At 69.0% G+C, this 57,671-nt stretch carries 46 protein-coding genes, 1 pseudogene and 1 riboswitch (2 of these 48 running past the window's edge); of the genes and pseudogenes, 30 read left to right on the top strand and 17 right to left on the bottom strand.

From position 1 onward, the window contains the following. From EPN51_RS16145 to EPN51_RS16120, 6 genes are all read left to right on the top strand, one after another. Positions 1 to 5,344 carry part of the coding region annotated (locus tag EPN51_RS16145; RefSeq protein WP_293044333.1) for a non-ribosomal peptide synthetase on the top strand (this coding region is incomplete at its 5' end). 13,438 nt of the annotated region lie to the left of the window's left edge, so 5,344 of the 18,782 annotated nt are shown. A gap of 121 nt (positions 5,345 to 5,465) precedes the next feature. Continuing rightward, positions 5,466 to 6,035, top strand: coding sequence for a carboxymuconolactone decarboxylase family protein (locus EPN51_RS16140; protein WP_293044332.1), 570 nt, complete (start codon positions 5,466 to 5,468; stop codon positions 6,033 to 6,035). A 75-nt stretch (positions 6,036 to 6,110) separates the two neighbouring features. After that, a complete protein-coding gene (locus EPN51_RS16135; RefSeq protein ID WP_293044330.1) occupies positions 6,111 to 7,235 on the top strand; it encodes a nitronate monooxygenase family protein in 1,125 nt (374 codons plus the stop codon). Between the two features lie 82 nt (positions 7,236 to 7,317). Further along, positions 7,318 to 7,503: riboswitch (M-box (ykoK) riboswitch) on the top strand. 269 nt (positions 7,504 to 7,772) lie between these two features. Continuing rightward, positions 7,773 to 8,033 carry an Rv1535 family protein gene (locus EPN51_RS16130; RefSeq protein WP_293044329.1) on the top strand — a complete coding sequence of 87 codons (261 nt, stop codon included), beginning with the start codon at positions 7,773 to 7,775 and terminating at the stop codon, positions 8,031 to 8,033. A 291-nt stretch (positions 8,034 to 8,324) separates the two neighbouring features. After that, complete coding sequence (gene ileS / locus EPN51_RS16125; protein WP_293044327.1) at positions 8,325 to 11,483, top strand: isoleucine--tRNA ligase; 3,159 nt, start codon at positions 8,325 to 8,327, stop codon at positions 11,481 to 11,483. 136 nt (positions 11,484 to 11,619) lie between these two features. Further along, complete coding sequence (locus tag EPN51_RS16120; RefSeq protein ID WP_293044325.1) at positions 11,620 to 12,483, top strand: hypothetical protein; 864 nt, start codon at positions 11,620 to 11,622, stop codon at positions 12,481 to 12,483. A 63-nt stretch (positions 12,484 to 12,546) separates the two neighbouring features. Here the strand turns inward: EPN51_RS16120 and EPN51_RS16115 are convergent, their stop codons facing one another. Beyond that, complete coding sequence (locus tag EPN51_RS16115; RefSeq protein ID WP_293044323.1) at positions 12,547 to 13,113, bottom strand: class I SAM-dependent methyltransferase; 567 nt, start codon at positions 13,111 to 13,113, stop codon at positions 12,547 to 12,549. A gap of 55 nt (positions 13,114 to 13,168) precedes the next feature. Between EPN51_RS16115 and EPN51_RS16110 the strand changes: the two genes are divergently transcribed. Then, on the top strand, positions 13,169 to 14,554 hold the full coding sequence (locus tag EPN51_RS16110; protein ID WP_293044349.1) for a DNA polymerase IV: 1,386 nt from the start codon (positions 13,169 to 13,171) through the stop codon (positions 14,552 to 14,554). On the opposite strand, the gene EPN51_RS16105 is transcribed toward EPN51_RS16110, so the two are convergent. Next, a complete protein-coding gene (locus EPN51_RS16105; protein WP_293044320.1) occupies positions 14,519 to 15,475 on the bottom strand; it encodes an asparaginase in 957 nt (318 codons plus the stop codon). The genes EPN51_RS16110 and EPN51_RS16105 overlap by 36 nt on opposite strands. 54 nt (positions 15,476 to 15,529) lie before the next feature. Between EPN51_RS16105 and lspA the strand changes: the two genes are divergently transcribed. Next, a complete protein-coding gene (gene lspA / locus EPN51_RS16100) occupies positions 15,530 to 16,162 on the top strand; it encodes a signal peptidase II (RefSeq protein ID WP_293044318.1) in 633 nt (210 codons plus the stop codon). Beyond that, entirely contained in the window at positions 16,155 to 17,081 is a 927-nt protein-coding gene (locus tag EPN51_RS16095; RefSeq protein ID WP_293044316.1) for an RluA family pseudouridine synthase, read from the top strand. Before lspA ends, EPN51_RS16095 begins: the two co-directional genes overlap by 8 nt. A 4-nt stretch (positions 17,082 to 17,085) precedes the next feature. Here EPN51_RS16095 and EPN51_RS16090 read toward each other — a convergent pair whose 3' ends face one another. After that, the gene (locus tag EPN51_RS16090; RefSeq protein WP_293044314.1) at positions 17,086 to 17,844 is read right to left on the bottom strand and encodes a class I SAM-dependent methyltransferase; all 759 of its coding nucleotides are present in this window, start codon (positions 17,842 to 17,844) and stop codon (positions 17,086 to 17,088) included. A gap of 152 nt (positions 17,845 to 17,996) precedes the next feature. Here EPN51_RS16090 and EPN51_RS16085 point away from each other — a divergent pair, with 152 nt between their 5' ends. From EPN51_RS16085 to dnaE, 4 genes are all read left to right on the top strand, one after another. Beyond that, positions 17,997 to 19,040: an SDR family NAD(P)-dependent oxidoreductase gene (locus EPN51_RS16085; protein WP_293044312.1), complete on the top strand. Its 1,044-nt coding sequence runs from the start codon at positions 17,997 to 17,999 to the stop codon at positions 19,038 to 19,040. A gap of 3 nt (positions 19,041 to 19,043) precedes the next feature. Next, a complete protein-coding gene (locus EPN51_RS16080; protein ID WP_293044310.1) occupies positions 19,044 to 19,847 on the top strand; it encodes an SDR family oxidoreductase in 804 nt (267 codons plus the stop codon). A 220-nt stretch (positions 19,848 to 20,067) separates the two neighbouring features. Further along, positions 20,068 to 20,499, top strand: coding sequence for an SRPBCC family protein (locus EPN51_RS16075; RefSeq protein WP_293044308.1), 432 nt, complete (start codon positions 20,068 to 20,070; stop codon positions 20,497 to 20,499). Between the two features lie 106 nt (positions 20,500 to 20,605). Then, entirely contained in the window at positions 20,606 to 24,142 is a 3,537-nt protein-coding gene (gene dnaE, locus EPN51_RS16070) for a DNA polymerase III subunit alpha (protein WP_293044306.1), read from the top strand. Between the two features lie 124 nt (positions 24,143 to 24,266). On the opposite strand, the gene EPN51_RS16065 is transcribed toward dnaE, so the two are convergent. Then, the gene (locus tag EPN51_RS16065) at positions 24,267 to 24,713 is read right to left on the bottom strand and encodes a PPOX class F420-dependent oxidoreductase (RefSeq protein ID WP_293044305.1); all 447 of its coding nucleotides are present in this window, start codon (positions 24,711 to 24,713) and stop codon (positions 24,267 to 24,269) included. Between the two features lie 60 nt (positions 24,714 to 24,773). Between EPN51_RS16065 and EPN51_RS16060 the strand changes: the two genes are divergently transcribed. The 8 genes from EPN51_RS16060 to EPN51_RS16025 all read left to right on the top strand — a co-directional run bounded on the left by EPN51_RS16060 (position 24,774) and on the right by EPN51_RS16025 (position 33,191). After that, on the top strand, positions 24,774 to 25,175 hold the full coding sequence (locus EPN51_RS16060) for a helix-turn-helix domain-containing protein (protein WP_293044303.1): 402 nt from the start codon (positions 24,774 to 24,776) through the stop codon (positions 25,173 to 25,175). After that, positions 25,172 to 25,648, top strand: a complete 477-nt coding sequence (locus tag EPN51_RS16055) for a VOC family protein (RefSeq protein ID WP_293044302.1) — start codon at positions 25,172 to 25,174, stop codon at positions 25,646 to 25,648. The genes EPN51_RS16060 and EPN51_RS16055 overlap by 4 nt, the downstream gene beginning before the upstream one ends. 93 nt (positions 25,649 to 25,741) lie before the next feature. Further along, positions 25,742 to 27,568, top strand: a complete 1,827-nt coding sequence (gene fadD11, locus EPN51_RS16050) for a fatty acid--CoA ligase FadD11 (RefSeq protein ID WP_293044300.1) — start codon at positions 25,742 to 25,744, stop codon at positions 27,566 to 27,568. Then, positions 27,565 to 29,457 (top strand): lysophospholipid acyltransferase, encoded by a 1,893-nt coding sequence (locus tag EPN51_RS16045; RefSeq protein WP_293044299.1) that lies wholly within the window; start codon positions 27,565 to 27,567, stop codon positions 29,455 to 29,457. The genes fadD11 and EPN51_RS16045 overlap by 4 nt, the downstream gene beginning before the upstream one ends. 87 nt (positions 29,458 to 29,544) lie before the next feature. Continuing rightward, on the top strand, positions 29,545 to 30,330 hold the full coding sequence (locus tag EPN51_RS16040) for a DUF6065 family protein (protein ID WP_293044297.1): 786 nt from the start codon (positions 29,545 to 29,547) through the stop codon (positions 30,328 to 30,330). 172 nt (positions 30,331 to 30,502) lie between these two features. Beyond that, positions 30,503 to 30,940, top strand: coding sequence for a nitroreductase family deazaflavin-dependent oxidoreductase (locus tag EPN51_RS16035; RefSeq protein ID WP_293044296.1), 438 nt, complete (start codon positions 30,503 to 30,505; stop codon positions 30,938 to 30,940). A 38-nt stretch (positions 30,941 to 30,978) separates the two neighbouring features. Beyond that, positions 30,979 to 32,274: a threonine ammonia-lyase gene (ilvA, locus tag EPN51_RS16030; RefSeq protein ID WP_293044294.1), complete on the top strand. Its 1,296-nt coding sequence runs from the start codon at positions 30,979 to 30,981 to the stop codon at positions 32,272 to 32,274. Between the two features lie 11 nt (positions 32,275 to 32,285). Further along, complete coding sequence (locus tag EPN51_RS16025; protein ID WP_293044293.1) at positions 32,286 to 33,191, top strand: phosphatase PAP2 family protein; 906 nt, start codon at positions 32,286 to 32,288, stop codon at positions 33,189 to 33,191. 12 nt (positions 33,192 to 33,203) lie between these two features. On the opposite strand, the gene EPN51_RS16020 is transcribed toward EPN51_RS16025, so the two are convergent. Further along, the gene (locus tag EPN51_RS16020) at positions 33,204 to 33,875 is read right to left on the bottom strand and encodes a pyridoxamine 5'-phosphate oxidase family protein (RefSeq protein WP_293044292.1); all 672 of its coding nucleotides are present in this window, start codon (positions 33,873 to 33,875) and stop codon (positions 33,204 to 33,206) included. Positions 33,876 to 33,915: 40 nt separating this feature from the next. Here EPN51_RS16020 and EPN51_RS16015 point away from each other — a divergent pair, with 40 nt between their 5' ends. Further along, complete coding sequence (locus EPN51_RS16015; RefSeq protein WP_293044291.1) at positions 33,916 to 35,244, top strand: aminotransferase class I/II-fold pyridoxal phosphate-dependent enzyme; 1,329 nt, start codon at positions 33,916 to 33,918, stop codon at positions 35,242 to 35,244. A 7-nt stretch (positions 35,245 to 35,251) separates the two neighbouring features. Here the strand turns inward: EPN51_RS16015 and EPN51_RS16010 are convergent, their stop codons facing one another. The 7 genes and pseudogenes from EPN51_RS16010 to EPN51_RS15980 form a co-directional block, all read right to left on the bottom strand. Next, on the bottom strand, positions 35,252 to 35,431 hold the full coding sequence (locus tag EPN51_RS16010) for a hypothetical protein (protein ID WP_293044289.1): 180 nt from the start codon (positions 35,429 to 35,431) through the stop codon (positions 35,252 to 35,254). Positions 35,432 to 35,468: 37 nt separating this feature from the next. Beyond that, positions 35,469 to 37,229 carry a malto-oligosyltrehalose trehalohydrolase gene (treZ, locus tag EPN51_RS16005; RefSeq protein WP_293044288.1) on the bottom strand — a complete coding sequence of 587 codons (1,761 nt, stop codon included), beginning with the start codon at positions 37,227 to 37,229 and terminating at the stop codon, positions 35,469 to 35,471. Continuing rightward, positions 37,222 to 39,522, bottom strand: a complete 2,301-nt coding sequence (treY, locus tag EPN51_RS16000; RefSeq protein ID WP_293044286.1) for a malto-oligosyltrehalose synthase — start codon at positions 39,520 to 39,522, stop codon at positions 37,222 to 37,224. The genes treZ and treY overlap by 8 nt, the downstream gene beginning before the upstream one ends. A gap of 3 nt (positions 39,523 to 39,525) precedes the next feature. After that, a complete protein-coding gene (glgX, locus tag EPN51_RS15995; RefSeq protein ID WP_293044285.1) occupies positions 39,526 to 41,727 on the bottom strand; it encodes a glycogen debranching protein GlgX in 2,202 nt (733 codons plus the stop codon). A gap of 60 nt (positions 41,728 to 41,787) precedes the next feature. Continuing rightward, positions 41,788 to 43,965, bottom strand: coding sequence for an acyltransferase family protein (locus EPN51_RS15990; protein WP_293044283.1), 2,178 nt, complete (start codon positions 43,963 to 43,965; stop codon positions 41,788 to 41,790). Positions 43,966 to 44,302: 337 nt separating this feature from the next. After that, positions 44,303 to 44,962, bottom strand: a pseudogene (ripD, locus tag EPN51_RS15985) (NlpC/P60 family peptidoglycan-binding protein RipD); the annotation flags it as partial. 333 nt (positions 44,963 to 45,295) lie between these two features. Then, positions 45,296 to 45,769 (bottom strand): hypothetical protein, encoded by a 474-nt coding sequence (locus EPN51_RS15980; protein WP_293044282.1) that lies wholly within the window; start codon positions 45,767 to 45,769, stop codon positions 45,296 to 45,298. Positions 45,770 to 45,831: 62 nt separating this feature from the next. Between EPN51_RS15980 and EPN51_RS15975 the strand changes: the two genes are divergently transcribed. The 5 genes from EPN51_RS15975 to EPN51_RS15955 all read left to right on the top strand — a co-directional run bounded on the left by EPN51_RS15975 (position 45,832) and on the right by EPN51_RS15955 (position 50,475). Further along, positions 45,832 to 47,136: an adenosylmethionine--8-amino-7-oxononanoate transaminase gene (locus tag EPN51_RS15975; protein ID WP_293044280.1), complete on the top strand. Its 1,305-nt coding sequence runs from the start codon at positions 45,832 to 45,834 to the stop codon at positions 47,134 to 47,136. Positions 47,137 to 47,253: 117 nt separating this feature from the next. Further along, entirely contained in the window at positions 47,254 to 48,411 is a 1,158-nt protein-coding gene (locus EPN51_RS15970) for an 8-amino-7-oxononanoate synthase (protein WP_293044279.1), read from the top strand. 9 nt (positions 48,412 to 48,420) lie between these two features. Then, positions 48,421 to 49,101 (top strand): dethiobiotin synthase, encoded by a 681-nt coding sequence (gene bioD, locus EPN51_RS15965; RefSeq protein ID WP_293044277.1) that lies wholly within the window; start codon positions 48,421 to 48,423, stop codon positions 49,099 to 49,101. Then, positions 49,101 to 49,610 carry a 2'-5' RNA ligase family protein gene (locus EPN51_RS15960; protein WP_293044276.1) on the top strand — a complete coding sequence of 170 codons (510 nt, stop codon included), beginning with the start codon at positions 49,101 to 49,103 and terminating at the stop codon, positions 49,608 to 49,610. Before bioD ends, EPN51_RS15960 begins: the two co-directional genes overlap by 1 nt. 355 nt (positions 49,611 to 49,965) lie before the next feature. Next, on the top strand, positions 49,966 to 50,475 hold the full coding sequence (locus EPN51_RS15955) for an isoprenylcysteine carboxylmethyltransferase family protein (protein ID WP_366509448.1): 510 nt from the start codon (positions 49,966 to 49,968) through the stop codon (positions 50,473 to 50,475). Between the two features lie 133 nt (positions 50,476 to 50,608). Here the strand turns inward: EPN51_RS15955 and EPN51_RS15950 are convergent, their stop codons facing one another. The 4 genes from EPN51_RS15950 to EPN51_RS15935 all read right to left on the bottom strand — a co-directional run bounded on the left by EPN51_RS15950 (position 50,609) and on the right by EPN51_RS15935 (position 54,474). Then, positions 50,609 to 51,973: a hypothetical protein gene (locus EPN51_RS15950; protein WP_293044273.1), complete on the bottom strand. Its 1,365-nt coding sequence runs from the start codon at positions 51,971 to 51,973 to the stop codon at positions 50,609 to 50,611. After that, complete coding sequence (locus EPN51_RS15945) at positions 51,970 to 52,332, bottom strand: hypothetical protein (RefSeq protein ID WP_293044272.1); 363 nt, start codon at positions 52,330 to 52,332, stop codon at positions 51,970 to 51,972. Before EPN51_RS15945 ends, EPN51_RS15950 begins: the two co-directional genes overlap by 4 nt. Before the next feature lie 4 nt (positions 52,333 to 52,336). Beyond that, the gene (locus tag EPN51_RS15940; RefSeq protein WP_293044270.1) at positions 52,337 to 54,169 is read right to left on the bottom strand and encodes a hypothetical protein; all 1,833 of its coding nucleotides are present in this window, start codon (positions 54,167 to 54,169) and stop codon (positions 52,337 to 52,339) included. Positions 54,170 to 54,282: 113 nt separating this feature from the next. Next, positions 54,283 to 54,474 (bottom strand): hypothetical protein, encoded by a 192-nt coding sequence (locus EPN51_RS15935; RefSeq protein ID WP_293044269.1) that lies wholly within the window; start codon positions 54,472 to 54,474, stop codon positions 54,283 to 54,285. 133 nt (positions 54,475 to 54,607) lie between these two features. Here EPN51_RS15935 and bioB point away from each other — a divergent pair, with 133 nt between their 5' ends. The 3 genes from bioB to EPN51_RS15920 all read left to right on the top strand — a co-directional run bounded on the left by bioB (position 54,608) and on the right by EPN51_RS15920 (position 56,583). Continuing rightward, entirely contained in the window at positions 54,608 to 55,645 is a 1,038-nt protein-coding gene (gene bioB, locus EPN51_RS15930) for a biotin synthase BioB (protein ID WP_293044267.1), read from the top strand. A gap of 21 nt (positions 55,646 to 55,666) precedes the next feature. Continuing rightward, positions 55,667 to 55,906, top strand: a complete 240-nt coding sequence (locus EPN51_RS15925; RefSeq protein WP_293044266.1) for a hypothetical protein — start codon at positions 55,667 to 55,669, stop codon at positions 55,904 to 55,906. Between the two features lie 98 nt (positions 55,907 to 56,004). After that, a complete protein-coding gene (locus EPN51_RS15920) occupies positions 56,005 to 56,583 on the top strand; it encodes a DUF2567 domain-containing protein (RefSeq protein WP_293044347.1) in 579 nt (192 codons plus the stop codon). Here the strand turns inward: EPN51_RS15920 and EPN51_RS15915 are convergent. Further along, positions 56,578 to 57,671 carry the 3' portion of a lipase family protein gene (locus EPN51_RS15915; protein WP_293044265.1) on the bottom strand. The gene runs 247 nt beyond the window's last position, so only the last 1,094 of its 1,341 coding nucleotides appear in the window; its start codon lies beyond the right edge, outside the window; its stop codon occupies positions 56,578 to 56,580. The genes EPN51_RS15920 and EPN51_RS15915 overlap by 6 nt on opposite strands.

Below are 57,671 nucleotides of genomic sequence, written 5' to 3'. Positions count from 1 at the left end.
GAGCCCGATCGGGATGCCGTTGGCGCATTTGGGTTTTTTCGTGCTGGACTCGTGGCTGCGCCCGGTGCCCGCCGGTGTGACGGGCGAACTGTACATCGCCGGCGGCGGGGTCGCCGCGGGGTACCTGGGCCGCGCCGGATTGACGGCGTCGCGGTTTGTGGCGTGCCCGTTCGGCGCGCCCGGGGCGCGCATGTATCGCACCGGGGATTTGGTGCGTTGGAGCCCGGGCGGGCAGTTGCACTATCTCGGTCGCGCCGACGAACAGGTCAAGATTCGCGGCTACCGCATCGAGCTCGGCGAAATCCACGCGGCGCTCACCGAATTGGATGGCGTCGAGCAGGCCGCGGTGGTCGTCCGCGAGGACCGCCCCGCCGACAGGCGGCTCGTCGGCTACGTCACCGGTGCCGCCGATCCGGGCGAGATCCGCGCCCGGCTGGCCGAGCGGCTACCGGCCTACCTGGTCCCGGCCACGGTGATGGCCGTTGACGCATTGCCGTTGACGCCCAACGGAAAACTCGACACCCGCGCGCTGCCCGCGCCGGACTACTCGCGCTGGTCTCACGGTACCGACCATTATCGCGCCCCGGCCACCGCCGTCGAGCAGGCCCTGGCCGACATCTACGCGCACGTTCTGGGCGTGGAGGGTGTCGGGATCGACGACTCCTTCTTCGACCTCGGGGGGGATTCGCTGTCGGCCATGCGGCTGGTCGCGGAGGTCAACGCCGGCCTCGATGTCCACCTCGGCGTGCGGGCCTTGTTCGAGGCGCCCACCATTCGCCGGTTGGCGGCGCGACTGGGTGCCGACGGCGGCGGTCGCATGCCGCTGGTGGCCGCCGAGCGGCCGGCGGTGGTGCCGCTGTCGTTCGCCCAGTCGCGGCTGTGGTTCATCGGCCAATTGCACGGGCCGTCACCGGTGCACAACATGGCGATCGCTTTGCAGCTGCACGGGCGGCTCGATGGTGAGGCGTTCGGCGCCGCGCTGGCCGACGTGATGGCGCGCCACGAAAGTCTTCGGACGATGTTCCCGGCGCGCGAGGGAATACCGCGGCAACTGGTCATCGAGGTGGACGAGGCCGATTGCGGCTGGCAGATCAGTGACGCGCGCGGGTGGTCAGCCACCCGGTTGGGTAAGGCCATCGAGACCGTGGTGGGTCACCGGTTTGACTTGGCCATTGAAATTCCCTTGCGGGCATTGCTTTTCCGACTGAACGACACCGAACACCTGTTGGTGGCCGTGGTGCACCATATCGCCGCCGACGGGTGGTCGCTGACTCCGCTGGTGCGCGATTTGGGGGAGGCCTATGCCAACCGCTCGGCCGGTTGCCCCCCGGACTGGGCGCCGTTGCCGGTGCAGTACGTCGACTACACGCTCTGGCAGCGCGCCCAGTTCGGTGAACTGCAGGATCCGCACAGCCTGATCGCCGGGCAGGTGCGGTATTGGGAACACACCCTGGCCGGAATGCCCGAGCGACTCGAGTTGCCCGCCGACCGGCCGTATCCGTTGGTGGCCGACTTCCGCGGGGCCAGTGTGGCCGTGGACTGGCCGGCGGAGTTGCAGCAGCGGGTGCGCGCGGTGGCTAATGCGCACAACGCGACCAGCTTCATGGTGGTGCAGGCCGCCCTGGCGGTGCTGCTGGCCAAGATCAGCGCGAGTTCCGATGTGGCGGTGGGCTTCCCGATCGCAGGGCGGCGCGACCCGGCCCTCGACGACGTCGTGGGGTTCTTCGTCAACACCCTGGTGCTGCGCGTCGACCTGGCCGGTGACCCCACCATCGCCGAGGTATTGGCGCACGTGCGCGCGCGCAGCCTGGCCGCCTACGAGCATCAGGACGTGCCGTTCGAGGTACTGGTGGAACGCCTCAACCCGACGCGTAGCCTGGCGCATCATCCGCTGGTGCAGGTCATGTTGGCCTGGCAGAACACCGACACCGCCGACCTGAGTCTCGGCGACGTGCGCGTCACCCCGCTGCCAGTCGACACGCGCACCGCCCGCATGGATCTCGCGTGGTCGCTGGCCGAACGCTGGAGCGCCGACGGCCGGCCCGAGGGGATCGGCGGAGCCGTGGAGTTCCGCACCGACGTGTTCGACACCGCGACCATCGAAGCGCTGATCACCCGGCTGCACCGCGTGCTGATGGCCATGACCGCCGAGCCCGCGCGGCGGCTGTCGTCGATCGACGTGCTCGGCGTCGACGAGCACGCCCGCCTCGACACGATCGGCAACCGGGCGGTGTTGGATGGCCCGTCACGCCCACCTGTGTCGATCCCCGAGGTGTTCGCCGGGCACGTCGCGCGTACCCCGGAAGCGGTGGCCATCACCCACGGAGCGGATTCGTGGACATATCGCGAACTAGACGAATCCGCAAATAGGTTGGCACGCTTCTTGATTGGCCATGGAGCGGGGCCGGGGCAATGCGTGGCAGTGCTGATGGAGCGCTCGGCGCCGGCCGTCGTCGCGATCCTGGCGGTGCTCAAAACCGGGGCCGCCTACGTGCCGATCGACCCGGGCCTGCCGGCGGCCCGGATCGACTTCATGCTCGGCGATGCGGCGCCGGCGGCGGCGATCACCACCACCGAGTTACGTTCGCGCCTAGGCGATTCCGGACCGCTGGTCATCGACATCGATGACCCGTCGATCCAGACCCGGCCCGCTACGGCGCTGCCGGCGCCGGCGCCGCATCACATCGCCTACACCATCTACACGTCGGGTACGACGGGAGTTCCCAAGGGCGTGGCGGTCACCCACCACAACGCCACCCAGCTGTTCGCCTCCCTGGGCGCCGCCGGTTTGCCCGCGGCGCCGGGCCGGGTCTGGAGCCACTGCCATTCCCTGGCTTTCGACTTTTCGGTGTGGGAGATCTTCGGTGCGCTGCTGGGCGGCGGCCGGGTGCTGGTCGTGCCGGACGAGGTGGTGCGCTCCCCGAAAGACCTGCACGCCTTGCTCGTTGCGGAACGGGTCGACATGCTGACCCAGACACCGTCCGAGGCGGCGATGCTCTCGCCGGAGGGTCTGGACTCGGCGGTGCTGGCCGTCGCGGGTGAAGCGTGCCCGGTCGAAGTGGTGGAGCGGTGGGCGTCCGGACGGGTGATGGTGAACGTCTACGGCCCCACCGAGATCACGATCGTCGCGGCCGTCAGCGCGCCCCTCACCCCGGGACCCGAAGTGCCGCCGATCGGTTCGCCGGTGTCCGGGGCCGCGTTGTTCGTGCTCGACGGATGCCTGCGGCCGGTGCCCGCGGGCGTGGTCGGCGAGTTGTATGTGGCCGGTGACGGCGTATCGACCGGCTACCTGGGCCGGCCCGGCCTGACCGCGTCGCGGTTTGTCGCGTGCCCGTTCAGTGGCTCCAGTGGGGCCGGTGCGCGCATGTATCGCACCGGGGACCTGGCGTGGTGGGGTTCCGACGGGCAGCTGCGCTATGTCGGGCGCGCCGACGAGCAGGTCAAGATCCGTGGGTATCGCATCGAGCTCGGCGAAATTCAGGCCGCGCTGGCCGCCCTGGACGGCGTCGAGCAGGCCCTGGTGATCGCCCGCGAGGACCGCCCGGGTGACAAGCGGCTGGTGGGGTACATCACCGGAACGGCCAACCCGCCCGAGGTCCGCACCCTGCTGGCCGAACGCCTGCCCGCCTACATGGTGCCGGCCACGGTGATGGTGTTGCCCGCGCTGCCGCTGACGCCCGGCGGCAAGCTCGACACCCGCGCCCTGCCCGCCCCCGACTACCAGGGCGGCGAGGACTACCTCGCCCCGGCCACCGCGGTCGAGGAGATCCTGGCCTGGCTCTACGCCCAGGTCCTGGGCCTGGAGCGGGTCGGGGTGCAGGAGTCGTTCTTCGACTTGGGTGGGGATTCCCTGTCGGCCATGCGCCTGGTCGCCGCGATCTACAACGCCCTCGACATCCACCTGCCCGTCCGCGCCGTCTTCGAGGCGCCGTCGGTGCGCAGCCTGAGCCAGCAGCTCAACCGCGATCCCGGCGCGGCGGAGGGCCGACAGGGCGACTTCGCGTCCGTGCACGGCCGCGACGCCACCGAGGTGTACGCCTGCGACCTGACGCTGGACAAGTTCATCGACGCCCCGACCCTGGCCGCCGCGCCGGCGCTGCCGGGCCCGAGCGCCGAGGTCCGCACGGTCCTGCTCACCGGGGCCACCGGCTTCCTCGGCCGTTACCTGGTGCTGCAATGGCTGGAACGGCTGGAACTGGCCGACGGAAAGCTGATCTGCCTGGTGCGGGCCACCTCGGACGAGGACGCGCGGCGCCGGCTCGAGCGGACCTTCGACAGCGGAGACCCCGCCCTGCTGCGGTATTTCCACGAACTGGCCGCCGACCATCTTGAGGTCATCGCCGGCGACAAGGGCCACGCCAACCTCGGCCTGGACGAACAGACCTGGCAGCGGCTGGCCGACACCGTCGACCTGATCGTCGACTCCGCGGCCGTGGTCAACGGCGTGCTGCCCTACGGCGAACTGTTCGCCCCCAACGTCGCGGGCACCGCCGAGCTGATCCGGCTGGCGCTCACCACCAAACTCACGCCGTACACGTATGTGTCGACGGCCAACGTGGGCGACCAGATCGAGCCGGCGGCCTTCACCGAGGACGCCGACATCCGGGTGGCCGGCCCGATCCGCACGATCGACGGCAGCTACGGCAACGGCTACGGCAACAGCAAGTGGGCCGGCGAGGTGTTGCTGCGGGAGGCCCACGACCTGTGCGCGCTGCCGGTGGGGGTGTTCCGCTGCGACATGATCCTGGCCGACACCACGTACGCGGGCCAGCTCAACCTGTCCGACATGTTCACCCGGTTGCTGCTCAGCGTCGTGGCCAGCGGCGTCGCACCGGGCTCGTTCTACCAGCGCGACGCGGACGGCAACCGGCAACGCGCCCACTTCGACGCCCTGCCGGTCGAGTTCGTCGCCGAATCGATCACCACGCTGGGCGCCCAGGTGGGCCGCGATTCCGCCGCGGGGTTCGAGGGGTTCGAGACCTACCACGTGATGAACCCGCACGACGACGGCATCGGGCTCGACGAGTACGTCGACTGGGTCATCGAGGCCGGTTACCCGATCGAGCGGGTCGACGACTTCGGGGAGTGGCTGCACCGGATGGAGGCCGCGCTGCACGCCCTGCCGGAGCGACAGCGCCACCAGTCGGTGCTGCAGCTGTTGCAGCTGCGCAACGCGCAGCATGTGCCGCCGGCGGACCCGGCTCGCGGCTGCCTGGGGCCGACGGGGCGGTTCCGCGCCGCGGTGCAGGAAGCCAAAATCGGCCCCGACAACGACATCCCGCACATCAGCGCGCCGGTGATCGTCAAATACATCACCGACCTGCAGCTGCTCGGACTGCTCTGAAAGGCATTGGCCGGTAGCGGTTTTCGGTGAGGTCGGCCGAATCCGTCGTCGTCGCGGGTCCCGCTGGCTACCATGACCGATAGAACGCGACGGTCCCGCCGTACAGAGGAGTGCTCATCCGATGACAACAGCGCGCCTGCCCAAACTGCCACTGGACGAAGCCAAAGCCGCCGCCGACGAAGCGGCCGTCCCCAATTACATGGCCGAACTCAGCATCTTCCAGGTGTTGCTCAACCATCCGCCGCTGGCGCGCGCCATCAACGACCTGCTCGCCACCATGCTCTGGCACGGCGCACTCGACGCGCGGTTGCGCGAGTTGGCGATCATGCGGATCGGCTGGCTCACCGCCTGCGACTACGAATGGACGCAGCACTGGCGCGTCGCGTCGCGGCTCGGCGTCCCGGGCGATGATCTGCTCGGCGTGCGGGATTGGCGGAACTACGCGGGGTTCGGGCCCGCCGAGCGGGCTGTGCTCGCGGCCACCGACGACGTGGTGCGCGACGGCGCGGTCAGCGCCGCGAATTGGGCGGTATGCGATCGCGAATTCAACGGCGACACAATGGTTCTCGTCGAGCTGGTCACGGTCATCGGTGCGTGGCGCATGGTCGCGTCCATCCTGCAGAGCCTCGAGGTGCCGCTGGAGGAGGGCGTGTCGAGCTGGCCGCCGGACGGCCGTCCGCCCGGGTCTTGACATCGACGCTCGAGCGTGAATTGCTCAGGGCCGTAACCGATTGACTTATCAATCGATAACTCTTAGCGTCGGGCAATGAGAACCAGGGTCGCCGAGATGCTCGGTGTCGAATTCCCGATCTGCGCTTTCAGCCATTGCCGCGATGTGGTGGCCGCGGTGACCAACGCGGGCGGATTCGGCGTCCTGGGCGCCACCGCGCACAGCCCGGGGCGACTGCACAGCGAGCTGACCTGGATCGAGGAGCAGACCGGGGGCAAGCCCTACGGGGTCGACCTGCTGCTGCCGCCCAAATACGTGGGCGCCGAGCAAGGCGGGATCGACGCCGACCAGGCCCGGACCCTGTTGCCCGACGAGCACCGCGCGTTCGTCGACGACCTGCTCGCGCGCTACGGGGTGACGGCGCCCGCCGCGGACGCTCGCCCGTCCTTCGGCGGGTTGAGCATTTCGCCGAAGAGTTACCAGCCGCTGCTCGACGTGGCCTTCGCGCACAACATCCGGCTGATCGCCAGCGCGCTCGGCCCGCCCCCGGCGGACCTCGTCGAACGCGCCCACGACGACGACGTGCTGGTGGCCGCGCTGGCCGGCACCACCCGCCACGCGCAGCGGCACGCCGCGGCCGGTGTCGATCTGATCGTCGCGCAGGGCACCGAGGCGGGCGGCCACACCGGCGACGTGGCGACCATGGTGCTGGTTCCCGAGGTGGTGGACGCCGTGGCGCCGGTTCCGGTGCTCGCCGCCGGCGGCATCGCCCGCGGTCGCCAGATCGCGGCGGCCCTGGCGTTGGGCGCCGAGGGCGTGTGGTGCGGGTCGGTCTGGCTGACCACCGAGGAAGCCGAGACGGTGCCCGTGGTCAAGGAGAAGTTCCTGGCCGCCACGTCCTCCGACACGGTGCGGTCGCGCTCGATGACGGGCAAGCCGGCGCGGATGCTGCGCACCGCCTGGACCGAGGAATGGGACCGACCGGAAAACCCGGACCCGCTGGGCATGCCGTTGCAGACCGTGCTGATCACCGAGCCGCAGGTGCGCATCAACTCCGCCGCCGCCCACGACGGCGCCAAGGCGCGTGAGCTGGCGACCTACTTCGTCGGACAGGTGGTGGGCTCGCTCGACCGGGTCCGCCCCACGCGCTCGGTGGTGCTGGACATGGTCGACGAGTTCATCGACACGATCGGCCGGCTCGAGGGCCTGGTCGAGAAGTGATCCCGGGCCCGTTGGTAGCGAATCGCGGACACGTCATCGCGGGATTTGACCGCGTCAGACCACTCGTGCATGATCGGTCGGGTAAGCACCTCGTTAGGTGAGGCGTCTACACGAATACAGGCCACTGACCCCGAACGTCGAAAGACGCCCCGGGTCAGGACAGCTCCTCCCGGCTTAAGGGTTGAGCCCAGGTGGCTTCCGGTTTGGATTGTTTTTCCAGGCCAGGACACGTCGTGTGGTGCCGAAGCTCTGACGAGAGGGGTGCGGTCTCCGACAGTCGTCGGGTTCTGCTCCTTGTGCTGCGTCTAGATCGCATGCGACCGCGAGGAGGTGAGGGACACATGAGTTCGAGCGATAGTCCGGATCGAAGTCCGAACCGTGTTTCGTCCCGATCCGTTCTCGGGCGCGACGTTCTCGGCTGAGTCGTCGCACACGCTAAGTGCTTACCGGCCAAGCGTTCTGAGATCGGAACCGACCCGGGACGGGACACGTCAGTCCTTTCAGTCCCCGTTGGAATTCTCCCTCTAGGAGGCGATCATGACCGCAGCCCTCTACGACGAAGTCGTCACCGCAGCGCCCGCCCGCACGCTGAGGGTGGTGCGCGACACGGACACGGTTCACGCTCCGATCCACGTGCTGGCGCCCGAGCCCGCGCAACAGGCGCGCCGCAGCGACTACCCGCTGTTCGGCCCGGGCGGCGACCCGCTGGTCAACGGGGCCTGCCGGTTGCTGAGCATCCCGCTGCGTCACGTGTACGCGGCGCTGTGGCGGGTGGGTGTGCTCGAAGTCCGCGCCTGAGCTTTCGACCGCGAGACTGTAACTGGCGACGGGTGCACTCGGCGTCCGCGTCGGCAGTTACAGTCTCGCGGTAAGCTTTACTGGCGTCGATCCGGCCATCACCGGGGAGCCTTCGGAAGAACCGCCGGCCTGGCTTGCCAGAACCGGCTCAGTAGAACCGAACGGGTAGGCCCGTCACAGCCTTTCGATGAGCGGCCGTGCGCGAGCGCGGCAAGCGGGGTGGTACCGCGGCGCTCGCGCAGCCGGCGCGTCGTCGTCCCCAGGGCCTGAGACTGGCACAGGAGACGACGTTTGACCGAGCGCACTTACCCCAAGCTGGCCGGCGGGCCGCCCGACTTCCCGGCGCTCGAGGTCGAGGTGCTGGACTACTGGGCCCGCGACGACACCTTCCGCGCCAGCATCGCCCGCCGCGACGGCTCGCCGGAATACGTGTTCTACGACGGGCCGCCGTTCGCCAACGGCCTGCCGCACTACGGGCACCTGCTCACCGGCTACGTCAAGGACATCGTCCCGCGCTATCGCACCATGCGCGGCTACAAGGTGGAGCGCCGGTTCGGCTGGGACACGCACGGGCTGCCGGCCGAACTCGAGGTCGAGCGCCAGTTGGGCATCACCGACAAATCGCAGATCGACGACATGGGTATCGCCGCCTTCAATGACGCCTGCCGCGCATCGGTGCTGCGCTACACCGACGAGTGGCAGGCCTACGTCACCCGTCAGGCGCGCTGGGTGGATTTCGACAACGACTACAAGACGCTGGACCTGCCCTACATGGAGTCGGTGATCTGGGCGTTCAAACAGCTCTGGGACAAGGGCCTGGCCTACGAGGGCTACCGGGTCCTGCCCTATTGCTGGCGCGACGAAACCCCGCTGTCCAACCACGAATTGCGGATGGACGACGACGTGTACCAGAGCCGCCAGGACCCCGCGCTTACGGTGGGGTTCAAGGTGGTCGGCGGCGCGCTCGATGGGGCGTATCTGCTGGTGTGGACGACGACGCCGTGGACGCTGCCGTCCAACCTCGCCGTCGCCGTCAACCCCGACGTGACGTACGTCGAGGTGCGGTCCGGTGATCGCCGGTTCGTGCTGGCGCAGCCGCGACTGGCCGCCTACGCCCGCGAGCTGGGAGAAGAACCGGAGGTGCTGGGCAGCTGCACCGGCGCCGACCTGCTGGGCACCCGGTATCTGCCGCCGTTCCCGTATTTCATGGACTCGCCCAACGCCTTTCGGGTGCTGGCGGGGGAGTTCGTCACCACCGAGGACGGCACCGGCATGGTGCACATGGCGCCCGCCTACGGCGAGGACGACATGGCCGTCGCGGACGCCGCCGGCATCGCCCCGGTCACCCCGGTCGACTCCAAGGGACGGTTCGATGCCAGCGTCCCGGATTACCAGGGGCAGCACGTCTTTGACGCCAACCCGCAGATCATCCGCGACCTGAAGAACGGCAGCGGTCCCGCCGCGGCCAACGGGGCGGTGCTGCTGCGCCACGAAACCTACGAGCACCCCTACCCGCACTGCTGGCGGTGCCGCAACCCGCTGATCTATCGGGCGGTGTCGTCGTGGTTCGTCGCGGTCACCGAATTCCGGGACCGCATGGTGGAACTCAACCAGCAGATCACCTGGTACCCCGAGCACGTCAAGGACGGCCAGTTCGGCAAGTGGTTGCAGGGTGCCCGCGATTGGTCGATCTCACGAAACAGGTACTGGGGCACCCCGATTCCGGTGTGGAAGTCCGACGATCCGGCCTACCCGCGCATCGACGCTTACGGCAGCCTCGACGAACTGGAGCGCGACTTCGGGGTGCGGCCCACCAACCTGCACCGCCCCTACATCGACGAGCTGACCCGGCCCAACCCCGACGACCCCACCGGTCGCAGCACGATGCGGCGCATCCCCGACGTGCTCGACGTGTGGTTCGACTCCGGGTCCATGCCGTACGCGCAGGTGCACTACCCGTTCGAGAACGGGGAGTGGTTCGACGGCGTCCACAGCGCCGACCCTGACAAGCAGGTCGGCGGCCACTATCCGGGCGACTTCATCGTCGAGTACATCGGGCAGACCCGCGGCTGGTTCTACACGCTGCATGTGCTGGCCACCGCGCTGTTCGACCGGCCCGCCTTCAAAACCTGTGTGGCCCACGGCATCGTGCTGGGCTCCGACGGCCAGAAGATGAGCAAATCGCTGCGCAACTATCCCGACGTGTCCGAGGTGTTCGACCGCGACGGCTCCGATGCCATGCGCTGGTTCCTGATGGCCTCGCCGATCCTGCGCGGCGGCAACCTCATCGTCACCGAGCAAGGCATCCGCGAGGGTGTGCGCCAGGTGCTGCTGCCGTTCTGGAACGCCTACAGCTTCCTGGCCCTGTATGCGCCGAAAGTCGGTGTCTGGCGCACCGATTCGACCCAGGTGCTGGACCGCTACATCCTGGCCAAGCTCGCCGGACTGCGCGACGAGCTGACCCGTGAGATGGACAGCTGTGATATTTCGCGAGCCTGCGAGCAGCTGCGCCAGTTCACCGAGGCGTTGACGAATTGGTATGTGCGACGGTCACGTTCGCGCTTCTGGACCGAAGACGTCGATGCCATCGACACCTTGCACACCGTGCTGGAGGTGACCGCGCGGCTGGCCGCGCCGCTGCTTCCGTCGGTGACCGAGATCGTCTGGCGCGGCCTGACCGGCGAGCGGTCGGTGCACCTGACCGATTGGCCGCAGGCGGGTGACGTGCCCGCCGACCCCGAGCTGGTCGCCGCGATGGATCAGGTCCGCGACGTGTGCTCGGCCGCCTCGTCGCTGCGTAAGGCCAAGAAGCTGCGGGTGCGGCTGCCGCTACCGAAACTCACTGTGGCGGTGGAGAATCCGCAACTCTTGCAGCCGTTCGTCGACCTGATCGCCGACGAGCTCAACGTCAAAAGCGTCGAGCTGACCGATGCGATCGACACCTACGGCTCCTTCGAGCTCACCGTCAACGCGCGGGTGGCCGGCCCGCGGCTGGGCAAGGACGTGCAAGCCGCGATCAAGGCCGTCAAGGCGGGGGAGGGCGTCGTCAATGAAGACGGCACCCTGACCGCCGGTCCCGCGGTCCTGCAACCGGAGGAATACAGCTCGCGGCTGGTCGCCGCCGACCCGGAATTCACCGCGGCGCTGCCCGACGGGGCGGGCCTGGTGGTGCTGGACGGCACCGTGACCCCGGAGCTGGAGGCCGAGGGCTGGGCCAAGGACCGGATCCGCGAACTGCAGGAACTGCGCAAGTCGACGGGCCTGGACGTGTCCGACCGGATTTCGGTGGTCATGTCGGTGCCGCCCGAGCGGGACGACTGGGCGCAGGCGCACCGCGACCTCATCGCGGGGGAGATACTCGCTACCAGTTTTCAATTCGCCGAGCCGGCACCGGACGCCGTCGCTATCGGCGACGGCGTCCGGGTGAGCATCGCCAGAGCCAAGGCCTGAGCCTGAGCCTGAGCCTGAGCCTTTTGGGCCTGAGCCTTTCGGGCCGCGAAAGTGCAACTGGCGACGCATTTCCCGAGTAACGGCGTCGGTAGTCGCACTCTCGTCAGATGTCGGAGGGTTGTGGCAGCCTCCACTTATGGGCGACGGGGAACCGTTTGTGGGTACAGAGGCGCTCCGGGTCGGCGAATTGACGGAGCGCGATCTGCGGCGCTCCTGCACACGGATCTATCGCAACGTCTACCAACGCCGTGGTGGTGACTTCACCGCAAAGGATCGGGCGGTAGCTTCCTGGCTATGGTCGGGTCGGCAGGCGGTGGTCGCCGGAAACTCGGCGGCCGCGCTGCTGGGCGCTGAATGGGTCGATCCGCACGCGCCGGCCGAGCTGATCACCGGCCGCAAGCGACCGCCACCATTGATCGTCACCCGCAATGAGACGTTGCTGCCCGGCGAGATCACCGAGGTTTGTGGTGTGCCAGTGACGTCGCCCGCGCGCACAGCGTTCGACCTGGGACGAAGGACCGGACTCGTGGCTGCGGTCGTAGCAATCGATTCGTTGGCGAGGGCCACGGGGCTAACGGCTGAGTGCGTCGAACCGCTGTTCGGGGCGCACCGCGGCGCCCGCGGCATGACGCAGCTGCGCCGAGCGCTACCGCTCATCGACGCGGGGGCCGAATCGCCCCAGGAGACCAGGACCAGGCTCGTGCTGATGCGCGGGGGTTTGCCCAGGCCGCAGACCCAGATCAACGTGCACAACGTCTGGGGTGCGGTGCTGGCCAGGATCGACATGGGCTGGGAGGAGTGGCTCGTCGGGGTGGAATACGACGGCGCGCAGCACTGGGTGGATCCGCGCATTCGCGCCAACGACATCGAGCGCACCGCGGAACTGGAGCGGCGGGGATGGCGCCTGGTCCGGGTCGGCGCAGACCTGTTACGGCACCGGCCGAGCGTCGTCGTGGACCGGGCAAGGAGTGCTCTGCGCGCCGCCGGCTGCACACTTTGAATGCGAAAGTGCAACTGGCGACACGTTTCTCGAGAAGACCCGTCGCTGGTGACACTCTCGCGGTCAAGGCTTGACGGCGCGCCAGCGCTGCCTGCCCCCGCGCACTTCGACCTCGACGTCGCCAAACCCCGCCGCGCGCAAGCGATCCGGCAACGTCTCCGGCGACACCGTGTTGCAGGTGTCGCGGAAGTGCAGGATCCGGAACCTGGGCGAGGTCACGCTGTCGCTGCCGGCGAACACCCCGCCCGGGCGCAGCACCCGGAACGCCTCGGCGAACAGCCGGTCCTGCAGTTCCATGGTCGGGATGTGGTGCAGCATGGTGAACGACACCACCGAGCTGAACTCGTCGGCCGGCAAACCGGTATCGGTGCCGTCGCCGTTGATGATGCGGGCCCGGTCGCCGTACAGCCTCTGCAGCCGCTCGGCCATCGGGGTGTCGATCTCGACCGAGGTGAGCTGCGGGGTCATGTCGACGAGGGCGTTCAACACGGCGCCGTAGCCGGGCCCGATCTCCAGCGTGTTGTCGCCGAGGTCGATATCGGCGAGTACCCACGGCAGCAACTCCTCTTTGACCGCCATCCGCCAGCGGTCGGAGTTGCAGATGTACTTGTGCGCGAGGTTCATGCCCATAGGGGAAAACCTAGTCCAACCGACCCCTAGCATCGATCCTGTGGAGTCGCGCTGGGTGCTGCACCTGGACATGGACGCGTTCTTCGCTTCCGTCGAGCAACTTACCCGGCCGACCCTGCGCGGTCGGCCGGTGCTGGTCGGCGGTTTGGGTGGCCGCGGCGTGGTGGCCGGCGCCAGCTATGAGGCGCGCGTGTTCGGCGCCCGATCGGCCATGCCCATGCATCAGGCCCGCCGGCTGGTCGGGGTGAGCGCGGTGGTGCTGCCGCCGCGCGGCGTCGTGTACGGGGTGGCCAGCCGCCGGGTCTTCGACACCGTGCGCGCCGTGGTCCCCGTCGTCGAGCAACTCTCCTTCGACGAGGGATTCGGCGAACCCGCACCGCTGGCCGGGGCGTCCGCCGAGGACGTCGAAGCCTTCTGCGAGGACCTGCGCCGACGGGTTCGTGACCAGACCGGGCTGATCGCCTCGGTGGGCGCGGGCTCGGGCAAGCAGATCGCCAAGATCGCCTCCGGACTGGCCAAACCCGACGGGATCCGGGTGGTCCGCCGCGCCGAAGAACGACCGCTGCTCGGCGGATTGCCGGTGCGCCGGCTGTGGGGAATCGGCCCGGTCGCCGACGAGAAGTTGCATCGCCTCGGCATCGAAACCGTAGGGGAGCTGGCCGCGCTGACCGACGCCGAGGCGGCCAACATCCTGGGCGCCACGATCGGGCCGGCGCTGCACCGGCTGGCCCGCGGCATCGATGATCGCCCCGTCGCCGAGCGCGCCGAAGCCAAACAGATCAGCGCCGAGTCGACCTTCGCCGTTGACCTGACCAGCCTGGAGCAGCTGCGCGAGGCGATCGAACCGATCGCCGAGCACGCCCATCACCGCCTGCTGCGCGACGGCCGCGGCGCGCGCACCGTCACGGTCAAGCTGAAGAAATCCGACATGAGCACGCTGACCCGGTCCGCGACCCTGCCGTACGCGACCACCGAGGTCGCCGCGCTGGTCGGCGTGGCCCGCCGGCTGCTGCTCGATCCGCGCGAGATCGGGCCCATTCGCCTTCTCGGCGTGGGGTTTTCGGGGTTGAGCGACGTGCGCCAGGAGTCGCTGTTCCCGGATCTGGAACTGCCGCAGGAGCAACCGGATTCGCACTCCGTCGAAACCGCGACCGAGGCCATGTTCAGCAAGGGGCCCGGCGAAGCCGGCTGGCGGGTGGGGGACGACGTCGGCCACCGCGACCTCGGGCACGGCTGGGTGCAGGGCGCGGGCCACGGCGTGGTCACCGTCCGGTTCGAGACCCGCACCTCCGGCCCGGGCTCGGCGAAGACGTTTCCCGCCGCCGGCGACGAGCTGGTGCGCGCCAATCCGGTCGATTCGCTGGACTGGCCGGATTACGTCGGCGGGCTGCAAGCCGACGCTGTGTCAGCCCCACCGGCCGACGACGTCGGCGACGGGTAGCCGGGCGGCCAGCGCGGCGATCAGCAAGACGCGCGCCTGCGACGGCCGCAGCCCGGGCACCATCACCGCCCCGGCGGCCGCCATGTCGTGCCCGGGGCCGTAGCTCGCGCCGACCCGCCCGCCGGGAACCCGGGTGGACACCGCGACGACGATCCCGTCGCCGCAGTGCCGGCGCACCGCGTCGACCACCGCGGGCCCGGCGTTCCCCGAACCCAGCGCCTCGAGGACCACGGCCCGCGCCCCGGCGGCCACGCAGGCGTCGAGCGCCACCGCGTCGCTGCCCAGGTAGGCCGCGACGATGTCGACCCGCGGCGCCGGCGCGGCGCGCAGATCGCCGAGGTACGGCCGCGTCTTGGGGCCAGCCAGCGTCACGTCACCGGCGACGGTGCCGAGCAGCCGACCGGTGAAGCCGCCGAGGTCCTCGGTGGCCACCTTGCACATGCCCAACGGCTGCAGCACCCGGCCCGCGAAACACATCACCACGCCCAGGCCGCGGGCGGCGGGACTGGCCGCCACGGCCAGGGCGTCGCGCACATTCGCCGGACCGTCAGCGTCGGGGGCGTCGGCGCTGCGCATGGCGCCGGTCAGCACGATCGGCGCATCGCCGGCATAGGTGAGATCGAGCCACAGGGCGCTTTCCTCCATGGTGTCGGTGCCATGCAGGACGACCACGCCGTCGGCGCCGTCGCCGAGCGCGGCCGTCACCGCGTCGCGAATCCGGTCCCAGTCGGCCAGCGTCAGCTCCGAGCTGTCGACTGCCAGCAGGTCGACGACGTCCACGTCGTGATCCCCGCGGAAGGGCGCCGTCAGATCCGCCCCGCTGTAGGAGGGCCGGTGCACCCCGTCGGCGCCGGTGCCGGTCGATATCGTGCCCCCGGTGGCGATCACGGTGAGGCGGGCCATGTTCGAATCATCGCGCATCGCCGCCGCGCGCACATCGCTGGCCCGCGCGGGGCGGTAGGGGATGATGGGAGAGTGCCTGAAGAACCAACGGGATCGACTGAGCCGGTGACCTCGGCCGACGCGGCGGCCACCGACCCGCGGCGGCCGCAGCGCCGGCTGCGCCTGCTGCTGTCGGTCGCGGCGATAGTCCTGGCGCTGGACGTCGTCACCAAGGTGCTCGCCGTCAAGCTGTTGCCTCCCGGCCAGCCGGTGCCGATCATCGGTGACACGGTGACCTGGACCCTGGTGCGCAATTCGGGTGCCGCGTTCTCGATGGCGACCGGTTACACCTGGATGCTGACCCTGATCGCGACGGGTGTGGTGGTCGGCATCTTCTGGATGGGCCGGCGGCTGGTGTCACCCTGGTGGGCGGTGGGCCTGGGTTTGATCCTCGGCGGCGCCATGGGCAACCTGGTCGACCGTTTCTTCCGGGCCCCCGGACCGCTGCGCGGCCACGTCGTCGACTTCCTCTCGGTCGGTTGGTGGCCGGTGTTCAATGTCGCCGATCCCTCGGTGGTCGGCGGCGCCATCCTGCTGGTGGTGCTGTCGATCTTCGGTTTCGACTTCGACTCGGTCGGGCGGCGCCACGCCGACGACGACTCCCCGGGCCGGCGGCGCAAGGCCGACGATGACATCGGGGGCGCCGAGGACAGCGCGGGTGAGTGACCGCTCGATGCCGGTCCCGGAGGGGCTGGCGGGCATGCGTGTCGACGCCGGGCTGGCCCGCATGCTGGGACTGTCGCGCAGCGCGGCGGCGGCCCTGGCCGAAGACGGCGGCGTCGAACTGGACGGGGTGCAGGCCGGCAAGTCCGATCGGCTGACCGGCGGCGCGTGGCTGCAGGTGCGCCTGCCCGAGGCGCCGGATCCGCCGCAGAACACACCGGTCGACATCGAGGGCATGACCATCCTGTATTCCGACGACGACATCGTCGCGGTCGACAAGCCGGCGGCGGTGGCCGCCCACGCGTCGGTGGGCTGGACCGGACCGACGGTGCTCGGCGGCCTGGCCGCCGCCGGCTATCGGATCACCACGTCGGGTGTGCCCGAGCGGCAGGGCATTGTGCATCGCCTCGACGTGGGAACGTCCGGGGTGATGGTGGTGGCGCTGTCCGAGCGCGCCTACACCGTGCTCAAGCGGGCGTTCAAGCAGCGCACCGTCGACAAGCGCTACCACGCGCTGGTGCAGGGACATCCGGATCCGTCCAGCGGGACCATCGACGCGCCGATCGGACGTCACCGCGGCGGTGAGTGGAAGTTCGCGGTCACCAAGGACGGCCGGCACAGCCTGACCCACTATGACACCGTGGAGGCCTTCGTCGCCGCCAGCCTGCTCGACGTCCATCTGGAAACCGGGCGCACCCACCAGATCCGGGTGCACTTCTCCGCGCTGCACCACCCGTGCTGCGGCGACCTGGTCTACGGCGCCGACCCCAAGCTCGCGAAAAGGCTTGGGCTGGAACGTCAATGGCTGCACGCCCGCTCGCTGTCGTTCGCCCACCCGGGCGACGGGCGGCGGATCGAGATCGTCAGCCCCTACCCGCCCGACCTGCAGCACGCGCTGGACGTGCTGCGCGACGAGGGCTGACCGGTCACTGCGGTTTGCGGGCCTCGACGAGCACCCGAGTCGAGTACGTGACGAACGGCCCGTCGGCCTCGATGCGCTCGTGCAGTTCGGCCAGCCGGTCGCGGTAGCGCCGCACGGTGAAGTCCGGCACCGTCCAGACCACCTTGCGCAGGAAGTAGACGACGGCGCCGATGTCGAAGAACTCGGCGCGCATCCGCTCCATCCGCAGATCCACGATCCGCAGCCCGGCGGCCTCGGCCTGGGCGCGCACGGTGTCGGGGTGAAACTCTGCCCATTTCTCCGGCTGCGGCCCGATGAAGTACTCGACCAGCTCGGCCATCGTGGCGGGGCCGATGTGTTGTGCGAAGTAGGTGCCGCCGGGCCGGAGCACCCGAAGGATCTCGGACCACCAGACGGAGATCGGGTGGCGCGTGGTCACCAGGTCGAACGCCGCATCGGCAAACGGCAGCGGCGGCTCATCCCGGGTCGCGACGACCACGGCGCCCAGCGGATGCAGGCGTCGGGTGGCCAGGGCCGCGTTGGGAGGCCACGTCTCGATGGCCGCCATGGTGGGCGGGAACGGTGCCGCGCCGGAGAGCACCTCCCCGCCTCCGGTGTGGATGTCCAGCGCGGCCGCCACCGTCGCCAATCGGCCGCTCAGCAGGCGCTGGTAGCCCCAGGACGGGCGTTCCTCGGTCGCCCGGCCGTCCAGCCAGGAGAAGTCCCAGCCGTCGACGGGCGCGGTGTCGGCCTCGCTGATCAGCTCGTCAAATGTGCGCCCCATGCAGGCATGGTAGGCACTGTTCCGGGCGGCGGAGCGATCAGACCGTTGCCGTGGTGTCGCCCGTCGCGGTCTCGGTAACCAACGGCGCGGGCGCTGATGTCCTAGGTTGGCGTTATGACGTACGTCACATCACTCATCAGGAGCGAACGCCGATGAACCTTGGTGACTTAACGAACCTGGTGGAGAACTCGCTGGGGAACCTGGTGGAAAAACCGCTGGCGGCGGTCTCTCACATCGTCAACACCCCGAACTCGGCCGGGCGGTATCGGCCGTTCTATCTGAGGAATCTGCTCGACGCGGTGCAGGGCCGCACGCTCGAGGAGGCCGTCGAGGGCAAGACCGCCCTGATCACCGGGGGATCATCGGGCATCGGCGAGGCCGCCGCGAAGAAGATCGCCGAAGCCGGCGGCGCGGTGGTGCTGGTGGCCCGCACGCGGGAAAACCTCGAGAGGGTCGCCGCTGAAATCCGAGCGATCCGCGGTGGGACCGCCCACGTCTATCCGTGCGACCTGTCCGACATGGACGCCATCGCCGCGATGGCCGATCAAGTGCTCGACGATCTCGGCGGCGTCGACATCCTGATCAACAACGCGGGGCGGTCGATTCGACGTTCGCTGGAGCTGTCCTACGACCGGATCCACGATTATCAGCGGACCATGCAGCTGAACTACCTCGGCGCGGTCCAGCTGATCCTCAAGTTCATCCCCGGGATGCGCGAGCGAGGATTCGGGCAGGTGCTCAACGTCTCCTCGGTCGGCGTGCAGACTCGGGCGCCCCGCTTCGGGGCCTACATCGCCAGCAAGGCCGCGCTGGACAGCCTGTGCGACGCGCTGCAGGCCGAGACCGTGAACGACGGCGTTCGGTTCACCACCGTGCACATGGCGCTGGTGCGCACGCCGATGATCAGCCCGACCGCGCTCTACGACAAATTCCCGGCGCTGACGCCCGAGCAGGCGGCCGGGGTGATCACGGACGCGATCGTGCACCGGCCCCGCCGGGCCAGCTCACCGTTCGGCCAGTTCGCCGCCGTCGCCGATGCGGTCAACCCGGCGGTGATGGACCGGGTGCGCAACCGCGCGTTCGCCATGTTCGGCGACTCGCACGCCGCAAAGGGTGGTGAATCGACAACCGACACAACCGAACTCGACAGACGAAGCGAAACGTTCGTGCGGGCGACCCGAGGGATACATTGGTGAGATATGAGCCTTCCAAAACCTGACATTCAGACCACCGTCGTCATCACCGGCGCCTCATCGGGCATCGGCGCCGAACTGGCTCGCGGACTGGCCAACCGCGGCTTCCCGCTGCTGCTGGTGGCGCGGCGCCGCGACCGCCTCGACGAGCTGGCCAACGAGGTGGGCAAGGAATACTCGGTCGGCGTCGAGGTGCTGCCGCTGGATCTCGGCGACGGCCAGGCCCGCGCCAAACTGGCGAACCGGCTGCGCGCCGAGCCGATCGCCGGGCTGTGCAACAGCGCCGGCTTCGGCACCAGCGGGGTCTTCCACGAGCTGCCGGTGGAACGCGAGAGTGAGGAGGTCATCCTCAACGCGCTGGCGTTGATGGAACTCACCCACGCGGCCTTGCCCGGCATGGTCGAGCGTGGTGCCGGCGCGGTGCTGAACATCGCGTCGATCGCGGGTTTTCAGCCGGTTCCGTACATGGCCGTGTATTCGGCAAGCAAGGCGTTCGTGCAGACGTTCTCCGAAGCCGTTCACGAGGAGCTGCACGGAACCGGGGTGTCGGTCACCTGTCTGTGCCCGGGGCCGGTGCCGACCGAGTGGGCCGAGATCGCCAACGCCGAGCGGTTCAGCATTCCGCTCGCGCAGGTCTCGCCGCGCGACGTGGCCGAGGCGGCGATCGGCGGCATGCTCTCCGGCAGGCGGACGGTGGTGCCCGGCGTGGTGCCCAAGGTGGTCAGCACGGGCGGCCGATTCGCGCCGCGCAGCCTGCTGTTGCCCGGCATCCGGATCGGCAACCGATTCCGCGGCGGGCCCAAGCGCTGAGTTACGGCCTTATCGCGGCCGCCCAGTCTCACGGGTCACCTCCGTCTCTCCGCCGGACGAATGGTGAAATGCCCACCTCTGAGCGACAAATCGGTTGTCGCGCGCGTGGTCTCGGTCAGTGCGCGCCCGTCTCCTGTTGTCGCTGATAGGCGGGCAAACGACGATGTCCCCCCGCATTGCGGCCGGAGTGACGGATGTGACGAGGGGCTAGGCTCGATCGATGGCTGCCGTGGAGATGACCGCCGACCTACCGATGAGCCCCCAGCAGATGTGGGATCAGGTGTCCGATCTGTCGGACCTGGGCGACTGGCTGGTTTTACACGAAGGCTGGCGCAGCGAATTGCCCGACGAGCTGAGCGAGGGAACCGAAGTCGTCGGCGTCGCGCGGGCGAAGGGCTTCCGCAACCGGGTGACGTGGACGGTGACCAGATGGGACCCGCCGCACGAGGTCGCGATGTCGGGATCGGGCAAAGGCGGGGCCAAATACGCCGTCTCCCTCACCGTGCGACCCGCCGGTGAGGGATCGATGCTGGGTCTGCGCCTGGAGCTGGGCGGGCGGGCGTTGTTCGGTCCGGTGGGCGCCGCCGCGGCCCGCGCGGTCAAAGGCGACGTGCAGAAGTCGTTGAGGAACTTCGTCGAGTTGTACGGATAGCACCGGTGGCGATCGCAAGCGCGGCGGGTCGCCACCAATCAAAACCCAGACACACTCGCCCGACACGCCCGGATGCGTCGGTGCTCAGTCATAGACTGGCCTCCCTATGAACCACTCGTCCTTCGTGCACCTGCATAACCACACCGAGTACTCGATGTTGGACGGTGCCGCGAAGATCACGCCGATGCTCGCCGAGGTGGACCGGCTCGGAATGCCCGCGGTCGGGATGACCGACCACGGAAACATGTTCGGCGCCAGCGAGTTCTACAACGTCGCGACCAAGGCGGGGATCAAGCCGATCATCGGCGTCGAGGCGTATATCGCTCCCGCTTCTCGCTTCGATACCCGGCGGATCCTGTGGGGCGACCCGGGCCAGAAGTCCGACGACGTTTCGGGCAGCGGCTCCTACACGCACCTGACCATGGTGGCCGAGAACGCCACCGGCCTGCGCAACCTGTTCAAGCTGTCCTCGCTGGCGTCCTTCGAGGGCCAGCTCGGCAAGTGGTCGCGGATGGATGCCGAGATCATCGCCGAGCACGCCGCGGGCATCATCGCCACCACCGGGTGCCCTTCGGGTGAGGTGCAGACCCGCCTCCGGCTGGGCCAGGACCGCGAGGCGCTGGAGTCGGCGGCCAAGTGGCGCGAGATCTTCGGCGCCGACAACTACTTCCTCGAGCTGATGGACCACGGGCTGTCCATCGAGCAGCGGGTCCGCGAAGGGCTGCTGGAGATCGGCCGCACGCTGGGCATCCCGCCGCTGGCCACCAACGACTGCCACTACGTCACCCGCGACGCCGCCCACAACCACGAGGCGCTGTTGTGCGTGCAGACCGGCAAGACGCTCTCGGACCCCAACCGGTTCAAGTTCGACGGCGACGGCTACTACCTGAAGTCGGCCGCCGACATGCGCCGAATCTGGGACGACGAGGTTCCCGGTGCCTGCGATTCCACCCTGCTCATCGCCGATCGGGTGCAGCCCTACGACGAGGTGTGGGCGCCGCGCGACCGGATACCGATCTTCCCGGTGCCCGAGGGGCACGACCAGGCGACCTGGCTGCACCACGAGGTGATGGCCGGACTGCGGCGGCGGTTCGGCTCCGGCGTCGGCCAGGACTACATCGATCGGGCCGAGTATGAGATCAAGGTCATCTGCGACAAGGGTTTCCCCTCGTACTTCTTGATCGTCGCCGACCTGATCAATTACGCCCGCTCGGTCGACATCCGGGTGGGGCCGGGGCGTGGTTCGGCGGCGGGCTCGTTGGTGGCCTACTCGCTGGGCATCACCAACATCGACCCTATTCCGCATGGTCTGCTGTTCGAGCGCTTCCTCAACCCGGAACGTCCGTCGGCGCCCGACATCGACATCGACTTCGACGACCGTCGTCGTGGCGAGATGGTGCGCTATGCCGCCGACAAGTGGGGCTCCGACCGCGTCGCGCAGGTCATCACCTTCGGCACCATCAAAACCAAAGCGGCCCTCAAGGATTCGGCGCGAATCCACTACGGCCAGCCCGGGTTCGCCATCGCCGACCGGATCACCAAGGCGCTGCCGCCGCCGATCATGGCCAAGGACATCCCGCTGTCGGGCATCACCGATCCCGCCCACGAGCGGTACAAGGAGGCCGCCGAGGTCCGCGGCCTGATCGAAACCGACCCCGACGTGCGCACCATCTACCAGACCGCCCGCGGCCTGGAAGGCCTGATCCGCAACGCCGGCGTGCACGCGTGCGCGGTGATCATGAGCAGCGAGCCGCTGACCGAGGCCATCCCGCTGTGGAAGCGGCCGCAGGACGGGGCCATCATCACCGGCTGGGACTACCCGTCGTGTGAGGCCATCGGCCTGCTGAAGATGGACTTCCTGGGCCTGCGCAACCTGACGATCATCGGCGACGCCCTGGATAACATCAAGGCCAACAGGGGAATTGACCTCGACCTGGAATCCGTTCCGTTGGATGACAAACCCACCTACGAGCTGCTGGGCCGCGGCGACACCCTGGGTGTGTTCCAGCTCGACGGCGGGCCGATGCGCGATCTGCTGCGCCGCATGCAGCCCACCGAGTTCAACGACATCGTCGCCGTGCTGGCGCTGTATCGCCCCGGGCCGATGGGGATGAACGCCCACAACGACTACGCCGACCGCAAGAACGGCCGACAGCCGATCAAGCCGATTCACCCGGAACTCGAGGAACCGCTGCGCGAAATCCTTTCCGAGACTTACGGTTTGATCGTCTACCAAGAGCAGATCATGTTCATCGCCCAGAAGGTCGCCTCCTACACCATGGGTAAGGCCGACGCGCTGCGCAAAGCGATGGGCAAGAAGAAGCTCGAGGTGCTCGAGGCCGAATACAAGGGCTTCTGCGAGGGCATGACCACCAGCGGATTCTCCGAAAAAGCGGTGAAGGCGTTGTGGGACACCATCCTTCCGTTCGCCGGGTATGCGTTCAACAAGTCGCACGCGGCCGGCTACGGCCTGGTCTCGTATTGGACCGCCTACCTGAAGGCCAACTATCCGGCCGAGTACATGGCCGGGCTGCTGACCTCGGTGGGTGACGACAAGGACAAGGCCGCCGTCTACCTGGCCGACTGCCGCAAGCTGGGCATCACGGTGTTGCCGCCCGACGTCAACGAGTCGCTGGTGAACTTCGCCTCGGTCGGAACGGACATCCGCTTCGGGTTGGGCGCGGTGCGCAATGTCGGCGCCAACGTGGTGGGTTCGCTGATCGGCACCCGCAACGGCAAGGGCAAGTTCACCGACTTCTCGGACTACCTGAACAAGATCGACATCGCGGCCTGCAACAAGAAGGTCACCGAGTCCCTGATCAAGGCCGGAGCCTTCGACTCGCTCGGTCATGCCCGCAAGGGGCTTTTCCTGGTGCACACCGACGCCGTCGATTCCGTGCTGGGCACCAAGAAGGCCGAGGCGATAGGCCAGTTCGACCTGTTCGGCGGGGACGGCAGTGGCCCCGAAGACTCGGTGTTCACCATCAAGGTGCCCGACGACGAGTGGGAGGACAAGCACAAGCTCGCGCTGGAGCGGGAGATGCTGGGGCTCTATGTGTCCGGGCATCCGCTCAACGGGGTGGCGCACCTGCTGGCCGCGCAGGTGGACACCCAGATCCCGGCCATCCTCGACGGCGATGTGGCCAACGAGACCCAGGTGCGGGTGGGCGGTATCCTCGCGTCGGTCAACCGGCGGGTCAACAAGAACGGGATGCCTTGGGCGTCAGCGCAATTGGAGGACCTCACCGGTGGCATCGAGGTGATGTTCTTTCCGCACGCGTATTCCAGCTACGGCGCCGACATCGCCGACGACACCGTCGTGCTGATCAACGCCAAGGTGGCCATCCGCGACGATCGGATCAGCCTGATCGCCAACGAGCTTGTGGTGCCCGATTTTTCCACCCTCCAGGTGAACCGGCCGATCGCGGTCAGCCTGCCCACCCGGCAGTGCACCATCGACAAGGTCAGCGCGCTCAAGCAGGTGCTGGCCCGGCACCCGGGAACCTCGCAGGTGCATCTGCGGCTGGTCAGCGGGGACCGGATCACCACGCTGGAACTCGATGCGTCGCTTCGGGTGACGCCGTCGCCGGCGTTGATGGGGGACCTCAAGGAACTGCTCGGCCCGGGCTGCCTGGGCGGCTAGCGGCGACTACGCGGGCTAGTCACCGCCGAGTGTGCGGCCTGCCGCACACTGGCGTCCGACGGTGCGGCTGCCCGCACACTCGCCGGGGGGCGGGAGCGGACCGGGTCCGGCATCGCCGTGTGCGTCATGGCAGGTCCACCCTTACGATGACGCTGTCCGGCCACACCCCGCGGTCACGGGCGCGTCGCAGCTTCTCGCGTGCGCACAGATCTCGGTGCACGTTGGTGACGCCCGGGACCTTGATCAGCGGGACGATGTTCCATTGCCAGCCGTACCGCCGCCGCAGCACGCGGTTCGCGCGCTCGGCGTCGGCGCCGGACAGAACGGTGGCACGGCCCGCCACAGCCGTCGCGCCCGGGCGGACCCGGCCCCGGTAGTCGCAGGGCGCGAGTTCGACGTCGCCGCGCGCCGCCAGGCGCCTGGTCTTCGGGCCCGCCTTGGTCCGGAACAGCAACCCGCCGCCGTCGAACGCGAACCAGATGGGCGTGTCAACGGGGGTGCCGTCGCGGCGAAACGACCGGAGCAGGGCGTAGCGAGAACCATTCAGTTCCGCTCGTGAGGTGATAGCCATGACCACAGTCAAGGGCTTAGAGTTGGCTCTAAGTCAAGGATCGGATTCTCGGGAGCTGCGATGGCCGGTGGCCGCACGATCGGGGAGATATCCCGCGAAACCGGGGTCGCCGCGACGACCCTGCGCTACTACGAGCAGATCGGCCTGGTGCCCGAGCCGACGCGGCTGGGCGGTCAGCGCCGCTATGACGACTCGATTCTGTCCCGGCTCGAGGTGATCGCGCTGTGCAAGGCCGCGGGGTTCTCGCTCGACGAGATCGCGCTGCTCTTCGCCGACGACGCCCCGGGCCGGCCGGCCAGCCGTGGCCTCGCCGAGGCCAAACTCGCCGAGATCGACGCCCAGATGGAGTCGCTGGCCCGGGCCCGGGCCGTCATCGAGTGGGGGATGCGCTGCACCTGTCCGTCAATTGACACCTGTACCTGTGGCATTCACCCACCCCACCCATCCAAGGAGCGGTCATGAGCCAGCGGCACCCCCTCGCCGTGCAGAACTTCTCGCACATCTGCATCGGCGTCTCGGACATCGAGGCGTCCCTGGCCTTCTACACCGCGGTGCTGGGCATGGACGTCGTCTTCGACGTCGAACTCGAGGGCGCCGGGCTGGACTCGGTCACCGGCGGCGCCGCCCAGCAGGGCCGCATGATCGGCGGGCTGATCGGGGCCGCGATGGTCGAGTTGCTCTCGCTGGGTGCGGTGCCCGAGTGCCCCAGCGGCCCCCACCTGGGATACACCAACATCTCGTTCCGGGTCGACGATCTCGACGCGACCTACGACGCCGTGGCACGCCTGCACCCCGGCGTCCGCGCCGACGCGCCCGTCGACATCGGGGGAGTGCGCATGTTCTTCATCTACGACCCCGACGGCACGCCCATCGAGCTGCTGGAACTGCCCGCCGGTGTGACGACCACGGTGCAGCTCTGGCGCCCCCAAACCTGAACCGGGCCGGAACCGGCCGATACGTCCCGTGCCCCTTGACGCGGACGTACGCTCACCGAAGGCAGTGCTCATGTGGCTCCGAGGAGGACGGAAATGACGACAGCCGAGCATCCGGCCACTTTGTGCGAGGCGTTCCAGCGCACCGCCGCGATCGAACCGGATGCCGTCGCGCTCCGCACACCCGGTGACACCCAGACGCTGACGTGGCGAGAGCTCGCGACGCAGGTGCGCAAGGTCGCCGCCGGTTTGGCGGGTTTGGGGGTGCGCCGCGGCGACACGGTGTCGCTGATGATGGCCAACCGGATCGAGTTCTACCCCTTCGAGATCGGCGCCCAACACCTTGGCGCCGCATCGTTTTCGGTCTACAACACGTTGCCGCCCGAGCAGCTGACGTATCTGTTCGACAATGCCGGCACCAAGGTCGCGATCTGCGAGGCGCAGTACGTGGACCGCATCCGTGCCAGCGGCGCACCCATCGAGCGCATCGTGTGCATCGACGGCTCGCCCCCCGGCACCATCTCGGTGGACGACCTGTACACCGCCGCGCCAACGGATTTCGACTTCGAGTCCACCTGGCGGGTGGTGCAAACCGACGATGTCGCCACGCTCATCTACACCTCCGGGACCACCGGAAACCCGAAGGGCGTGGAGATGACCCACGCCAATCTGCTGTTCGAGGCGTATGCCCTGGACGCCGTCCTGCCGAGCCGGTTCGGCGACCGGGTCACGTCGTTTCTGCCGACGGCGCACATCGCCGACCGGGTGATGGGCCTGTACAGCCTGGAGGTGTTCGGCGCCCTGGTGACCGTGGTCTCCGACCCGCGCGCCATCGCCGCCGCGCTGGCCGACGCGCGGCCCACGGTGTGGGGAGCGGTGCCGCGGGTATGGGAAAAGCTCAAGGCCGGAATCGAATTCACGATCGCCAGCGAGAAGGACGACGTTACGCGCCAGGCACTGCAGTGGGCGATGTCGGTGGCCGCCAAGCGCGCCGCCGCCCTGGTGGCCGGTGCGGCGATACCGGATGACCTGGCCGCCGAGTGGGCCAAGGCCGACGAGCTGGTGTTGTCGAAACTGCGCGAGCGGCTCGGCTTCGGCGAACTCCGCTGGGCGGTCTCGGGTGCGGCGCCGATCCCCAAGGAGACGCTGGCCTTCTTCGCCGGCATCGGCATTCCGATCGCCGAGGTCTGGGGGATGTCGGAGCTGAGCTGCGTCGCCACCGTCAGCCATCCCCGCGAGGCGCGGCTGGGCTCCGTCGGCAAGCTGCTCCCCGGGCTCGCGGGCAAGATCGCCGACGACGGGGAGTTTCTGGTGCGCGGCCCGCTGGTGATGAAGGGCTACCGCAAGGAGCCGGCGAAGACGGCCGACGCGATCGACGCCGACGGGTGGCTGCACACCGGCGACATCCTGGAGGCCGACGCGCAGGGCTACCTGCGGGTGGTGGACCGGAAAAAGGAGCTGATCATCAATGCGGCCGGAAAAAACATGTCACCGGCCAACATTGAGAACTCCATCCTGGCCGCGTGCCCGATGGTCGGGGTGATGATCACGATCGGCGACGGACGCCCGTACAACACCGCGCTCCTGGTCTTCGATGCCGACTCCGTCGGCCCGCATGCCGCCCAACGCGGACTGTCCGACGCCTCACCCGCCGCGCTCGCGGCCGACCCGGAGGTCGTCGCGCAGATCGCCGCGGGGGTGGCGGCGGGCAACGCGAAACTCTCGCGGGTGGAACAGATCAAACGGTTCCGGATCTTGCCCACGCTGTGGGAACCGGGTGGTGACGAGATCACGCTGACGATGAAGCTCAAGCGCAAGCCGATCATGGCGAAATACGCCGAGGAGATCGAGCAGCTCTACGCGGATGACCCGCATCCGGAGGTGCACGAACCTTCCGATGCCGCGACGGTGCAGCCGGCATGACCGGCGGCCCGGCGGGCCGCGCCCGCGAGATCGGTCGGGTCGGAGTGCGAAAGATGCTGCAGCGCAGCGGACTTGTCGAGGAATCGACGTCACCGCTGTCGACGGACCCGGCCGAGGTCGCCCAACTGTTGGGCGCGCCATGGTACGGCGAGCGGCTGGGTAAGCTCGCCGACGAGCTCGGGCGCGACCTTCCCGCCGTGCGCGCCGAGTCGGCAGGCTACTTGCGGGAGATGGCGCCCTCGCTGGACGACCGCGCTGTGCAGGCCTGGCGCAGCTTCAGTTGCTGGCTGATGCGGGCCTACGACGTGCTGACCGACGAGGATCAGATCGCGGCGCTGCGCAAACTGGATCGCAAAGCGACTCTGGCGTTTGCCTTTTCGCATCGCTCTTATCTGGACGGGCTGCTGCTGCCCGAGGTGATCCAGGCCAACCGGCTCTCACCCGCACTCACCTTCGGCGGCGCCAACTTGAACTTCTTCCCGATGGGTGCCTGGGCCAAGCGAACCGGGACGATCTTCATCCGGCGTCAGACGAAAGACATTCCCGTCTACCGCTTCGCCTTGCGCGCCTACGCCGCGCAGCTGGTGCAAAACCACGCCAACCTGACGTGGTCCATCGAAGGCGGCCGGACCAGGACGGGCAAGCTGCGGCCCCCCGTGTTCGGCATCCTGCGGTACATCGCCGACGCGGTCGACGAAATCGACGGCCCCGAAGTGTATTTGGTGCCGACCTCGATCGTGTACGACCAGCTGCACGAGGTGGAAGCCATGACCACCGAGGCCTACGGCGCGACGAAGCGGCCCGAAGACTTTCGCTTCCTGATCCGGCTGGCGCGCCAGCAGGGTGAGCGGCTCGGCCGCGCCTACCTCGACTTCGGCGAACCGCTGCCGCTGCGCAAGCGGCTCGAGGAGCTGCGCGCCGAGGAGTCCGGCACCAGCACCGGGATCGAACGCATCGCGCTGGACGTCGAGCACCGGATCAACCGCGCCACGCCCGTCACCCCGACCGCGGTGGTGAGCCTCGCGCTGCTGGGCGCCGACCGCTCACTGTCCATCAGCGAGGTGCTGGCCACCGTGCGGCCGCTGGCGAGCTATATCGCGGCGCGCAACTGGACGGTGGCCGGCGCCGCCGACCTGACGAATCGCTCCACCATCCGCTGGACCCTGCACCAGCTGGTGGCCTCCGGCGTCGTCAGCGTGTACGACGCCGGCACCGAACCGGTCTGGGGTATCCGGGCCGAGCAGCACCTGGTCGCCGCGTTCTACCGCAACGCCGCCATCCACATCGTGGTCGACCGCGCGATCGCCGAGACGGCATTGCTGGCCGCCATCGAAGACGCCGAGGGTTCGATGGAAGGTCTGGTGCAGCCGACGGCCGTGCGTGACGAGGCGCTGCGCCTGCGCGAGTTGCTGAAATTCGAGTTCCTGTTCTCGGCGCGCGCGCAGTTCGAGAAGGAACTCGCCGACGAGGTGCGCCTGATCGGGCGGGTGGAAGACACCCGCAAGGCGGCCAGCGCGGCCGACATGCGCGGCCTGCTGGAAAAGGCCGACGTCCTGCTGGCGCACCTCGTGCTGCGCCCCTTTCTCGACGCGTACCACATCGTCGCCGACCGGCTCGCCGCCTACGAGGACGAATCGTTCGACGAGGACGCGTTTCTCGCGGAGTGCCTCGAGGTCGGCAAGCAGTGGGAGTTGCAACGCAGGATCACCAGCGCCGAGTCGAGGTCGATGGAGTTGTTCAAGACGGCGCTGCGATTGGCGCGGCACCGTGAGCTGGTCGACGGCGTCGAGGAGGCGGATATCGCCCGACGCCGACGCGAATTCGCCGAGGAGATCGCCATCGCCGTCCGCCGGGTCAACACCATCGCGGAGCTGGCCAGGACGCGCTGATCACCCGTTCACCCGGCGCCGGGGTTCACGGGCCGTTAACGTTTGGTCGCGATAGTGCGTTGGCCCTATCGGTAAAGCGAGGATCTGATGAGTGACGAATCCAGCGGGCCGACCCGCCCCCTGATCGGGTACATCACCCATGACATCGCGCCGCAGATCACCCCCGCGCCGATCGGGCGGACGTGGATGTCCCAGATGCGTGAGGGGTGGCCCCACCGATGCCTGCCGATGCTCATCGCCAATCAGAGCGGCTGGGAGGTGCGCAACCGGAACGCCTTCACCGCGACATGGATGGGCGGGGACGACCGCACGAGCCTGATGATCGCGCCCGACACCCGCGAAAGCGGCCAGTTCCTGCCCTCCAGCCACTTCGGCTACGGCATCTTGACCTGGCATCTGCCGATGCTGTTTCGCACCCCGCCCGGCTACAACCTGTTGGTGCGCGGGCCGGCGAACCATCCGAAAGACGCCATCTCTTCGTTGGAAGGTATCGTCGAAACCGATTGGTCCAGTTCGAGTTTCAGCATCAATTGGAAATTCACCCGAGAGTTCATGCCGGTGCGGTTCGAGGTCGACGAGCCGATCTGCATGATCGTTCCGCAACGCCGGGCCGAGCTGGAAGAGTTCGCGCCCGAACTCAGGCCCATCGAGTCGGACGAAGAACTGCACAACAAGCACGAGTTCTTCCTCGGCTCGCGGGGCGCGCTGGGCCGCGAACAGGAAGCGGCGGACGGCGCCGCGAACGAGCGCGTGCCGTGGCAGGGCAATTACACCCGGGGCAGGCATAGCGATGGCGACTCCGGGGCGGACGACCACCAGACGCGGCGCCACCTTCGTTCGTTCGCTGCGCCCCAACCCGAGAACCGGGCCTAACGCGACGTCACCGCGCGGTGCACCCGCCGGCCGCCGCGCGGTGCGCCACGGCTGGCCCACGACGAAAGCCGTTCGGGCCTGTGCCCGCCGCACCGTAACCGGTGGGGCGTGTGCGGCCAATGTGGCGAAGCCACCGGACCGCACGTCGCACGCCGCGCTTAAAGTTGGTGGCATGCCGCTTACCGGAGAGTACGAGCCGTCGCCCGTGGATTGGTCACGCGAGCAAGCTGACAAATACGCCGAGTCGGGGGGAGCCGAGGCCGCCGACATGAAGGGCAAGCCGATCATCCTGCTGACCACGATCGGCGCCAAGACCGGCAAACTCCGCAAGACACCGCTGATGCGGGTCGAGCACGACGGCCAGTACGCGGTCGTCGCCTCCCTCGGCGGGGCGCCGAAGCACCCGGTCTGGTACCACAACATCAAGAAGAACCCCCTGGTCGAGCTGCAGGACGGCTCCGACACCCGCGATTACGACGCTCGGGAGGTCTTCGGCGACGAAAAGGCCACCTGGTGGCAGCGCGCCGTCGAGGCGTTTCCCGACTACGCCGACTATCAGACCAAGACCGAGCGCCAGATCCCGGTGTTCGTGCTGACCCCGGTCGGCTGAATTCCGGGGTTGGTCAGCTGGCATGGCACCATTAATCAGTGTCCGCTGAATTGAGCCCGAGCATGTCGCCGCTGCCTCTGACTTCCGCGGCCGACATCGACACCGCGGCCAAGCGGATCGCGGCCGTCGTGACACCGACCCCGTTGCAGTTCAGCGACCGACTGTCCGCGATCACCGGAGCGCGGGTCTACCTCAAGCGCGAAGACCTGCAGATCGTGCGCTCCTACAAACTTCGGGGCGCCTACAATCTGCTGGTTCAGCTGTCCGAAGCGGAGCTGGCCGCGGGCGTGGTGTGCTCGTCGGCGGGCAATCACGCCCAGGGCTTCGCCTACGCGTGCCGGATGTTGCAGGTGCACGGCCGCGTCTACGTGCCCGCGAAGACGCCCATGCAAAAGCGTGACCGGATCCGCTACCACGGCGGGGAGTTCATCGACCTGATCGTCGGGGGCACGACCTATGACCTCGCCGCCGAAGCGGCGCTGGCCGACGTGGAAAGCACCGGCGCCACGTTGGTGCCGCCGTATGACGATCTGCGCACCATCGCCGGCCAGGGCACCATCGCTGTCGAACTGCTCGACCAACTCGACAAGTCTGTTGGGGAGCCCGATCTGGTGGTGGTCCCGGTGGGCGGCGGTGGCTGCATCGCCGGCATCACCAGTTATCTCGCCGAGCGGACCGACAATACGTCGGTGCTCGGCGTCGAGCCGGCCGGCGCCGCGGCGATGATGGCCGCCCTGTCCGCCGGCGAGCCGGTGACCCTGGATCACGTCGACCAGTTCGTCGACGGTGCGGCGGTGCGGCGGGCCGGCGACCTGACCTATGCCGCGCTGGCGGCCGCCGGCGACATGGTCTCGATCACCGCGGTCGACGAGGGAGCGGTGTGCACGGCGATGCTGGACCTGTACCAAAACGAGGGCATCATCGCCGAACCCGCAGGCGCGCTGTCGGTTACGGGATTGCTGGACACCGAGATCGAACCCGGCTCGACGGTCGTGTGCCTGATCTCGGGCGGCAACAACGACGTCTCGCGCTACGGCGAAGTGCTCGAGCGCTCGCTGGTCCACCTCGGTCTCAAGCACTACTTCCTGGTGGACTTCCCGCAGGAGCCCGGGGCGCTGCGCCGGTTCCTCGACGAGGTGCTCGGCCCCGACGACGACATCACGCTCTTCGAGTACGTCAAGCGCAACAACCGCGAGACCGGTGAGGCGCTGGTGGGCATCCAGCTGGGATCGTCGGCCGACCTGGACGGCCTGCTGACCCGGATGCGCGCGACGCAGCTGCACGTCGAAACCCTGAAACCCGGGTCGCCCGCCTACCGCTACCTGCTGCTGTAAACCCGCGATTCATGCACGAGCCGTATGGACCCGGTACCGCCGGCTTCGGGCCGGTCAGCGCCGGCACCATCGGTTCGCTCGTCCTGCTTGCGTGGGCGGCGATTTGGGTTGCCCGGCACGGACGCCTGTTACGGCGGCTCCGGGAGAGGGTGTCCAACGCCGCCGTGATCGGCAAGACGCTCACCTGGGTGCGTGACCGGATCAGCGACAGGGGACGGGCGCTGGCCCGTCGGTTGCCGGTGAGCGAGGTCGCCGGTGTCGCATTGCTTCTCGGGCTGGTCGTGGTCGTGGCGCTGGCGGTCGGCTTCACCGAAGTGCTCGACGACGTGCTCGAGGGCGACGGCATCGTCGGCATCGACCACCCGGTGACCCGCTGGCTTGCGGCCCACCGTGACCTGTGGCTGACCACCGTCCTGCGGGTGGTCACCGCCGCGGGCGAGCCTCTGTTTCTGGTGGCGCTCGCCCTGCCGATTTCCGTTGCGGCCGGCCGGCGGTGCGGGTCGTGGCGGCCCATCGTGCTCGCCATGGTTTGTGGCGGTGGGGTTCCACTGGTGCTCTTCACCGCCAAAGCCCTGGTGGGCCGGCACCGCCCGCCCCTGCCTTTCGCCCTCGTCGACGCGGACGGGTATTCGTTTCCGTCCGGCCACGCGACGGGCACCGCCGCGATCATGGTCATCTCCGCGTGGATGCTGACCCGATGGCTGATCCCCTGGTGGACCGGGCGTGTGACGGTGTGGGCCGTCGCGATCGCCGCGGCGTTCCTGATCGGGTTCTCGCGTGTCTATCTGGGGGTCCATTACGTCAGCGACGTGCTCTCCGGCTGGATGCTGGGCATGGCCTGGGCCGGCACCGTCATCCTCGTCGGAACCTGGTGGGACAACGCCCGGCGTGCACGGGTCCGGCAACCGGAGGCGTGAGCACCCCGTAACTCAGGGCCGGCGCTTCCCCAGGTACGGCGGCACACGGGTGCCGGGCTCGAGGTCGCCGGCCGGCACCGGGGTCCCCGCTGTCAGGCTCACCGGCACCACACCGGCCCAGTGGGGCAGGCTGACGTCCTGCGGATCGTCGACCGGGGGCCCGCTGCGCACCTTGGCCGACACCTCGACGAGGTCGAGGGCGAGCACCCCGGTGGCGGCGAGTTCGCGCGCATCCGGGGCCCGGCAGTCAGCGGTACGCCCGGGCGCGATGTGCTCGAGCAGGCAGTCCAGCGCCCGCGACTTCTCCGCCGGATCGTCGACCACGCGCGCGTCACCCACCACGACGACGGAGCGGAAGTTCACCGAGTGGTGCATCGCGGAGCGCGCCAGCACCAGCCCGTCGAGCAGGGTGACGGTGACGCACACGGGCAGGCCCGCCCCCGATACCCTGGCCGCCTGTGCCGCCAGCAACGGGCCGCTGCCGGTCGAACCGTGCAGGTAGAGCGTCTCGTCCCGGCGGGCATGCGTCGTCGGCAAGACCACCGGCCGGCCGGCGCGCAGGTAGCCCAGATGGCAGATCAGCGCCTCGTCGAGGATGTCGTGGACGGCGCGACGGTCGTAGCGTGCGCGCTCCCGGTAACGGGTCGGCGTGGTGCGTGAGGTCGGTGGGTATGCGGTTTCCACGGAATTGCCCCTCGGTTCGTTCTAGTACATAATATGTTGTGTGCCAGTACAAACGAGCATAACCGGAAGCGGTGCGGATTCCATAGCCGCCAGCATCGAAGCGGCGATCTCGGCCGGCTCCCTGGCGCCCGGCGACGCGCTACCGCCGGTCCGCGAGCTCGCCACGCATCTCGGCGTGAACGCCAACACCGCCGCCGCGGCCTACCGCCTGCTGCGCGACCGCGGGGCCGTCGAGACCGCCGGCCGCCGCGGCACCCGGGTGCGACATCGCCCGGCGACCACCGCGCGTTCGCTGCTCGGGCTCGATGTCCCCGCCGGCGTGCGCGACCTGTCGACGGGCAACCCGAACCCGGCCCTGCTGCCCGTCGCGGGCGTCCCCCTGCCCGGTCCCGTACCCGCCCGCCCGGTGCTCTACGGCGAGCCGGCCATCTCGCCGGCGCTGGGGGAGTTCGCCCGCCAGGCGCTGTCCGCCGACGGGGTTCCCGCCGATCACCTGGCGGTGACCAGCGGTGCGCTGGACGGCATCGAGCGCGCACTCACCGCGCATCTGCGTCCCGGTGATCGAGTCGCCATCGAGGACCCGGGCTGGGCCAATCTGCTCGACCTTCTTGCCGCCCTGGGGCTTTCGGCCGAACCGGTGCGGGTTGACGACGACGGGCCGTTGGCCGCCGACCTGGCCCGGGCGTTGGGGCGCGGCGTGCGCGCGCTGGTCCTGACCAACCGCGCGCAGAACCCGACCGGCGCCGCGCTATCGGCGGATCGCGCCGATAGCCTGCGTGCGGAGTTGGCCCGCCGGGCCGACGACGTGCTGCTGGTCGAAGACGATCACTGCGCAGGCATCGCCGGCGCGCCGCTGCACACCTTGGCCGGCTGCACCAACCACTGGGCGTTCGTCCGCTCGGCGTCCAAGGCCTACGGCCCCGACCTGCGCGTGGCGGTCCTGGCGGGCGATCATCGGACCGTCGAGCGCGTGCACGGCCGCCTGCGGCTCGGACCGGGCTGGGTGAGCCATTTCCTGCAGCGGCTGGCCGTCGGTTTGTGGTCCGACGATGCGGCATCGGAGCTGGTCGCGAGCGCCGAGCGGCGCTACGCGGGCAGGCGTTCGACGCTGTGCGGCGCCCTGGCCGAGCGCGGTCTTTACGCCCACGGGCTTTCCGGGCTCAACGTGTGGGTTCCGGTTCCCGACGAGGCGGTCGCGATTTCGCGACTGCTGGGCGCGGGCTGGGCCGCGGCGCCGGGCGCCCGGTTCCGGATGCAGACGCCGGCCGGCATCCGCATCACGATCTCCGACCTGGCCGCCGACGAGATCGATCCACTCGCCGACGCGGTGGCCCGGGCGGTGCGCCCCGCCGGCCGGCCCATCGTGTAGCCGCGGGTCACACGTCGTCGTCGTCACCGGGCCCGGGGCCGGTCCACAACAGCTCGATGGTGGCGTTCGGCGGCATGTCGTGGCGCACGGTGCGCCGGGCCGGCGCCGGGTTGATCTTGCTGGTGCGGCGAGCCGGCCCGTGCCGGCAGATCCGTCGCAGTTTGTGACCGAATTCAGAATGACTCATGGCCGCATCATCGGGGGTCACCCCACGCGGCCGCCAATCAGTTATCCACAGGCCCCTCGGGCGCCGCCAGGATGGCGAACGAATGACCTTGCAGCACAATGCCGTCGGCATCGACTGCCGGCTCCCCCCAGGACAGCACCACGTCACCGCCGACCGGCACTCTGACCTGCCCGGCGCCCAGGTTGCACACGATGCGCAGCCCCCCGCGCGACACGGCGATCCAGGCCTGGTCCTCGTCGTAATCGACCGTGAGGTGCTCCAGCCAGGGATCGGCGAGGTCCGGGTGGTTGCGCCGCAACGCGATCAGTTCGCGATACAGGCGCCGCAGGCGGGCGTGCTCACCGGTTGCGGCCTCGTCCCAGTTCAGCTTGGAGCGCGCGAACGTCGCGGGGTCCTGCGGGTCGGGGATCTCCCCTTTCTTTGCGGCGTCCCAGCCGTGTTCGGCGAACTCGGCCTTGCGCCCTTCGGCGGTGGCCCGGGCCAGCTCCGGTTCGGGATGGGAGCTGAAGAACTGGAACGGGGTGGAGGCCGCGTATTCCTCACCCATGAAAAGCATGGTGGTGTAGGGCGATCCGAGTGTCAGGGCCGCCTTGATGGCCAGCTGCCCGCCGGTCAGATTCTGCGACGGGCGATCCCCCAGGGCGCGGTTGCCGACCTGATCGTGGGTGCAGGTGTACGCGACCAGACGGGTGGCCGGGATGCCGGACTCCTCGGTCGTGTCCAGCGGCCGGCCGTGGCGGCGACGCCGGAACGACGAATACGTCGCGGCGTGATAAAAGCCGTGGCGCAGCGTGTGCGCGAGGGCGGCCAGGCTGCCGAAGTCGGCGTAGTAGCCCTGGCGCTCGCCGGACACCGCGGTGTGGATGGCGTGATGAATGTCGTCGGCCCATTGCGCGGTCAGGCCGTAGCCACCGCGGCCGCGGGGGGTGATCAGTCGCGGGTCATTGAGGTCGCTCTCGGCGATCAGCGACAGCGGTCGTCCCAACTGCTGTGCCAGCCAATCTGTTTCGGTGGCGAGCTCCTCGAGAATATGGATGGCGGTGGTGTCCACCAGCGCGTGGACGGCATCCAGCCGCAGGCCGTCGGCATGAAAATCGCGCATCCAGCGCAGCGCGCAGCCGATGATGTAGCGGCGGACCTCGTCGGAGTCGGCGTCGGCGATGTTGATGCCCTCACCCCACGGGTTGCTCGCCGAGGACAGATACGGGCCGAACCGCGGCAGGTAGTTGCCCGACGGGCCGAGGTGGTTGAACACCGCGTCGATCAGCACCCCCAAACCCTTTGCGTGGCAGGCGTCGACGAAGCGCACCAGCGCGTCGGGACCGCCGTACGGTTCGTGCACGCTGTACCACAGCACCCCGTCGTAACCCCAACCGTGGCTGCCGGCAAAGGAATTCACCGGCATCAGCTCGACGAAGTCGACGCCGAGATCCACCAGATAGTCCAGCTTTTCGAGGGCGGAGTCGAGGGTTCCGGCGATGGTGAACGTGCCCAGGTGTAGCTCGTAGATCACCGCGCCTTCGACCGTCCGCCCGGCCCACCCGGTGTCGGTCCACGTCGCGCCGGCCGGATCCCACAGCTGCGAGCGGGCGTGCACGCCATCGGGTTGGCGGGGCGAACGCGGGTCGGGCAACACGGTGGGGTCGTCGTCGAGCAGGTATCCGTAACGGGCGTCCGGCGCGGTGTCCACGGTCGCATGCCAGTAGCCGTCCGCCGAGCGCGTCATCGCGTGCACGCGGCCGTTGACGTCGAGCCGCACCAGCTCGGGTTTGGGTGCCCAGACCGCGAAGTCAGTCATGATGGCGCTCCAGCAGCACGACGGGCAGCTCGGCGAACAATTGGGCCGCCGAGGTGGGTCCGTCCGCGACGGCCCCGGTGAGCGTGTCCTTCCAGGTGCCGTCGGGCAGCGGCAACACGGTATTGCCCCAGCCGGTTTCGGCGAGCCGTACGGTCCAGCGGGTCACCGCGACCACGATGTCCTCGCCCCGGCGGAAGGCGAGCACGTGATCGGCGGCATCGCCGTCGGCGAGCACCGGGGCGTAACCCCCCCGCAGGAAGGCGTCCGGATGGGCGCGCCGCACGCGAAGCCCGGTGGTGACCACCCGGATTTTCGGGTGCTCGAGCGCCCGCAGGGCGGCGCGCCGGGCCGCGTAATCGACGGGGCGGCGATTGTCGGGGTCGACCAGGCTGTCGTCCCACAGCTCGGTGCCCTGGTAGACGTCCGGTATCCCGGGCGCGGTGAGCGCCAGCAGCTTCTGGCCCAGCGCGTCGCTCGCGGCGTGCGGATTGAGTTGTGCGACAAGCTCGGTCAGCTGGCCGGCCACCGGGCCGTCGAGCACCGCGTCCAGCCAGCGGTGTACCGCATCCTCGAACTCCGCGTCCGGGTCGTTCCACGAGGTGTGCCAGGCCGCCTCGCGGATGGCCTTCTCAGCGTAGCCGTGCAGCCGGTCGCGCAGCTCGCCGGTGACCTCACCGCTGACCGGCCATACGCCGAAGATGTTCTGCCACAGGAATCGTCCGGTCGCCGGGTCGGGGGAGGGGGCGGCGATCTCCCAGCGGGCGACGAACTCGGCCCACAGCGACGGCACCTGGGACAGCACCGAAATCCGGGCGCGCACGTCCTCGCCGCGCTTGGTGTCATGGGTGGTCAGCGTCGTCATGGTCTGCGGCCACAACCGGGCGCGGGTGGCGGCGCGGTGATGAAACTCGGCCGCGCCGACACCGAAGCGGTGCGGCTCGCTGCCCACCTCGTTCAGCGACACCAGCCGGGCGTCGCGGTAGAACAGGCAGTCCTCGCTTGCCTTGGCGGTGACGGCCCCGCAGAGCTGCTGCAGCCGGGTGGCCGGCTCACCGCCGCCGGCCAGTGCCGCGGCCAGCACCTGCAGCGCCGGTCCCAATTCCGGTGCGGTCGACTCTGTTTCGGCCAGCGCCGTGGGCAGCAGCGCGACCAGGCCGGGGTAGTCGCTGCGGTAGACCCCGACGTGGGTGAGCAGCGCGGCCACCGCCTGCGGAAGCAGCGGGTGATCGGTCCCGGCGGCGGCGGCGATGCTGCGGCGAAGCCTGCCCGCCTCACTTGCCAACGTGTCGGTGGCCGAACGGATCTTGAGGTCGGCCAGCATGTCCGGCAGCCCCTGATAGTCCATACCGGAGGACTCCACCAGCGCCGTCAGCGCCGGGGCGCCCAGCGGATCCAGGAAGACGCCGCCGATTTCGCGTAGCACGTCGTAGCCGGTGGTGCCGTCGACCGGCAGGGTGGGCTCGAGCGCCTCGTCGACGGCCAGGATTTTCTCGATCACGATCCAGGCCGACGGGCCGACCAATTCACGCAGCCACGCCAGATACCCGCACGGATCGGACAGGCCGTCGGGGTGGTCGATGCGCACGCCGTCGACGAGGCCCTCGGCGAACCAGCGCGCGACCTCGGCGTGGGTGGCGTCGAAGACCGCGCGATCTTCCTGGCGCAGCCCCGCCAGCGAGGTGATCGAGAAGAACCGGCGGTAGCCGCACACGCCGGTTTTCCAGCCCACCAGCCGGTAGTGCTGGCGGTCGTGCACCTCGGGGCCGGTGCCCCCGGCCGTGCCGGGCGCTATCGGTAGCGCCAGACCGCCCAGGCGCAACAGGTCCCCGTCGACGGTGAGGTCGGCGGCGTCGTCGTCGGAGCCCAGCACCGGCAGCACGATGCGGCCGTCGGGGTCGAGGTCCCAGTCGATGTCGAAAAACGTTGCGTAGGGCGAAGAACGGCCATTCCGCAAGACGTCCCACCACCACGGGTTCTGCCCGGGCTGGTCGATTCCGACGTGGTTGGGCACGATATCGACGACGATGCCGAGGCCACGCGCCCGGGCCGCCGCCGACAGCCGGGCCAGGCCGTCACGGCCGCCCAGCTCGGGGGACACCGTCGTGGGGTCGGTGACGTCGTAGCCGTGGCTCGACCCGGCGGTCGCGGTCATGATCGGGGACAGGTACAGGTGCGTCACCCCGAGGTCGTCCAGGTAGTCCACCAGGTTTTCCGCGTCGGCGAAGGTGAACGCGAACCCACTCTTTTCACCACGCAGCTGCAGCCGGTAGGTGGACAGGATGGGTAAATCCATGCGTCACAAAGTCTTACGCAAGACGATCAGCGAGCGTGAGGGCAGCGACACCTTCTCTTCGGCGGTCACCACCTGATCGGCTCCCTCCCTGAGGCCCACCGCTTCGTTGGTGTCCAGCTCCACCGTCCACTCCTGGGCATAGTCGTCGGGCGGCATCGAGAACTCCACCGGTTGGTCGCCGGCGTTGAAGCACAACAGGAATGAGTCGTCGACCACCCGCTCCCCGCGGGCATTGGGCGCGGTGATGGCGTCACCGTTGAGAAAGACGGCCACGCACTTGTGGAAACTTTCGCCCCAATCCTCGTGCGTCATCTCCCGGCTACTCGGGTTCAGCCAGGCGATATCGCGGACCTCGTCGCCGGTCCGGATCGGCTCGCCCTCGAAGAAGCGCCGCCGGCGAAATGCCGGATGTTTCTTGCGCAGGGTGGTCACCCTGCGCGCGAACGCCAGAAGATCCGAGTTCTTGTCGACCAAAGACCAGTCCATCCAAGACAATTCGGAGTCCTGGCAGTAGACGTTGTTGTTGCCGTTCTGGGTGCGGCCCAGCTCGTCGCCGTGGGCGATCATCGGCGTGCCCTGGCTGAGCATCAGGGTCGCCCAGAAGTTGCGCATCTGGCGGCGGCGCAGCTCGGTGATGTCGGGGTCGTCGGTGGGGCCTTCGACGCCGCAGTTCCACGATCGGTTGTGGCTCTCCCCGTCCCGGTTGTTCTCCCCGTTGGCCATGTTGTGCTTTTCGTTGTAGGACACCAGGTCGTTCAGCGTGAACCCGTCGTGCGCGGTGACGAAGTTGATGCTGGCGCTGGGGCGCCGGCCGGTCGCCTCGTACAGGTCCGACGACCCCGTCAGCCGGGAGGCGAACTCACCCAGGGTTGCGGGCTCACCCCGCCAGTAATCGCGCACAGTATCGCGATACTTCCCGTTCCATTCGGTCCACAAACCCGGGAAATTTCCGACCTGATAACCGCCCTCGCCGACATCCCACGGTTCGGCGATCAATTTGACCTGGCTGACGATCGGATCCTGCTGCACCAGATCGAAGAACGCGCTCAATCGGTCGACGTCGTGCAGTTCGCGGGCCAGCGTGGCGGCCAGGTCGAAGCGGAATCCGTCCACGTGCATCTCGGAGACCCAGTAGCGCAGCGAGTCCATGATCAGCTGCAGCACGTGCGGGTGGCGTGGGTTGAGGCTGTTGCCGGTGCCGGTGTAGTCCTTGTACAACCGCAGGTCGGTGTCGACGAGCCGGTAGTACGCGGCGTTGTCGATGCCGCGGAAGTTGATGGTCGGGCCGAGGTGGTTGCCCTCGGCGGTGTGGTTGTACACCACGTCGAGGATCACCTCGATGCCCGCCTCGTGGAAGCTGCGCACCATCGACTTGAACTCGGCGACGCTCGAGTTGCGGTTGGCCGCGTATTGGTTATGCGGGGCGAAGAACCCGAATGTGTTGTAACCCCAGTAATTTCGCAACCCCAGGTCCAGCAGTCGCGAGTCGTGCATGAACTGGTGGACCGGCATCAGCTCGATGGCGGTGACGCTCAGTGACTTGAGATGGTCGATGATCGCCGGGTGGGCCAGGCCGGCATAGGTCCCCCGGAGCTCCTCGGGCACGCTGGGGTGGTTCTGGGTCATGCCCTTGACATGCGCCTCGTAGATGACCGTTTCGTGATACGGAGTCAGCGGGGCCCGGTCGGATCCCCAGTCGAAGAACGGGTTGCTCACCACGCTGGTCATGGTGTGGCCCAGCGAGTCGATCATGGGGGGAGTCCCGGGGTCGGCCCCGTCGGCGTTGGGGCCCGCCGGATCGACGGCCTTCAGGTCGTAGGAGAACAGCGCCTGGCCGAACGTGAAATCGCCGTGAAAAGCCTTGCCGTACGGGTCGAGCAACAGCTTGCTGGGGTCGCACCGGTGACCCGCCGCCGGGTCGAAGGGGCCGCAGACGCGAAACCCGTAGCGCTGGCCTGGGTTGATGTTGGGCAGATAGGCGTGCCAGACGTATCCGTCCACCTCCTCCAAGGGAATCCGTGACTCGTCGCCCCGGTGGTCGACCAGGCACAGCTCGACTTTTTCGGCGATTTCGGAGAACAGGGAGAAGTTGGTCCCGGCGCCGTCGTACGACGCTCCGAGCGGATAAGGGTTTCCCGGCCAGACGGTCGCGAGTTTGGGTTGTCGATTACCGCCTGACTCTGAAGCGGGATTGTTGGTTGGCACCTTTCGACCTTATCCGCGCCGCAGGGCGCTCACGAACGTGACGGCTGTCCGCGAAGCGGCTCACCACCAGCCGGTGTTCTCGGCGATCTGGCGGCCCAGTTCGGGTGCCATGGTCCGCACGTACGTGGGGGCCAGGTGATGGGCACCGTGATAGACCAGGATGTTCCCCTCGACCGGTCGACAGACGTCGGCGCGGCAGATCGCGTCCGACATGTCGAGCACCTTGAGCTGGGGGAACTCGGTGACGAAGTCGAGTGTCTGGTTGCGGTCGGAGAGCAGGTCGGACCGCTTGATCGCGCACGACTGCGGGGTGGCGCCCCGTTTGGCCAGGCAGTCCGCCGGGTCGAACGGCTGGCCGTTCTTCACCAGCCACGGGCTGTCTCGCATCCCGAGGATGGGAATGTTGTTGTCGGACAACGTTTGCCAGATCCCGATATAGGTGGCGGGCATCACGTCGCCGGTCTTGATGTTCCACGGCCGGGTGGTGGTGGTGAAGACGTAGTCGGGCCGGTCGGTGACCAGTTTGGTCATCGTCTCCTGCACCCACTCGCGGCACTGCGGATAGGGGGCGTTGTTGCCCATGATCAGCGGGACCTGCTCGGTCGACAGTGGGCAGCCCATTTTGAGATAGGTCACGACCTTGAAGTGATGCAGGCTGCCCAGAATGTCCAGCGCGGGCAGCCAGTGCTCGGCATGCGACCCACCGGCCAGCGCGATCGTCCGCTCGGCGGCCGGATCGCCGTAGGTGCAGTTGACCACCGCCGGGTTGACGAAGTCGCTGATGCAGCCGTCCTTGGTCGAGGCGGGCAGGTCTTGCTTGACCTCCAGGACGGTGGGCCGCATCGGCAACGCCGGCACGCGCACGTGTTCGGTCAGGGCCCGCGCGCCCGGGTAGTCCTGCGGGTTGAGGACGCTGAGCTCCTTGCCGGCCGCCCGCAACACCGTGACGTGCTGACGCCACGTGAACGAGGTTGCGGTCAGGGTCACGCCCAGCAGCACGACCGCCGATCCCAGCACCAGCGTCGGCTTCGGCAGGCGGGTCAGCCACGCGGTCGTCGGCGCCGTCGGCCGGGGCGCCGGTTTCGAGGATGCGCGGTAGCGCAGCGGGTCCTCGACGAGCCGGTTGGTCAGATAGGCCAGCGCACCGGAAACCAGCAGCAACACCGCGCCTTCGATGAACGTGGCGTGCTTGTGGCCGGTGTAGGACAGCCAGAAGATCAGCAGCGGCCAGTGCCAGAGGTAGAGCGAATACGCCATGGCGCCCAGCTCGACCAGCGGGCGCGTCGCCAGCAGCCGATTCGGCAGCGGCAACCGGCCAGCGGCGCCACGATCGCCCGTCAGGCCGGCGCCGACGAGGATCATCAGCATGGCGGCGCCGACCGGCACCAGGGCCCACGGGCCCGGGAACGCCCGTACGCCGTCGATCAGTGCCCCGCAGGACAGCACCGCGCCCAGCGCGACCGTCGCCAGCACCGTGCGCAACCACATGGGCCAGCGGACGCGCGGGACCAGCGCGCCGACCAGCGCGCCCAGCAACAACTCCCATCCCCGGGCGAAGCTGTCGTAATAGGCGGCCGTCTGGTTCTCCTGATGCGCGATGATCGCGTAGACGAACGACGCCACCGTCAAGGCGCTCAGCGCCACCACGAACAGGGTCCGCAGCCGGGTGTCCGGCGCGCGCCCGAACAGGTAGGCCAGGCCGGCGATCAGCACCAGGAAGCTGACGTAGAACTGGCCCTGCACCGACATCGACCAGATGTGCTGCAGCGGGCTGACGGCCTCGCCCGCCCGCAGGTAGTCGGAGGCGGTGTTGGCCAACTCCCAGTTCTGGTAATAGCCGAGGCTGGCCAGGCTTTGGTCGGCGAAGGTCTCCCAGCGGGTCTCCGGCTGAACCAGGATGGTGAGCATCGCGCAACCCGCCAGCACGACGACCAAGGCCGGAACGAGGCGACGGACGAGCCGGATCACCTCGGCCACCGGCGACAGGGTGACCGCCGGGTTCAACGCGGCGCGAATGATCTTGCCGCCGAAGAAGAATCCGGACAGCGCCAAGAACACGTCGACGCCGCCGGAGACCCGGCCGAACCAGACGTGGAACACGGCGACCAGCGCGATCGCGATGCCACGCAAGCCGTCGAGGTCGTAGCGATAGAACCCCCGCGCCGCCTTTGTACGGGCCCCCGCAGTGCCCGGATGGGCGGCGGCTACCGGTGAAGGAGAACGTGTCAGGGTCTGCATGATCGCCCGCCAATTTACCCAAAACCCGCCACCCGCTCCCGACCGCGCGCGGCGGGAAGGCCGTTCAGCGGGTCACTGAACGTCTGCGCGCCGTGCGGCGGGGGAGCGAGCTGCGGGTGTCGGACGGCCGGAACGACCGGGGAAACTACCGCGTGAGACCGGCGCCGGCCGGCTGCAGCGGCGCCTGCTGGGTGGGCAGCTGCTGCACCGGGGCCTGCTGCAGCGGTGCCTGCTGCGTCGGCGCCAGCTGCAGCGGAGCACGCTGGGTGGGCACCTGCTGCACCGGGGCCTGTTGTAGCGGTGCCTGTTGCAGCGGAGCACGCTGGGTGGGCACCTGCTGCACCGGTGCCTGCTGCAACGGTGCCTGTTGCGTCGGTACCTGTTGCAGCGGCGCCTGCTGGGCGGGAAGTTGCTGCTGCGGCGCTTGCGTGTACGGCGACTGCTGCGTCGGGGCCTGCTGGCTGGGCAGCTGCTGCAGGGGCGCCTGCTGTGTCGGCGCGGAAGCCCCCAGGATGCGGACCATGTAGGGCGTCATGCCGTTGGCGCGCACCGGCGAGACCTGCACGACGTCACCGACCTCGAGCATCTGGTTGTTGCCCAGGTACATCGCGACGCTCTGCGTGCCCTCGGGGCCATAGAAGATCAGGTCACCCTTGCGGGCCTGCTGCGGGGTGATCTTCTGGCCGACCCGGTAGATCGCACCGGAGGAACGCGGCAATTTGACGCCGGCGCCGGCGTACGCGTACTGCATCAGCCCCGAGGCGTCGAAACCAACGGTGTTGATGCCGGTACCGGTGCCGCGGGTGGGGCCGTTGATGCCGCCCCCGGCCCAGGAGAACGGCACGCCGCGCTGCGACAGACCGCGGGCGATCACCACGTCGGTGGCCTGCTGATAGTCCATCGACCTGGCGCCCGGGTCGGCGGTCGCGACGGTGGGAACCACCATCGGCGCCCCGAGCAGGGCCAAACCGATCGCGAAGGCGTAGATGCGTTTCATTTTCCTGGCCTCTCAGGCGCTCATGGGGCCTCGACGCGGTGACCTCGCGCGTCCGCCCCCGGTTCATGAACCACGCGACGGCCTCCACGCTGGGGCCGCGCCGTCCATGGCACTTGCGAAGTGAATCAGCCGGTCAGAACCGGCGTATTCACATCAGTCACAACAGCCACTCTGACAACAGATGGTGTTAGCCGCCAGGTCCCCAGGGGATTTTTTGTCGTACCGTGACCGGACGGTGACTGGTGCGCCCCAATCCCGTATGCGCAGTTGTGATTTCGGTCTCAGCCGGCTACGAGGTAGGGGTGCCGCCACAGGGCGGCGGTGGCGACGCGATCAGAGCCAATAGCGTTCGCTGAAAAGCGTCAGCATCGATCCGGCCACCGAGCTGACCATGACCAGCGCCAGGGCCAGAACCGGCCAGAACGACATGTACCAGCCCTTCAGGATGGATACGACCGGGCCGATGACGGCGGCGGCGAGGGCCGCGCCGATTCCGCCCCACACCACCGGGTGGATGTAGAAATCCAGGCCAAAGGGAACCGGCCCGCAGGTTTCGTCCTCGCAGACATTCGCCAGGAAGCCGAAGAGCCGCGACGGCCAGGTCGTCGCCGTGGCCAGCACCGCCAGCAGGACCAGCAGGGCGACGGTGCCGACGACGTCCCACGCCACCAGCCGCACCCGAAGCACCCGGGGCGCTACGGGTGCTTCGGCGTCGTAATCCACCAACGAGCGCTGGATGTCCCCGGACCGGCCAGCCTCCGGAACCGGTGCGGGCGCTGCGCTGTCGGGCTGGTGCGGCATGGCCATGATGTCCCATGCTTCCCGACGGCCCGGTTTTGCGCGAATCGGCTGCTTTACCCTCGATCACTATGCCCGCGGCTAAGGCCGGGCTGACGCCCGAGCAGATCAGCGCGATCGACGCCGCGCACCTGTGGCATCCGTACAGCACCATCGGCGCCGAATCCATCGCGCCCGTGGTGGCCGTCGGAGCGCGCGGCGCCCGGCTGACCCTGATCCGCGACGGCGAGCCCGTCGAGGCGCTCGACGCCATGAGCTCCTGGTGGACGGCGATCCACGGGCACGGCCACCCGGTGCTGGACGCGGCCCTATCCGCCCAGCTCGGCGCGATGAATCACGTCATGTTCGGCGGGCTGACCCACGAACCCGCGGCCCGGCTGGCCCAGCTGCTGGTGGAGATCACCCCGGCGGGGCTGGAGACGGTGTTCTTCAGCGACTCCGGGTCGGTGTCGGTGGAGGTGGCGGTGAAGATGGCGCTGCAGTATTGGCGCAGCCGCGACCGGCCCGGCAAGCACCGGCTGATGACCTGGCGCGGCGGCTACCACGGGGACACCTTCACGCCGATGAGCGTCTGCGACCCCGACGGCGGCATGCACTCGCTGTGGACCGACGTTCTGGCCGCCCAGGTGTTCGCCCCACAGGTACCGCGCGGCTACGACGCGGCCTATAGCGCGGCGTTCGAGGAGCAGCTGGCCCGGCACGCGGCCGAGCTGGCCGCGGTCATCGTCGAGCCCGTCGTGCAGGGCGCCGGCGGCATGCGTTTTCACGATCCCCGGTACCTGCGCGACCTGCGCGAGATCTGCCGGCGGCACGACGTGCTGCTGATCTTCGACGAGATCGCCACCGGCTTCGGGCGCACCGGCGAGCTCTTCGCCGCCGACCACGCCGGCGTCAGCCCGGACATCATGTGCGTCGGCAAGGCGCTGACCGGCGGATACCTGACCCTGGCCGCCACCTTGTGCAGCACCGACATCGCCCACACCATCAGCGCCGGCGAGGCCGGCGCGCTCATGCACGGCCCCACGTTCATGGCCAACGCGCTGGCCTGCGCGGTGTCGGTGGCCAGCGTGGAGGTGCTGCTCGGGCAGGACTGGCGGTCGCGGGTCGCCGAGCTCGGCGCCGGGCTGTCGGCCGGACTCGAACCCGCCCGGGCGTTGCCCGGGGTGACCGACGTGCGGGTGTGCGGTGCCATCGGCGTCATCGAATGCGAGCGGCCGGTCGACCTGGCCGTCGCCACCCCGGCGGCGCTGGACCACGGTGTTTGGCTGCGCCCGTTTCGCAACCTGGTCTACGCGATGCCGCCCTACATCTGCACGCCCGACGAGATCGCCCGGATCACCTCGGCGATGGTGCAGGTGGCCCGGCTCGTTGGCTAGCGGTGGCGACCCGCTGCGCCCGGCGTCGCCGTGCTGGCGATCGCCACGGGTCCGTTGCGTGGCGACCCGCTGCGCCCGGCGTCGCCGTGCTGGCGATCGCCATTAGGCTGAACCGCTATGAACGCCTCCCCGCAGGCACCGATCGACGTTTCCCCGCTGGCCTGGCTGGAGGCGGTGGAACGGCAGCGCCGCGACGCCGGGCTGCGCCGCTCACTGCGGCCGCGCCCGGCCGTGGCCACCGAGCTGGATCTGGCCTCCAACGACTACCTGGGGCTGTCACAACACCCCGACGTGATCGACGGCGGGGTCGCCGCGCTGCGCCTGTGGGGTGCCGGGGCAACCGGGTCCCGCCTGGTCACCGGGGACACCGAACTGCACCAGGAATTCGAGTCCGAGCTCGCCGACTACGTCGGTACGGCCGCGGGACTGCTGTTCTCCTCGGGATACGCGGCCAACCTGGGCGCCGTCGTCGGCCTGTCGGGCCGGGGTTCGCTGCTGGTCTCCGACGAGTATTCGCACGCCTCGCTGGTCGATGCCTGCCGGCTGTCGCGGGCGCGGGTGGCGGTGGCGCCGCATCGCGACGTCGGTGCCGTGGAGGCGGCGCTGCGGGCACGCGACGAGGAACGCGCGGTCGTCGTCACCGAATCGGTGTTCAGCACCGACGGCGCGCTGGCGCCGCTACGGGAACTGCACGACGTGTGCCGCCGGCACCGGGCCCTGCTGATCGTCGACGAGGCGCACGGCCTGGGGGTGCGCGGCGGCGGGCACGGGCTGCTGCACGAGGTCGGGCTGGCCGGCGCGCCGGACGTGGTCCTGACGACCACGCTGTCCAAGGCGCTGGGCAGTCAGGGCGGCGCGGTCCTTGGGCCGGCGTCGGTGCGCGCCCATCTGATCGACGCGGCGCGCACGTTCATCTTCGACACCGGCCTGGCCCCCGCGGCGGCGGGTGCGGCGCGCGCCGCGCTGAGCGTGCTGCGGGCCGAGCCCTGGCGGGCGGACGCCGTGCTGCGCCACGCCCACACGCTGGCCCAGGTCTGCGGGGTGCGTGACGTGCCGCAGTCGGCGGTGGTGTCGGTGATTCTGGGCGACCCGGATGTCGCGGTGGCCGCCGCGACCGCCTGCCTGGACGCGGGTGTGCGCGTCGGATGCTTCCGGCCGCCGAGCGTGCCCGCCGGCACCTCGCGGCTGCGGCTGACCGCGCGCGCGTCGCTCGACGACGCCGAGCTGGACGTCGCGCGCCGGGTGCTCACCGATGTGCTTGCCGGGCTTGGATAGAGCGCGCCGGTGACGGTCCTGGTCGTCACCGGCACCGACACCGGGGTCGGCAAGACGGTCGTCACCGCGGCGCTGGCCTGTCACGCCCGTCGGGCCGGTATCGACGTGGCGGTGTGCAAACCGGTCCAGACCGGCACCGACGACGGCGACGACGACCTCGCCGAGGTGGCCCGGCTGTCCGGGGTGACGGAGCTGGCCGGGTTCGCCCGCTATCCACAACCGCTGGCGCCGGTCGCCGCCGCGGAGGCCGCCGGGATGGCGTTACCCACCCGCGAGCAGCTGTTGGCGCTCATCGGAGAGTTGGACCGGCCGGGACGGTTGACGTTGGTCGAGGGCGCCGGGGGCCTGCTGGTCGAACTCGGCGAAAACGGCGTCACCGCACGCGATCTCGCCTCGGGGCTGGGTGCCGCTGTGCTGGTGGTGGTCAGCGCGGCGCTGGGTACCCTCAACCACACCGCGCTGACCTTGGAATCGCTTGCCGCGCAAAATATCTCGTGCGCCGGGCTGGTGATCGGCAGCTGGCCCCGGCGGGCCGGGGTGGTGGAGACGTCCAACCGGTCCGCGCTGGCGCGGCTGGACACGGTGCGTGCCGCGCTGCCCGCGGGGGCGGCATCGATGGACGCCGCCGACTTCGCGGCGCTGTGCGCCAACGCTTTCGACTGCGACTGGGTCACCACGCTGGTCGGCTGATGGTCCACTCCATCGAGCTGATCTTCGACCGCGACACCGAGGCGGCGATCCGGAACATCTGGGAAGCGTTGGCCGCGGCTGGAATTCCCAGCCAGGCACCGGCCAGCCGGCCGCACGTGACGCTGGTGGTGGCCGAAGGCATCGCCGCCGGCGTCGACGCGCTGCTGGACCCGGTGAGCAAACAGCTACCGCTGCGCTGCCTGATCGGTGCGCCGGTGTTGTTCGGCCGTGGCAGCGCCGTTTTCGCGCGGCTCGTGGTGCCGACCGGTGAGCTGTTGGCCCTGCACGCCCAGGTGCACCGGCTGTGCGCCCCGCATCTGGTGCCCGGCCCGATGCCCAACAGCCTGCCCGGTCAGTGGACCGGGCACGTCACGATGGCCCGCCGCGTCGGCGGCCCCCAACTCGTGCGCGCGTTGCGTATCGCCGGCCGGCCCGCCCAGATCCACGGCAGCTTCGCGGGTTTGCGCCGCTGGGACGGCACCAAAAAGGCCGAGCACCTGATCGGCTAGCCACAGTGGTCGCGTTGGTCAATACCGGACGGTTCGCGCGGGTGGGCGCGGATCACTGGTGCGAGGGCTGCTCCCACGTCGTGACCGGGTTAGGTCGGGCGCCGACGTCGTCGTGGTCGGCGAACAGGGGTGCGCGGTAGCCACGATCCCGCTTCGGGCGTCGGGGTTTCCGGCGTCCTATCGGTGGCATAACCCAGAAACTCTACAGTCGTTGACTTGTCTCGGTTCGTGTCGTTAGCCTGGACGTGTGCCGGGTCAGCAAGCCACCCGACTTCCAGCGGCTTGACATCGTCGCCGTATCTGGCGTGAAAGCCGTTGGGAACGCGCGGTTTACAGGCTCTGAGTGAAGGAGAGCATGATGCGTGCAACGACTGCGGCGCTGGGCAGCGCGGCGTTTTTTCTCGTCGCCCCGGGGACCTTCGCCGGACTGATCCCCTGGCTGATCACCGGCTGGCAATGCCACCAGCCGCTCCCACATTGGGTGATCGCCCAAATCGTCGGGGTGCTGCTGATCTGTGTGGGCCTGGTGCCGGTGGTGTCGGCGTTCGCCGAGTTCGCCAAGGCGGGTGGCACCCCCCTACCCGTCGCTGCGCCTCGACGACTCGTCGTCAGTGGATTCAACCGGTATGTCCGCAATCCGATGTACATCGGGCTGCTGGTAGCCGTCGTCGGCCAGGCCCTGCTGTTCGGCAGTCTCGGCGTCCTCATCTACGCCGCGGTGATGTGGGCGGCGACGGCCTCGTTCGTGCACTGGTACGAAGAACCCACCCTGCAGCGCCAATTCGGGACCGAATACCAGGCCTATCGGCAGGCGGTGCCCGCGTGGTTCCCCCGACTGCGCCCATGGACGCCCGGCCCAACATGACGTCGCCCGCTGGATTCGATGCCCCGCCCGGACGTCAGCGTTCGTCGCGCTCCGGACCGGCTCGGCTCTAGCCGCCCGACAGCAACCGGCTTCAGCCCGTTGTGCGGTTGCGTCGGAGCGTGCGCCGCAACACCTACCCACCGAAGAGCAGATACAGACCGGTGAAGGTGTAGCCGACCATCACCAGCATCATGGTCAGCTGCCCGGTGAGCTGATGGCCGGCGGGCAGTAGCCGCAAGGCTTTGTCGTGGGCCGCGATCACCGCGACGATGTGCCCGGTGACCACGCAGGTCACCTTGATGGCGGCCAGCACCGGCGGGTGCATGGACAAGACGTAGGCCACGTGTAAGTGCGCCAACCCCAGCGGGTTCCAGCCGTGGCCGAACGGGTCGGCCAACGCGAACACCGCCTGCTGTCCGCGCTCCACCAGGTAGGACAGGTAGTGCGCGAAGATGTAGCCCACCACGATCGGGATCAGCGAATGCGCCATCTCGCCGGGCAATTCGCGGCGTCGCCCGCGGCTGACGCCGCCGGTGGCACGCGCGGCCAGTGAAAACGTCAGTGCCACAACGCAAATGAATACAATCAGTCCGACCGTGCGCAGCGCTGACGACGCCAACGTGGGGGGAGCGGCGAACGCACGCGTGAGCTCATCGGCGAAGCCCCGCCACGTCGGCGACGCCGAGAAGCTGTCGAACGCCGTGGACCCGAGCAGCACCGCCAGCAGCACGACGACGCCCGGGCGCACCGGCAACGACGGCAGATGGTCGAGCGGGTTCCCGACGACGATCCTTCCGGTCTCCCGATTGCGGCGAAACGGCGACAGCCGGGAGACGGCCATGCTGTACACGGCGAACGGGTCGGCGCGCGCCAGCCAGCGCTGCCCGCACAGCCACGCCCCGCCCAGCATCAGCAGCGCGTAGCTGCCCACCCACCCCCTGACCCAGGGCAAAGACGCCGGGTTGGGGTTGGCCAGCTCCATCCACACGAAGGCGAACAGCCCCAGCGCGGCAGGCCGATAGCCCCAGCCCTCCGGGTACGACAGCCGCGGCCGCCCGAGCCGCTCCGGGGTGACGCGCCGCAGCAGCAGATACACCGTGCGCATCGGCGAAATCACCCGCCATACCGGCCCGACGGCCAACGACAGCGCCACCAACCCGACCCACAGCAACACATAGAGCGCGCCGAGCAGCGCGTTGGACTCCGAATCGGGACCCCATATGCCGGCCGCCACCGCCCATACGGCGAACACCAGCGCCACCGCCGCGGCGGTCCAGCGGGTCACCCGGGCGTCGACGAACGTCGTCAGCGCCGCCGGCAACGGTCGGCCCGGCTTGAGGGGATCAAACCGTGGCCGTCGCCACGCGAACGCGACCAGGGCAAAAGTGAACGTCAGCGCCCATGCCGCCCCGACCATCGCGTAGGCGTAGGGCACCGGAAGGTCGCCCGACCCGCCGAGACCATGGGCGAGCACCACCGCCGCATGGGCGGAGGTCACGGCTGCACTTGGATATTGGCGATAGTGCGATCCAGATGGTGCAGTTCCACCGCGACGTTGCCGGGCACCGCGACGGCGAACTCAAACGTCTGGTTGGGCGCCGCCGCCACCGGGAACTTGTGATCGGGCGTCGAATGCACGTGCAGCTCGTCGGTGGCATCGCTGGTCACGTGCAGGGTGATCTGCTGGTGCACTGTGGCCTGCAGCGTGGTGTTGGTCGGGGTCACCTGCCCGTTGGCGATGGTCACGTCGACCACCAGGGGTGCCGCCGGGGACGTACTCGTGGAGCCGCCGCAGGCGACCAGGCCGCAGGTCAGCGTCGCCACCCACGCCGCGATGAGCGTGTCGCGGATCGTCATCGCCCTAGGCCGCCCGGGGGATCCGCTGCTTGTCCTCGACGGGCTCCGGCGCGGTGACGGCATTGCCCAGCCGGCCCGCCCCCCACGTCAGGCCGGCGATCACCATCAGCGTCAGGAACAGGACCACGATCGAGCCGGCGGTGAGCAACCAGACCGGGGCGTTCTGGTCGCGTTCGCGCTGCAGGATGGTGATCTCCTGCACGAATGGCCGGTTCATCGCCGACAACGCCGGAACCTCGGGCGCCGGAATGGCCTCATCGGCCGGTTCGTAGATCGGCACCGCGGTCATCGTGTGGCCGTCCTGCACCCGCAGCAGGGTCTTCCACGAACCCCACACGGGAAGCGGCCGCGTCGACCGGTAATGCCCGGGGCCGACCTTGTCGAGCCGGTCGATCTGGAGACCGCGATCGTTCTCCATCCGGCCCTGCCAGGACAGGACGCTCACCCACTCCGGATGCTGGCTGACCATGTCGGCCGGTGCGAGTTGGATGTCGGCCGACACCATGCGATGCCCGGGCGCGCTGGGCAGATCGGTCAGCGTGATGGCGGCATTGTTCTGGCGCGGCACCACGATATGCAACCCGTTGGCCACCGCCCCGCCGATCACCAACACCGTGACCACCACCACCGAGATGCCGAGGGCGCGGCCCGGGAGCCGCTGCCCGGTGAGCACCATGCCGAACAGCGCGCCGCACATCCCCATCAGCATCGCGACCGGCACCGCCATGGCCAGGGCCTCGCCCCACATGCCGAGAGGCCACGGGTAGTGATACACCGCCGCGATCCACAGCGACTCCAGCCACAACCCGACGGTGCCCACGCCGAGGCCGGCGGCCGCGCCAAAAGCGATGGGGCGCTTGAGAAGCGGGGTCAGCGCGATCAACTCGACCGCAAGCGCGGGGCCGAGATACAGCGGAAACCAGTTGATCGGAGCCCCCAGGATCGGCCCAACCAGCACGGCGACACCGCCACGTAGGGCGATGGCGAAGACGGCCGCGATGAGGGCGGCTCCCCGGCCCATGGTGATGCGGGCGGCGACAGCGGCCAGCGCCGCCGCGGCGGCGATCATCATCGGCTGCAGGACGAGGCGGAATTGCTCGACGCCAAAGTCGTATTCGATCTGATAGACCGACAAGCCGATGAACATGCCGCCGAAGGACAGGTAGCGCAGGAAGGTGATGAAGACGCCGTGGTGGACCTGTTCGCCCTCGTCGGCCTCGCCTTCGCGTTCCAGCATCAGCACCGCGAACAGAGAAAAACAGGCGCCGCCGATCATCATCAAATGTGTTGGGCCCCAAAGTGTTACGTCCTGACCAAAGATGCGGTGCCAGACATCGTCGAGGGGAAACCCGATCATCGCGTACAGCCCGCAGCCGGCCATCAGCACACCGCCGACCGGTGCGTGCCAATTGCGCGTGATGCGCACCGCCGCCGGGCCGGGCTTGTCGAACGGCAGCACGACCGACACCATGCCGGCCAAGAACACCCCGAACAGGCCGATGATGATGAAGTAGTGCGCCGGGTTGGCCAACGGGCCCGGGTCGCGGCCGTTGCCGATATGCCAGCTGACGTCCCAGATGAACCCGAACAGCGCGCAGATGATCGACGTGGTGAACACCAGCACCGGCAGGGCAACCCAATTCGGCCGGTGGAACTTCTCACCCACCTTGTCCGCGACCCGGGTCAACCATCCGATGCGGTGCGTGCGGTGGGCGTGTCCCACCCACAGCATCAGCACCGTGATCACCACCGCGGCGATCGAGAGCCCGATCACCTGGCTCAACCCCGCGCCACGTGCCGGTGCCTCAGCAACAATCGTCAGTTCGTTCGACCGCATCGCCGTGCCTCCCAACCGCGCCGGGTCGCCCCGGAGGATCCGATTGAAGTCAACCGTTCATTACTGTCAAGTAGGTTCGTGGTTGGTTGTTTAATGCCCCGATCCGGCGCCCGTCAATCACACTCTTTGTCGGGCGCGTCGGGCATCGATGCGTCTTTGGTGGCGACCGTGGTGTCGCGGCCTGCCCGACGGTCGCGCAGGGCGATGTACAAGACCACGGCAACGACGATCACCGCAGGCAGGAATGCCGGCGCTGCCAGCAGCAGGTAGTGGTGCGCCAAATACTCGACGTGCGGAGTCACCATGGTCGTATACCCAGGGGTGGGCCGAGTTCTTCGGCCGTTACCCTATTTTGAACACCTTTTCGTTCAGGCTGCACCATCACGGGGCAGATGTGTTCCCGCGCGCGGGCACGAGAAAGAGGCAAGGGAGTACCTGGTGACTCAAGCGGCAACTCGACCGGCGGCCGACACCGGCAGCGACAAAGACATCCTGGCGGTGGCCCGGCAACAGGTGCTTCAGGACGGCCAGGGATTGAGCCGTGACCAGGTGCTGCGGGCACTGCAGTTGCCCGACGAGCGGCTCGACGAACTGCTGGCGCTGGCCCACGAGGTGCGGATGCGCTGGTGCGGCCCCGAGGTCGAGGTCGAGGGCATCATCAGCCTCAAAACCGGTGGCTGCGTGGAGGACTGCCATTTCTGTGCCCAGTCGGCCCTGTTCGACTCGCCGGTGCGCAGCGCCCGGCTGGACATCCCCAGCCTGGTCGAGGCGGCCAAACAGACCGCCAAGTCCGGTGCGACCGAGTTCTGCATCGTCGCCGCCGTACGCGGGCCCGACGAGCGGTTGATGGCCCAGGTCGCGGCCGGCATCGAGGCGATCCGCAACGAAATCGACATCAACATCGCCTGCTCGCTGGGGATGCTGACGGCCGAGCAGGTCGAGCAGCTTTCCGCGATGGGTGTGCACCGCTACAACCACAACCTCGAGACCGCGCGCTCGTATTTCACCAACGTCGTCACCACCCACACCTGGGAGGAGCGCTGGGAGACGTTGTCGATGGTGCGCGACGCCGGCATGGAAATGTGCTGCGGCGGGATCCTCGGCATGGGCGAGACGCTGGAGCAGCGCGCGGAATTCGCCGCCGAACTCGCCGAACTCGCCCCCGACGAGGTGCCGCTGAACTTCCTCAACCCCCGGCCGGGCACCCCGTTCGGTGATCTCGAGGTGCTCCCGGCCAGCGAGGCACTCAAGTCGGTGGCCGCGTTCCGGCTGGCGCTGCCACGCGTCATGCTGCGCTTCGCCGGAGGCCGCGAGCTCACGCTGGGCGACCTGGGCGCCAAGAAGGGCATACTGGGCGGCATCAACGCCGTGATCGTCGGCAACTACCTGACCACTCTGGGTCGTCCGGCCGAATCCGACCTGGAATTGCTCGGCGATCTGCAGATGCCCCTCAAGGGGCTCAATGCCACTTTGTAAGCCGGCTCGCCGCGGCTAGGGTTGGACACACTTGTGGCTGGCGATTTGGGCGCTGCGGTCAGCGCCGGCGTCTACAACGTCTACACTGGGGAATTAGGGGGCACTGTCGTGCCGACAGCGGCTCAGTTGGGTCTTGAGCCGCCCCGGTTCTGCGCGGCGTGCGGGCGCAAGATGGTGGTGCAGGTTCGTCCCGACGGCTGGCGGGCGCGTTGCTCGCGGCACGGTGAGGTCGACTCCGCCGACCTGGAGACGCAACGGTGAGCGAGCAAGCCAAGACGGATGTTTCGGAAGGCCCCGCCGCCCCCGATCCAGCCGGTGTTCCCCGTCGGGCATGGGCGCGCGCACTCCTCGTCGTCGGCCTGGGCTCGGCGGCGACCGGTGTGTCGATCGGGGCACTGTGGGCGTGGATCGCCCCGCCGATCCACGCCGTGGTGGCACTCACCCGCTCGGGTGAGCGGGTTCATGACTATCTGGGCACCGAGTCCGAGCACTTCTTCGTCGCGCCCGCCCTGATGCTGGGACTGATGACCGTGCTGGCGGTGGTGGCCTCGGTGTGGGCGTGGCAGTGGCGCCGGCACCGCGGCCCGGGAATGGTGATCGCCCTGTCGGTCGGCATGGCGACCGCCGCCGCCGTCGCCGCCGCGGTGGGGGCCGGGCTGGTCCGGCTCGGCTACGGCGCCTTGGACTTCGATGCGGTACCCCTGACCACAAGCCCCTCGGTCGCGTACGTCACCGAGGCGCCGCCGGTGTTCTTCTCGGATCGTCCCCTGCAGATCGCGGTGAGCCTGCTGTGGCCGGTCGGCATCGCCGCCCTGGTGTATGCCGTGCGGGTGGCCGCGGACGCCCGCGACGACCTGGGGGCGTTTCCGCCGTCGGCTCGGCCTTCCGATGCGCTGCCGGTTGGGGGCGGCGACGCGGCGGAAGCGACCATGTCATAGCGGGCGGCGGCGAATCCTGCGGCCCGTGACGACCTTGGCCGCGATTTTGGTCAGTCGGGCCATGCCGACGTAGGTCATCGGATTGAACATCGTCGGCCAGGTGGTTCGCACCAGGTGCTCGGTCAGCGGGCGGCCCTCGAAGCGATCCGTCAGCCAGCGCAAGGTCATCGGCGCCGACAGCGGGTGCAGCATCATGTGTTCGTTGAACGCGTCGCGGTGGTAGGTGACCCGCGCGCCGCCCGCCGAATAGGTATGCGCCAGCACGTCGATGTCGTGGACGTCGATCAGGTAGTCGTGCACGGCCTGCACGATCAACACCGGTGGCGTCGGGACCGCGGCGCCCAGCTTGATGTGGTCGAAGACGTACGTCACTTCCGGCGTGGACAGGATTTGCTCGAGCGGCTTGTCGAGGTAGTCGCCGACGTTCTTGCCGGCCATGCGCACGACCGCTCCCACGGTCGTCATACTCTCCAGCGAGTCGAGCACGGCGCGCCCCTCTTCGTTGGCGTGCTCCTTGATCACCCGGTCCAGATCGGGGTAGATGTGCGCGAGCGCGGCCACCACCAGCGCGGGCAGCCCCGACAGGAAGCCGCCGTTGAGCCGGCGGAAGGTGTGGCCCAGGTCGCCGACGGGGGAGCCCAGCACCGCCCCCACGATGTCCAGCTCGGGCGCGTATTCGGCGCACACTTCGGCCGCCCACGCGCTGGCCAGGCCGCCACCGGAATACCCCCACAGCCCGATCGGGGCCGACGCGGACAGCCCGAGGCGCTCCGAACTCAGCGCGGCCCGGAGGCCGTCCAGGACGCGGTAGCCGGGCTCGTACGGCGCCCCCCACAGGCCGCGGAGGCCTTCGTGGTCGGGTACCGAGACGGCCCAGCCCTCGGCGACGGCGGCGGCGATCAGGAACAGCTCGAACTGGCCGATCGCCCCCAGCGCCTTCGCCCGGCGCCGCAGCGCGTAGGACGGGAAACAGCGTGACGACACGGCGTCGATCGCGCACTGGTACGACAGGACCGGGCAGGGGCGCCCGGGAGCGAGGTCGGCCGGGACGATCACCGTCGTGGCGGTTGCCTCGGGCTCGCCGTGCA

It is taken from the genome of Mycobacterium sp. (assembly GCF_004298145.1).
Classification (GTDB): domain Bacteria; phylum Actinomycetota; class Actinomycetes; order Mycobacteriales; family Mycobacteriaceae; genus Mycobacterium.
Note: the sequence above shows the minus strand (reverse complement) of the source record. Positions and strands in the feature narration are given on the sequence as shown.

Coding starts and splice junctions, on each gene's coding strand:
- EPN51_RS16140 (WP_293044332.1), top strand. CDS start 5,466: ATGACAACAGCGCGCCTGCCCAAACTGCCACTGGACGAAGCCAAAGCC.
- EPN51_RS16135 (WP_293044330.1), top strand. CDS start 6,111: ATGAGAACCAGGGTCGCCGAGATGCTCGGTGTCGAATTCCCGATCTGC.
- EPN51_RS16130 (WP_293044329.1), top strand. CDS start 7,773: ATGACCGCAGCCCTCTACGACGAAGTCGTCACCGCAGCGCCCGCCCGC.
- EPN51_RS16120 (WP_293044325.1), top strand. CDS start 11,620: ATGGGCGACGGGGAACCGTTTGTGGGTACAGAGGCGCTCCGGGTCGGC.
- EPN51_RS16115 (WP_293044323.1), bottom strand. CDS start 13,113: ATGGGCATGAACCTCGCGCACAAGTACATCTGCAACTCCGACCGCTGG.
- EPN51_RS16105 (WP_293044320.1), bottom strand. CDS start 15,475: ATGCGCGATGATTCGAACATGGCCCGCCTCACCGTGATCGCCACCGGG.
- EPN51_RS16090 (WP_293044314.1), bottom strand. CDS start 17,844: ATGGGGCGCACATTTGACGAGCTGATCAGCGAGGCCGACACCGCGCCC.
- EPN51_RS16085 (WP_293044312.1), top strand. CDS start 17,997: ATGAACCTTGGTGACTTAACGAACCTGGTGGAGAACTCGCTGGGGAAC.
- EPN51_RS16080 (WP_293044310.1), top strand. CDS start 19,044: ATGAGCCTTCCAAAACCTGACATTCAGACCACCGTCGTCATCACCGGC.
- EPN51_RS16075 (WP_293044308.1), top strand. CDS start 20,068: ATGGCTGCCGTGGAGATGACCGCCGACCTACCGATGAGCCCCCAGCAG.
- dnaE (WP_293044306.1), top strand. CDS start 20,606: ATGAACCACTCGTCCTTCGTGCACCTGCATAACCACACCGAGTACTCG.
- EPN51_RS16065 (WP_293044305.1), bottom strand. CDS start 24,713: ATGGCTATCACCTCACGAGCGGAACTGAATGGTTCTCGCTACGCCCTG.
- EPN51_RS16060 (WP_293044303.1), top strand. CDS start 24,774: ATGGCCGGTGGCCGCACGATCGGGGAGATATCCCGCGAAACCGGGGTC.
- EPN51_RS16055 (WP_293044302.1), top strand. CDS start 25,172: ATGAGCCAGCGGCACCCCCTCGCCGTGCAGAACTTCTCGCACATCTGC.
- fadD11 (WP_293044300.1), top strand. CDS start 25,742: ATGACGACAGCCGAGCATCCGGCCACTTTGTGCGAGGCGTTCCAGCGC.
- EPN51_RS16045 (WP_293044299.1), top strand. CDS start 27,565: ATGACCGGCGGCCCGGCGGGCCGCGCCCGCGAGATCGGTCGGGTCGGA.
- EPN51_RS16040 (WP_293044297.1), top strand. CDS start 29,545: ATGAGTGACGAATCCAGCGGGCCGACCCGCCCCCTGATCGGGTACATC.
- EPN51_RS16035 (WP_293044296.1), top strand. CDS start 30,503: ATGCCGCTTACCGGAGAGTACGAGCCGTCGCCCGTGGATTGGTCACGC.
- EPN51_RS16025 (WP_293044293.1), top strand. CDS start 32,286: ATGCACGAGCCGTATGGACCCGGTACCGCCGGCTTCGGGCCGGTCAGC.
- EPN51_RS16010 (WP_293044289.1), bottom strand. CDS start 35,431: ATGAGTCATTCTGAATTCGGTCACAAACTGCGACGGATCTGCCGGCAC.
- treZ (WP_293044288.1), bottom strand. CDS start 37,229: ATGACTGACTTCGCGGTCTGGGCACCCAAACCCGAGCTGGTGCGGCTC.
- treY (WP_293044286.1), bottom strand. CDS start 39,522: ATGGATTTACCCATCCTGTCCACCTACCGGCTGCAGCTGCGTGGTGAA.
- EPN51_RS15990 (WP_293044283.1), bottom strand. CDS start 43,965: ATGCAGACCCTGACACGTTCTCCTTCACCGGTAGCCGCCGCCCATCCG.
- EPN51_RS15980 (WP_293044282.1), bottom strand. CDS start 45,769: ATGGCCATGCCGCACCAGCCCGACAGCGCAGCGCCCGCACCGGTTCCG.
- EPN51_RS15975 (WP_293044280.1), top strand. CDS start 45,832: ATGCCCGCGGCTAAGGCCGGGCTGACGCCCGAGCAGATCAGCGCGATC.
- EPN51_RS15970 (WP_293044279.1), top strand. CDS start 47,254: ATGAACGCCTCCCCGCAGGCACCGATCGACGTTTCCCCGCTGGCCTGG.
- EPN51_RS15960 (WP_293044276.1), top strand. CDS start 49,101: ATGGTCCACTCCATCGAGCTGATCTTCGACCGCGACACCGAGGCGGCG.
- EPN51_RS15955 (WP_366509448.1), top strand. CDS start 49,966: ATGATGCGTGCAACGACTGCGGCGCTGGGCAGCGCGGCGTTTTTTCTC.
- EPN51_RS15945 (WP_293044272.1), bottom strand. CDS start 52,332: ATGACGATCCGCGACACGCTCATCGCGGCGTGGGTGGCGACGCTGACC.
- EPN51_RS15940 (WP_293044270.1), bottom strand. CDS start 54,169: ATGCGGTCGAACGAACTGACGATTGTTGCTGAGGCACCGGCACGTGGC.
- EPN51_RS15935 (WP_293044269.1), bottom strand. CDS start 54,474: ATGGTGACTCCGCACGTCGAGTATTTGGCGCACCACTACCTGCTGCTG.